The organism is Mesorhizobium sp. B2-6-4 (assembly GCF_006441495.1).
Classification (GTDB): Bacteria; Pseudomonadota; Alphaproteobacteria; order Rhizobiales; family Rhizobiaceae; genus Mesorhizobium.
Genome location: NZ_VFUE01000013.1, coordinates 161857 through 219527, shown reverse-complemented (window position 1 = coordinate 219527; position 57671 = coordinate 161857). Strand labels below are relative to the sequence as shown.

The 57671-nt window shown below is 63.3% G+C and carries 46 protein-coding genes and 1 pseudogene (2 of these 47 only partly in view); 30 read left to right on the top strand and 17 right to left on the bottom strand.

Annotation, left to right across the window (positions count from 1 at the left end):
- Positions 1-2903, bottom strand: partial view of an alpha-2-macroglobulin family protein gene (locus FJ426_RS19880; protein WP_140559493.1) — the 5' portion only. Its footprint begins 2596 nt before the window's first position; 2903 of the gene's 5499 nt are visible here — the first part of the coding sequence; its start codon is at positions 2901-2903; the stop codon falls past the left edge of the window.
- 273 nt (positions 2904-3176) lie between these two features.
- On the opposite strand from FJ426_RS19880, the gene FJ426_RS19875 reads away from it, so the two are divergent.
- The 6 genes and pseudogenes from FJ426_RS19875 to FJ426_RS19850 all read left to right on the top strand — a co-directional run.
- Positions 3177-5102, top strand: coding sequence for an autotransporter assembly complex family protein (locus tag FJ426_RS19875; RefSeq protein WP_140825508.1), 1926 nt, complete (start codon positions 3177-3179; stop codon positions 5100-5102).
- A 2-nt stretch (positions 5103-5104) separates the two neighbouring features.
- The gene (locus tag FJ426_RS19870; RefSeq protein ID WP_140559495.1) at positions 5105-11158 is read left to right on the top strand and encodes a translocation/assembly module TamB domain-containing protein; all 6054 of its coding nucleotides are present in this window, start codon (positions 5105-5107) and stop codon (positions 11156-11158) included.
- Positions 11159-11420: 262 nt separating this feature from the next.
- Positions 11421-13079: an ABC transporter substrate-binding protein gene (locus FJ426_RS19865; protein WP_140495085.1), complete on the top strand. Its 1659-nt coding sequence runs from the start codon at positions 11421-11423 to the stop codon at positions 13077-13079.
- Between the two features lie 149 nt (positions 13080-13228).
- Positions 13229-14263: an ABC transporter permease gene (locus tag FJ426_RS19860; protein WP_140521245.1), complete on the top strand. Its 1035-nt coding sequence runs from the start codon at positions 13229-13231 to the stop codon at positions 14261-14263.
- A gap of 12 nt (positions 14264-14275) precedes the next feature.
- A complete protein-coding gene (locus FJ426_RS19855; RefSeq protein WP_140495091.1) occupies positions 14276-15433 on the top strand; it encodes an ABC transporter permease in 1158 nt (385 codons plus the stop codon).
- 53 nt (positions 15434-15486) lie between these two features.
- Positions 15487-17688: pseudogene (locus FJ426_RS19850) on the top strand (ABC transporter ATP-binding protein); the annotation flags it as partial.
- 544 nt (positions 17689-18232) lie between these two features.
- Here the strand turns inward: FJ426_RS19850 and FJ426_RS19845 are convergent.
- Together FJ426_RS19845 and FJ426_RS19840 are read right to left on the bottom strand one after the other, a co-directional pair.
- Complete coding sequence (locus FJ426_RS19845; protein ID WP_140559497.1) at positions 18233-18823, bottom strand: transglycosylase SLT domain-containing protein; 591 nt, start codon at positions 18821-18823, stop codon at positions 18233-18235.
- Positions 18824-18839: 16 nt separating this feature from the next.
- Positions 18840-19043: a hypothetical protein gene (locus tag FJ426_RS19840; protein WP_140516680.1), complete on the bottom strand. Its 204-nt coding sequence runs from the start codon at positions 19041-19043 to the stop codon at positions 18840-18842.
- Between FJ426_RS19840 and FJ426_RS19835 the strand changes: the two genes are divergently transcribed.
- Both FJ426_RS19835 and FJ426_RS19830 read left to right on the top strand, forming a co-directional pair.
- Complete coding sequence (locus tag FJ426_RS19835) at positions 19042-20580, top strand: trimethylamine methyltransferase family protein (protein ID WP_140516678.1); 1539 nt, start codon at positions 19042-19044, stop codon at positions 20578-20580. The genes FJ426_RS19840 and FJ426_RS19835 overlap by 2 nt on opposite strands.
- A gap of 66 nt (positions 20581-20646) precedes the next feature.
- Positions 20647-23073, top strand: a complete 2427-nt coding sequence (locus FJ426_RS19830; RefSeq protein WP_140559498.1) for an FAD-dependent oxidoreductase — start codon at positions 20647-20649, stop codon at positions 23071-23073.
- Between the two features lie 21 nt (positions 23074-23094).
- Here the strand turns inward: FJ426_RS19830 and FJ426_RS19825 are convergent, their stop codons facing one another.
- On the bottom strand, positions 23095-23487 hold the full coding sequence (locus tag FJ426_RS19825) for a DoxX family protein (protein WP_140495101.1): 393 nt from the start codon (positions 23485-23487) through the stop codon (positions 23095-23097).
- 199 nt (positions 23488-23686) lie between these two features.
- Here FJ426_RS19825 and FJ426_RS19820 point away from each other — a divergent pair, with 199 nt between their 5' ends.
- Positions 23687-24175, top strand: coding sequence for a hypothetical protein (locus FJ426_RS19820; RefSeq protein WP_140495103.1), 489 nt, complete (start codon positions 23687-23689; stop codon positions 24173-24175).
- Between the two features lie 57 nt (positions 24176-24232).
- Here FJ426_RS19820 and FJ426_RS19815 read toward each other — a convergent pair whose 3' ends face one another.
- Positions 24233-25009 (bottom strand): VOC family protein, encoded by a 777-nt coding sequence (locus FJ426_RS19815; RefSeq protein ID WP_140559499.1) that lies wholly within the window; start codon positions 25007-25009, stop codon positions 24233-24235.
- 300 nt (positions 25010-25309) lie between these two features.
- Between FJ426_RS19815 and FJ426_RS19810 the strand changes: the two genes are divergently transcribed.
- The 5 genes from FJ426_RS19810 to FJ426_RS19790 all read left to right on the top strand — a co-directional run bounded on the left by FJ426_RS19810 (position 25310) and on the right by FJ426_RS19790 (position 29535).
- Complete coding sequence (locus FJ426_RS19810; RefSeq protein WP_140559500.1) at positions 25310-26674, top strand: NAD(P)-dependent oxidoreductase; 1365 nt, start codon at positions 25310-25312, stop codon at positions 26672-26674.
- 2 nt (positions 26675-26676) lie between these two features.
- On the top strand, positions 26677-27990 hold the full coding sequence (preA, locus tag FJ426_RS19805; RefSeq protein ID WP_140495109.1) for an NAD-dependent dihydropyrimidine dehydrogenase subunit PreA: 1314 nt from the start codon (positions 26677-26679) through the stop codon (positions 27988-27990).
- Positions 27991-28099: 109 nt separating this feature from the next.
- Complete coding sequence (locus tag FJ426_RS19800; protein WP_140495111.1) at positions 28100-28618, top strand: Rrf2 family transcriptional regulator; 519 nt, start codon at positions 28100-28102, stop codon at positions 28616-28618.
- 11 nt (positions 28619-28629) lie between these two features.
- Positions 28630-29088: a carboxymuconolactone decarboxylase family protein gene (locus FJ426_RS19795; protein WP_140495113.1), complete on the top strand. Its 459-nt coding sequence runs from the start codon at positions 28630-28632 to the stop codon at positions 29086-29088.
- 69 nt (positions 29089-29157) lie between these two features.
- Complete coding sequence (locus FJ426_RS19790) at positions 29158-29535, top strand: DoxX family protein (protein ID WP_140559665.1); 378 nt, start codon at positions 29158-29160, stop codon at positions 29533-29535.
- A 9-nt stretch (positions 29536-29544) separates the two neighbouring features.
- On the opposite strand, the gene FJ426_RS19785 is transcribed toward FJ426_RS19790, so the two are convergent.
- Entirely contained in the window at positions 29545-30267 is a 723-nt protein-coding gene (locus tag FJ426_RS19785) for an SDR family oxidoreductase (RefSeq protein ID WP_140559502.1), read from the bottom strand.
- On the bottom strand, positions 30264-31106 hold the full coding sequence (locus FJ426_RS19780) for an SDR family NAD(P)-dependent oxidoreductase (RefSeq protein WP_140559503.1): 843 nt from the start codon (positions 31104-31106) through the stop codon (positions 30264-30266). Before FJ426_RS19780 ends, FJ426_RS19785 begins: the two co-directional genes overlap by 4 nt.
- Before the next feature lie 101 nt (positions 31107-31207).
- Between FJ426_RS19780 and FJ426_RS19775 the strand changes: the two genes are divergently transcribed.
- Positions 31208-32080, top strand: a complete 873-nt coding sequence (locus FJ426_RS19775; protein WP_140495117.1) for a helix-turn-helix transcriptional regulator — start codon at positions 31208-31210, stop codon at positions 32078-32080.
- Positions 32081-32095: 15 nt separating this feature from the next.
- Here the strand turns inward: FJ426_RS19775 and FJ426_RS19770 are convergent, their stop codons facing one another.
- A complete protein-coding gene (locus tag FJ426_RS19770) occupies positions 32096-32731 on the bottom strand; it encodes a TetR family transcriptional regulator C-terminal domain-containing protein (RefSeq protein ID WP_140559504.1) in 636 nt (211 codons plus the stop codon).
- 227 nt (positions 32732-32958) lie between these two features.
- Between FJ426_RS19770 and FJ426_RS19765 the strand changes: the two genes are divergently transcribed.
- The 4 genes from FJ426_RS19765 to hydA all read left to right on the top strand — a co-directional run bounded on the left by FJ426_RS19765 (position 32959) and on the right by hydA (position 37607).
- Positions 32959-34287, top strand: a complete 1329-nt coding sequence (locus FJ426_RS19765) for an aspartate aminotransferase family protein (RefSeq protein WP_140495122.1) — start codon at positions 32959-32961, stop codon at positions 34285-34287.
- Positions 34288-34399: 112 nt separating this feature from the next.
- Positions 34400-34840 carry an endonuclease domain-containing protein gene (locus FJ426_RS19760; protein WP_140521237.1) on the top strand — a complete coding sequence of 147 codons (441 nt, stop codon included), beginning with the start codon at positions 34400-34402 and terminating at the stop codon, positions 34838-34840.
- Positions 34841-36091, top strand: coding sequence for a Zn-dependent hydrolase (locus FJ426_RS19755; RefSeq protein WP_140521236.1), 1251 nt, complete (start codon positions 34841-34843; stop codon positions 36089-36091). It begins immediately after the preceding gene.
- A 64-nt stretch (positions 36092-36155) separates the two neighbouring features.
- Positions 36156-37607 (top strand): dihydropyrimidinase, encoded by a 1452-nt coding sequence (gene hydA / locus FJ426_RS19750; protein WP_140495127.1) that lies wholly within the window; start codon positions 36156-36158, stop codon positions 37605-37607.
- A gap of 328 nt (positions 37608-37935) precedes the next feature.
- Here hydA and FJ426_RS19740 read toward each other — a convergent pair whose 3' ends face one another.
- Complete coding sequence (locus FJ426_RS19740) at positions 37936-38340, bottom strand: cupin domain-containing protein (protein WP_140495129.1); 405 nt, start codon at positions 38338-38340, stop codon at positions 37936-37938.
- Positions 38341-38470: 130 nt separating this feature from the next.
- On the opposite strand from FJ426_RS19740, the gene FJ426_RS19735 reads away from it, so the two are divergent.
- From FJ426_RS19735 to FJ426_RS19710, 5 genes are all read left to right on the top strand, one after another.
- A complete protein-coding gene (locus tag FJ426_RS19735; protein ID WP_140495131.1) occupies positions 38471-39262 on the top strand; it encodes an ABC transporter ATP-binding protein in 792 nt (263 codons plus the stop codon).
- 367 nt (positions 39263-39629) lie between these two features.
- The gene (locus FJ426_RS19725) at positions 39630-40508 is read left to right on the top strand and encodes an ABC transporter permease (protein WP_140495135.1); all 879 of its coding nucleotides are present in this window, start codon (positions 39630-39632) and stop codon (positions 40506-40508) included.
- Entirely contained in the window at positions 40505-41659 is a 1155-nt protein-coding gene (locus tag FJ426_RS19720) for an ABC transporter permease (RefSeq protein ID WP_140559505.1), read from the top strand. Before FJ426_RS19725 ends, FJ426_RS19720 begins: the two co-directional genes overlap by 4 nt.
- A gap of 38 nt (positions 41660-41697) precedes the next feature.
- Positions 41698-42669, top strand: coding sequence for an ABC transporter substrate-binding protein (locus tag FJ426_RS19715; RefSeq protein WP_140516654.1), 972 nt, complete (start codon positions 41698-41700; stop codon positions 42667-42669).
- A 184-nt stretch (positions 42670-42853) separates the two neighbouring features.
- Positions 42854-43303, top strand: a complete 450-nt coding sequence (locus FJ426_RS19710) for a CHRD domain-containing protein (RefSeq protein WP_140521232.1) — start codon at positions 42854-42856, stop codon at positions 43301-43303.
- An 87-nt stretch (positions 43304-43390) separates the two neighbouring features.
- On the opposite strand, the gene FJ426_RS19705 is transcribed toward FJ426_RS19710, so the two are convergent.
- The 3 genes from FJ426_RS19705 to FJ426_RS19695 all read right to left on the bottom strand — a co-directional run bounded on the left by FJ426_RS19705 (position 43391) and on the right by FJ426_RS19695 (position 47222).
- A complete protein-coding gene (locus FJ426_RS19705; protein ID WP_140559506.1) occupies positions 43391-45040 on the bottom strand; it encodes a thiamine pyrophosphate-binding protein in 1650 nt (549 codons plus the stop codon).
- The gene (locus FJ426_RS19700) at positions 45037-46209 is read right to left on the bottom strand and encodes a CaiB/BaiF CoA-transferase family protein (RefSeq protein WP_140516648.1); all 1173 of its coding nucleotides are present in this window, start codon (positions 46207-46209) and stop codon (positions 45037-45039) included. Before FJ426_RS19700 ends, FJ426_RS19705 begins: the two co-directional genes overlap by 4 nt.
- Before the next feature lie 80 nt (positions 46210-46289).
- Positions 46290-47222 carry an alpha/beta hydrolase gene (locus tag FJ426_RS19695; protein ID WP_140825506.1) on the bottom strand — a complete coding sequence of 311 codons (933 nt, stop codon included), beginning with the start codon at positions 47220-47222 and terminating at the stop codon, positions 46290-46292.
- 187 nt (positions 47223-47409) lie between these two features.
- Here FJ426_RS19695 and FJ426_RS19690 point away from each other — a divergent pair, with 187 nt between their 5' ends.
- From FJ426_RS19690 to FJ426_RS19675, 4 genes are all read left to right on the top strand, one after another.
- Positions 47410-48417, top strand: a complete 1008-nt coding sequence (locus tag FJ426_RS19690; protein ID WP_140557505.1) for a ribonuclease — start codon at positions 47410-47412, stop codon at positions 48415-48417.
- Positions 48418-48590: 173 nt separating this feature from the next.
- Entirely contained in the window at positions 48591-50240 is a 1650-nt protein-coding gene (ettA, locus tag FJ426_RS19685; protein WP_140825505.1) for an energy-dependent translational throttle protein EttA, read from the top strand.
- Positions 50241-50322: 82 nt separating this feature from the next.
- Complete coding sequence (gene tam / locus FJ426_RS19680; protein ID WP_140559508.1) at positions 50323-51138, top strand: trans-aconitate 2-methyltransferase; 816 nt, start codon at positions 50323-50325, stop codon at positions 51136-51138.
- 217 nt (positions 51139-51355) lie between these two features.
- Positions 51356-52477, top strand: coding sequence for a beta-ketoacyl-ACP synthase III (locus tag FJ426_RS19675; RefSeq protein ID WP_140559509.1), 1122 nt, complete (start codon positions 51356-51358; stop codon positions 52475-52477).
- 15 nt (positions 52478-52492) lie between these two features.
- On the opposite strand, the gene FJ426_RS19670 is transcribed toward FJ426_RS19675, so the two are convergent.
- On the bottom strand, positions 52493-53059 hold the full coding sequence (locus tag FJ426_RS19670) for an isoprenylcysteine carboxylmethyltransferase family protein (RefSeq protein WP_140557515.1): 567 nt from the start codon (positions 53057-53059) through the stop codon (positions 52493-52495).
- A gap of 180 nt (positions 53060-53239) precedes the next feature.
- Between FJ426_RS19670 and FJ426_RS19665 the strand changes: the two genes are divergently transcribed.
- Positions 53240-53866, top strand: coding sequence for an MOSC domain-containing protein (locus FJ426_RS19665; protein ID WP_140557517.1), 627 nt, complete (start codon positions 53240-53242; stop codon positions 53864-53866).
- A gap of 48 nt (positions 53867-53914) precedes the next feature.
- On the opposite strand, the gene FJ426_RS19660 is transcribed toward FJ426_RS19665, so the two are convergent.
- The 4 genes from FJ426_RS19660 to tsaA form a co-directional block, all read right to left on the bottom strand.
- Complete coding sequence (locus tag FJ426_RS19660) at positions 53915-54754, bottom strand: SDR family oxidoreductase (RefSeq protein ID WP_140557518.1); 840 nt, start codon at positions 54752-54754, stop codon at positions 53915-53917.
- 135 nt (positions 54755-54889) lie between these two features.
- Positions 54890-55846 (bottom strand): aminotransferase class IV, encoded by a 957-nt coding sequence (locus tag FJ426_RS19655; RefSeq protein ID WP_140825504.1) that lies wholly within the window; start codon positions 55844-55846, stop codon positions 54890-54892.
- A gap of 131 nt (positions 55847-55977) precedes the next feature.
- Entirely contained in the window at positions 55978-56292 is a 315-nt protein-coding gene (locus FJ426_RS19650; protein WP_140495859.1) for a DUF2293 domain-containing protein, read from the bottom strand.
- Positions 56292-56813, bottom strand: a complete 522-nt coding sequence (gene tsaA / locus FJ426_RS19645) for a tRNA (N6-threonylcarbamoyladenosine(37)-N6)-methyltransferase TrmO (RefSeq protein ID WP_140516630.1) — start codon at positions 56811-56813, stop codon at positions 56292-56294. Before tsaA ends, FJ426_RS19650 begins: the two co-directional genes overlap by 1 nt.
- Positions 56814-56992: 179 nt before the next feature.
- Between tsaA and FJ426_RS19640 the strand changes: the two genes are divergently transcribed.
- Positions 56993-57671 carry the 5' portion of a metalloregulator ArsR/SmtB family transcription factor gene (locus tag FJ426_RS19640; RefSeq protein WP_140495166.1) on the top strand. Its footprint extends 344 nt past the window's final position, so only the first 679 of its 1023 coding nucleotides appear in the window; its start codon is at positions 56993-56995; its stop codon lies off the right edge, out of view.

The following is a 57671-nucleotide window of genomic DNA, read 5'->3' as shown; positions in this document are numbered from 1 at the left end:
AGGGCGATCTCGAGACCATCAGGCGTTTCGGTAGTGGTGGAGGAGACATACCAGCCGCCATCGAACTCATAACTGGTCGCGGGTCCTTCCGGATCCGCCGTCTCGACCTCGAGCCGGTAGCGGCCCCAGTCGACCGGGATCGACACTGTCGCCTCGCCGTCGGCGCCAAGGTCGACTTGGCCATTGGCGATCGATTTGGTGAAGGTGACGGGTTCGTAATTCCATGAGTTGTTGGAGCGGTACCACTGGTAATTGCGCTCGACCTTGACCAGCGACCATTGCGCACCTTTCAGCGCCTCGCGCTGGCCGTCGGGGTCGACGGCGATCAGGCTGAATTTCGCCGTGCCGCCCTGCGGCACTTCATCATCGGCAAAGTCCGGCCGGATGCCGATCATGTGGCCTTGCGGGCGGATGCCGATATTAAGCGAGCGCTCGATTGCGCGGCCGCCGGTCTCACGCATACGGACCGCCACCTTGGCGTCGATGAGCTTCGTGGTCGACGGCAGTTGCTCGACGGAGACCGGGAAGGTCGCCTTGCCATCCTCGCCGACCACCGGAAGATCGGTGAACGGGGTGACGGTCGGTTCCGACGACTGCTCGTCGGCAAGGCCAAAGGAATAGCCGTTGAAGCGGTCCCAGTCACGCGCGGTCGACAGGGTCAGTTCGCCTTCGAGCGCGAGGCCAGCAGCCGGTGCGCCATAGAGAAAGCGGCCGTCGACGGTGATGTTGGCGGTTTCGCCCTGCGCGATCTCCTGCTTGTCTGCCTTCATGTCGAATTCGATGCGGTCCGGCACGAAATCCTCGACCAGGAACATCTGGCTGGCGACGGCCGGTTGCTTGGGATCGGTATAGATCGATACCGACCAGGTGCCGCGCATGGCATTTGGCTGGAGCGGCAGATCGACGGCGTGCCCGCCGGCTGACGCGCCATCGCTGACGACGCGGCGATCCTCGACGCCGTCCGGGCGCGAGAAGATGAAGGTCAGCGGCAGGTTCTCGACCGCCTTGGCGGCGCCGTCACGGGCAAGAGCCGCAACATGCACCTCCTCGCCGGCGCGGTAGATGCCGCGCTCGGTCCAGGCGTAGACATCGAGCGCGCCCGGCGCTGCGCGTCCAGTGACGCCGCGGTCGGACAGGTCGAAACCGGCGCGGGCCATGTCGAGGAAGACAAAGTCGTTATCGCCCTGTCTGGCCATCAGCACGGCCGGCACCATGCCGCCGTCGCCGCGCGTCAGGCCGGGATTGAACACGGCATGACCATCGGCATCCGAAGTCGCGGTGCCGAGGATCTCGTTGTTGCGGGCAACCAGCGTCAGTTCGGCGCCCGCTATCGGCTTGGCGCTGCCCAGCGAACGGGCATAGACATTGAGCCCGTCCTGACCGGTATAGGTCGAGAGGCCGATATCGGAAACGACGAACCATTGCGTGGCCATCGAGTTGTAGTCGTCGCTCTTCTCGCTGACAGCCTGGGCAGTCAGCACATAGACGCCGGGCTTGCGCCGCGGCAGCGCCTCGTCGACCGGGAAGGAGGTGGTGACCTCCTTGTTCAGGTCGTTGGCGATGTCGAGCTGGCCTTCCCAGACCGGCTCGCCCATCTGCTCGGAAATGTTTGAGATGTCGTAGCTGTCGAGCTGATGCAGGAACTGGTAGCCGGACAGAAGCTGGGCCAGCGAGCGGTCGCCGATGCGATAGAGCTTCATCTCGGCGGCGTTCATGTTGACGGTGACGACGGGGATGCCGCGGCGCGCACCGGCCGGCAGCACGAAGCTGTCGCCGGTGAAGCGGGCCGAAGGCGCACGGTCCTGCACGTAGATCGACAGCACGACGGGCGCGGCGGTCACTTCGCCGATGGCGGCCGGCAGGCCGGCGCGGAAGGTCACGTCATAATGCTGGCCGTGTTCCAGTCCTTCGACGCAAATCTGCTTGTCCTTGGCTTCAACGCCTTTGGGCGGCTGGTTGTCGACGGTGACGAATTGTGCGTAATCGACGCCGGTCTTGACCAATTCCTCGGAGAATTGGGCGCAGATGCGCGGGGCGCTGGTGTCGGCATCGACGGTGTGGTCGATGACGCGGAAACCCTTGCGAGCCTTGAGATCAGAATAGTCGGCCTGGACCGCAGGCGAAGGTACCAGGGCAAGGCTGGCTTCATAGGCCTGCAGGGCGGGGCGATAGAGGTCGCGCTTGTCGAGGCCGGAGCCGATGAGCGCCAGCGTCTCCGCCCGCGTCCTGGCTGTACGCAGGAGCTTGTAGGCATTGAAGGCGGCCGACGTACCGTTTGCCGGCAAGGTGGAGGCCTCGGATGTGTTGGCCGCCGGCTGCACGGCAAGCGTTTCGCGCGCCAGGTTGAGCCAGAGCTGGCCATCGTCGGGCATGACAGAGACCGCGGCCTCGTATTTCTGCACGGCAGTGCGATGATCGCCGGTGAGCACCGCCTGCTCGGCCGCCGTGGTCAGCGCGGCCATGCCCTCGGTCGGCCTGTCATAGGCCGGGCCGAGCAGCCGGTTACGGTATTGCTGGGCCTGGTCGGCCATCCAGTTGGGGAAGAAGGCGAGTTCCGGCGGCGCGCCGATGTCGGGGTCGCCGTCGATATTGACGACCTTGCCCGCGACCGCGCCGTTGAAGGGCTTCAACTGGTTATAATCGGATTTGAGGAAGCACCATTTGGCCTTGGTGTTATAGGTGAAGGCGCGGCAGGCGGGATCGCCCAGGCAGGTGGTCTTGCATTGATCGAGCGTGACGTTCTGGTCGGACCGGAGGTCGAAACCGAAATAGTCGGAATTGTCGGTCGTTGCGACTCGCCGTGCTTCGGCCGCTTGCGCGACGTTACCCCAGGCCAAGACATTGGCCCAGGCGAAGAAGAGAAGGATCAGGAAAGACAGACGACGAGCCGCGCGCATTGCCATAACACCCTCCAGACAATTTGCAGACGTCCGGGCATGTTCAAGCTTCACTCAGGCTTGTCAACATGAGGACGCGGCAGGGTTCCGCCTGCCAACGGTTTCCTTTCCGGCCAACAGCCGGTAGTACCTCCATAGGACAGGGGATCACGCATTCTTGCGGCAATGCAAAAGGTGTGAATTCCAAGCCCGTCCTATTTCAGACAATTGGATTGTGGCCCCTTTACGAGCGCTTCAGAACTTCATTCCAATTTTAGGTTTGTAAAGTAGGTTGTCTTAATGCCGGCGTATGAAAGGCAGATGTCAGGGGGTACCGAGCCAAAGCGCGTGCTTTCGCGCGCGCTGCTTCTGGCCGTGATCTGCTGCTCGCTGATCGCCGGGCTGGGACCGGCGGCCGCCTTCGAAATCTTCGGCATCAAGCTGTGGGGCTCATCGAGCGATGAGGATGCCGACATCGTCGATCCGATGCGCTACGCCGTGACCATCTCCGCGCCCGACGCCGACAAGGACCTGGTAAAAAAGCTCGAAAACGCCTCGGCGCTGAAGAGCGACGAAGACCATCCCGTCTCCGGCTCGCTCGGTCTGATGGCCAAGGCGCGCAGCGATCGAGAACAGCTTGTGGCGGCGCTCTACGCCGATGCCCGCTACGAAGGCGTCGTCACCATCACCATCGAGGGCAAGCCGCTGGACGAATTGCCGCCGGACGCCGAATTCAAGGGTCCGCAGCCCATTCCCGTGGCCGTCAACATCGCCGCGGGTCCCAAATTCACCCTCGGCGATATCCGGCTGGAGGGTGACGCCGCTGGATTGATGGGCGCCGACTACGGCCTGATATCAGGCGGCGACGCTGGGTCTGGCGCGGTGCTCAAGGCCGAGGCGCTGATCGTGCGCACGCTGAAGGAGCAGGGCAGGCCGCTGGCCGAGGTGACCAGCAGGCACATCGTCGCCGACCATGACACGTCGACCCTCGACGTGACGCTGACGGTTGCTGCCGGGCCAGTCGCCGGCTACGGCGCGACCACGGTGGAAGGCACCGAGAAGGTCGACCGCGACTTCACCGAATACATGACCGGGCTGAAACGTGGCCGGCAGTACTCGCCTCAGGAGATCGACGATGCGCGCGACAGGCTGCTGGCGCTCGAGGTCTTCAACAGCGTGACTTTCAAGGAGGCCGACAAGCTCGATGCCGAGGGCAACATTCCGATCGGTGTCCAGGTCAGCGAGCGCAAGCCGCGTTATTTCGGACTGGGCGGCACCTTCTCGAATACGGAAGGGCTGGGGCTGGAGGGGTATTGGGGCCATCGCAACCTGTTCGGCCGGGCCGAGAAGCTGCGCATCGACGGAGCCATCAGCGGCATCGGCAGCAATGATCTGTCCGAATTGAACTACAATGCCGGCATCATGTTCGAGAAACCCGGCGTGATCGGCCCAGCATCGAAATTCTTCGCCGGCATCAAGACCGTGCTCGAACATCCCGATGCCTACGACCATTTCTCGGTCAAGGGCAACATCGGCCTGTCCTATGAACTGACCAAGAACCAAACCGTGTCGGCCGAGGTCGCGCTCGACTATTCACGCATCCACGATTCCTTTGGCAAACATAAATACCTGATCGCCAGCATCCCGCTGCAATATGTCTATGACAACAGGGACGTCAGGCTGAACCCGACCAAGGGCTTCAGGTTGCTGGCCTATGCCGAGCCGAGCTACGACATATTGAGCGGTGCCGCCTTCCTCAAGCTGAAGGGCGAGGGATCGGCCTATCAGTCGCTGGATACCGCTTCGAAATTCGTGCTGGCGGAACGTGTCGCACTTGGCTCGATCGTCGGCACCAGCCTGCAGAACGTGCCTGCCGACCGACGTTTCTATTCCGGCGGCGGCGGCTCGGTGCGCGGCTACGCCTATCAGGGCATCGGCCCCAAGGATTTCACCGGCCAGCCGATCGGCGGCCTGTCCTTCTTCGAGACCTCGGTTGAGATGCGTATCGCCATCACCGACACGATCGGCATCGTGCCGTTCGTCGATGCCGGCACGGTATCGACGAAGTCGTTCCCCGATTTTTCCGACGTCAAGGTGGGCGCCGGTGTCGGCTTGCGCTATGTGACGCCATTCGGGCCGCTGCGTATCGACGCCGCCGTGCCGCTCAACCGCGACCCAGGCGACCCTCATTTCGGCATCTATGCCGGCATTGGCCAAGCGTTTTGAACATGAAGACGGTCTGGCGCATCCTTCGCATTTTTCTCTACACGCTGCTGATCGTGGTAGCAGGCGCCATCGGCGCGCTTTTCGTGCTGACCAAGACCGAGCGTGGACGCGACAATCTCGCCGGCATCATTTCGCGCCTGGCCTCGAGCGACGAGCGTAAGGTCACCGTCAGCGGCATCGACGGTATCTGGTCGGGCGCGCTCAGTGTCGACCATGTCGTGCTGGAGGACCGCGAGGGCGCCTGGCTGGTGGCGCGCAAGGTGGCCATCGACTGGTCGCCGCTGGCACTGTTGTCCAAAAACTTCAGCGCCGACCGCATCGCGGCGGAGCGCATCGAACTTGCGCGCCTGCCGGTGGCCGGCACGCAGCAGCCGGCGCAAGGCGGCGCGACGACGCTGCCGGTTTCCATTGATATCAAGCAGATCGACTTACCGGAAGTCGCGCTCGGCCAACAACTGGCTGGCAGCGGCATCGCCGAACTCGCCGCCAAGGCCTCGGTGAAGGCCGACGCCGCACCGCTGTCGGTCGAGACGGTGCTCAACATTACCCGCCATGACGGCAAACAGGGCAATGTCGACGCGCAGATCCACTTCGCGCCAGCGGACAACAAGCTCGACCTCAACCTCAAGGCGTCGGAACCGGCCGGCGGCATCATCGCCAATCTGCTCAATCTGCCGGACACGCCGCCGGTCGACATCGTCGTCTCGGGCACCGGCCCGCTGGCCAACTGGAGTGGCGTCGGTACCTTCCTTGTCGATCATCGGATCGTAACCCAGCTCACCGGCCGCCATCAGCTCACCGACAAGGGTAACTATCTCGAAGCCAAGGGCGACGGCGATTTCGCCCGCTTCCTGCCGGAGAACCTGAAACCATTGTTTGCCGGTAAGACCAGCTTCGATATGGCGGGCACCGCCACGACGGCGGGCGGGATCAGTGTCGACCGGGCCAACATCGACAGTGATGCCGTGCACGGCACCGCGACCGGTATCGTCGATCCCGCCGGAGCCAGCGATCTTTCGGTCGAACTCGCCGCCAAGGGGCCACCCGTGGTGGTTAGCGTCGGCAGCAAGGCGCAGCCGATCACGCTGGCGATCAAGAATGCCACCGCCCGGGCGTTCGGCGACGGCAAGGCGCCGGTCGTCGATATCGGCGCCTCCTTCGTTTCGATCGTCGTCGGCGGCACGCGGCTAGACGACCTGGCGGCGCAGATACACTCCGACGGTTTCGACATCCAGAACCGCACCGGGCCGGTTACCGTCAAGCTTGGGGCCGGTGGCCTGAAAACCGACGTCGCGACGCTGGCGCCGCTGGTCACTGGCAAGGTCGATGTCGGCCTGGCTGGTTCCCTCAGCAAGGACGCCATTGTCATCGATCAGGGCACGCTCCGGTCCGATGCGCTCAATGCCTCGCTGACGGCGACCGTGGCGCTCGCCGACCTGTCGATGCAGCTCAAGATGAATGCCGATGCCGTGGCGACCGCCTTCCCGCAGCAGATCGCCTCGGTGCTCGGCGGGCGGGTGAAGTTCTCGGCCACAGCGTCGCGCGATCCGCAGGGCTCGTTCGCCGCCAACTCGATCGAACTCACGTCCGGTTCGCTCAGCGCCAGCGGTACCGCCAGCATGCAAGGTACCGACATCCTGGCCGATATCAAAGGCAGGCTGGGGGATGTTTCGGTGCTGTCGCCGACGGTCGGCGTCCCGGTCGAGGGCGGTGTCGATTTCGCCCTGTCGGCAAGCGGCGCCATGACCGCGCCGGATTTCACGGTTTCCGCCAACAGCGATAGCCTGACGGCCTCGGGCCGCACGGTGAAGTCGATCAAGCTGACCGCGAGCGGCAAGGCCGACATTGCTAGCCCTTCCGCCAATGTTTCGCTGACCGGCGCCGTCAACGACCAGCCGCTCGACATCAAGGCGGCGCTGGTGACGAGCGAAGGCAAGCGCTCGATCAATGGCTTTGCGGTGTCGCTGGGTGACAACAAGGTGTCGGGCGATCTGGCACTGGATGACAAGTTCATGCCGCTGGGCACGCTCATTCTTTCTGCGCCTGCAATCGATCAGCTTGCGGCGCTGGCCGGCCAGGCGGTGACCGGCGACATCAACGGCACCATTCGCTTTGCCAAGAGTGGCGACGTGCCCTCCGTTGCCATTGACGCGAAGAGCACGTCGATCGCGCGCGGCGAGGTGACGGCCAGCACAATCGCCGTCAATGCCTTGATTGCCAACTATCTCAAGGCGCCGGCGATTTCAGGCTCGATCAAGGCCGATGCTGTGACGTCGGGGACCACCCAAGTCGGCGGCATCATCGTCGAACTGAAGCGCGACGGAGACTGGACGAATTTTTCCGGCGGCGCCACCGTATCCGGCATTCCAGCGAAGGCGGCGGGGCGCGTGAAGATCGCCGATGGCGTCACCAGCGTCGAGATCGCCTCGGGCGAGGCTACGATTCGCGGCATCAAGGCGGCAATTGCCGAGCCATCTATGCTCAGTATCGCCGATGGCACCACCAGCATCGAAAAATTAGCGCTCGATGTCGGCGGCGGCTCGGTGGCGCTGTCCGGTACCGCCGGCCAGACGCTCGATCTCGCGGCAAAGGTCTCCGCCTTGCCGGCTGCCCTTGCCAACGGCTTTTCGCCCGGCCTCGATGCCGCTGGAACGCTTGATGGCAGCGCTGAGGTAACGGGCTCGCCGTCGGCTCCGGACGTCCGGTTCAATGTGCAACTGGCCGGTGTCGAAACAAGCCAAACCCGCCAGACTGGGCTTGGGCAGCTCGCAGTCGACGCGGCCGGCCGCTACACCATGGCCGGCGGCGTCGTCCTCGATCACGCGACGCTCTCCGGTGACAAGGTTTCCGGTCAAGCTGCCGGCACGATCAATCCGAACGGCGCCAGCGATTTCGCCCTTGACCTCGTCTCATCCGGTCCAAGTCTGCCGCTCACGGTCGGAAGCGCCGAGAGTCCCATCAAGATCGAGGTCCGGTCGCTGTCGGCAAAGGTGGCGGGCGAGAGCACGCGGGCCCGATTGGATATGTCCGCGATCCTGCCCTCGATCGCGACGAGACCGGCGAAGGTGGACGGACTGAGCCTGGCATTGCACTCGGATGCGTTCGATCTGAAGAACCGCGCCGGGCCGGTTTCGGGCACAGTTTCGGTGGATAGGGTTGGGCTCGACAATCCCACCATCGCGCCGCTGATCGCCGGCAAGGTCACGGCCGCGCTCAGCGGGCGCCTGTCAGCCGACGCTGTCGCCATCGACAGCGGCTCGCTCAAAAGCGACGCGCTCAACAGCCAGGTCGCCGGCCTGGTGTCGCTGCGTGACGGCGCCATCGACCTCAAGCTGAAGGCGGATGCTCCATCGTCGGCCCTGCCGGCCGCAGCACGCGGCATGCTTGGCGAACGGGCGCAGTTGAGCGCCACGCTGAAGCGCGAGCCCAACGGTAATGTCGCCATAGGCGGATTGACGCTGGCCTCCGGCGCGCTGACCGCACAGGGGCAGGCGAGCCTTGCCGACAATACGCTGGCCGCCGACATCAAGGGCGTGCTGGGCGATGTTTCGCTGCTGTCGAAGGATGCCAAAGGCGCCATCGCCTTTGCGCTGAATGCGCAGGGCCCGGCGACCGCGCCGGATCTGTCGCTGACCGTCGACAGCGACAAGCTTTCGGTGGCGTCGCGCGAGATCACCGGGCTCAGACTAACCGCCACCGGCAAAGCCGACGCGGCCAAGCCGGCGGCCAATGTGCAGCTGACAGGCAATGTCGCGGGCCAACCCTTGCAAGGCAGTGCGGTGCTGGCGACCGCGGACGGCAAGAGCGCCATCAATGGCCTGCTTTTGTCGCTGGGCCAAAACAGGATTTCCGGCGACCTGGCGCTGGACGACAAGTTCATACCCGAAGGCACGATCTCTCTCGACCTGCCCGATATAGGACCGCTTGCCGCATTGGCGCTGGAAAAAGCGGAAGGCGATGTGCGCGGCACGATTGCGTTCTCGAAGAACGGTGCCGCACCGCAGGTCGCCATCAAGGCTACGACCGCCTCGGTCACGCGCGGCGATCTTCAGGCGAAGGCCGTGTCGATCGACGCATTGATCGCCAATTACCTCGCCGCTCCGGTCATCTCCGGAAAAATCCATGCCGACACCGTCACGTCGGGCGGCACGGTGATCAGCGGCATCGATGTCGACCTGAAGCGTGACGGCGACTGGACCGGCTTTTCCGGCGGCGCGACGGTGAAAGGAATTCCGGCGAAGGCCGCGGGCCGCGTGAAGGCGGCCAACGGCACGACGACCATAGAGCTTGCTTCCGGCGAGGCGACCGTCCAAGGCATAAAGGCTGCCATCGCGCAGGCTTCGACCGTCACCATCGCCAATGGCACGACGACGCTGGACAGGCTGGTGCTCAACCTGGGCGGCGGCACGGCGACGGTGACCGGCAAGATCGGGCAGGCGCTCGACATCAACGCGGCGCTGGCGCGGGTGCCGATCTCGCTTGCCAACAGTTTTTCGCGGGGTCTCGATGCCGCCGGTTCGATTTCGGGCACGGTGAAGGTCACCGGGGCACCAGCCAGCCCCAGTGTGGCGTTCAACCTCGACGCTGCCGGCGTGCAGACTTCGCGGACCCGCGGCGCGGGGGTCGGTGCGGTGAGTGTCTCTTCCTCCGGCACCTTTGCCGGCAACAAGCTGACCTTCAACGCCAATGTCAGCGATGGGGCCGGCCTTGGTCTCAAGGGGGGCGGCACGGTGACGACATCAGGCACGCCGGCGCTCGCGCTCGACTTCAATGGCGCCGTGCCGTTCGGCATCCTCAGTCAGAAGCTCGCCGCGCAAGGCCTGTCGCTGACGGGGACCGCGAGTGTCAATGTGCAGGTACGCGGTCCCGCGACATCGCCGGTCATCGGCGGCAGCATCAGCACGTCGGGCGCCCGCCTGCTCGACGCGCGTTCCGGGCTTGCGGTCAACGACATCGCAGCCGAAATTTCCATCGGCAATGGCGTCGCCAGGATCAACCGGCTGACCGGGACGCTGTCGACGCGCGGCAGCCTGTCGGCCAGCGGCACGGTCGGTATCAATCCGGCGCAGGGGTTCCCGGCCGATCTGTCGATCAAGCTCACCGACGGCCGCTACACCGATGGGCGGGTGGTCACCGCCAATCTTGGCGGCGACCTGACGATCAAAGGACCGCTGACGTCGGCGCCGGTGATTGCCGGCACCGTCAACCTTGCCAAGACCGTGATCACCGTTCCGGACAAATTGCCAGGTTCGCTTTCGGCGCTCGATGTCAAACACAAGAACGCGCCCGGCGCGGTGAGGGCGCAGGACAAGGCATTGCGCCCGGCCACGACCAGCGGCAAGACGGGTGGCAGCGGCCTTGTGCTGGATGTCACCGTCAACGCGCCGAACCAGATCTTCATCCAGGGCAGGGGCGTGGACGCCGAACTCGGCGGCTCGCTCAGGCTGACCGGTCCGGCCTCATCGCCGCAAGCGGTCGGCACTTTCACGCTGCAACGCGGGCGGCTGTCGATTCTCGGCAAGCGGCTGACCTTCACCGAGGGCACGGTCGGCTTTTCTGGCTCGCTGGTGCCCTATCTCAACCTGACCGCGACAACGACCACGAGCACCGCAACCGTCACCATCGTGGTGTCGGGCGAGGCGACCAATCCGAAATTCACCTTCACCTCGGTGCCGGCGCTGCCCGAGGACGAGGTGCTGGCGCAACTGATCTTCGGGCGGTCCATGTCGAACCTGTCGCCGCTGCAGATCGCGCAACTGGCCGAAGCCGCCGGGCAACTCGCCGGTGTCGGCGGCTCGACGTCGCTGCTGGAAAACCTGCGCAGCGCGATCGGCGTCGACGATCTCGATGTCACCACCGACGAAAAGGGCGGCACGGCGGTTTCTGCCGGCAAGTACCTCAACGACCGCACCTATGTGACGATCCAGAAAGGCGACAAGCCGGGCTCGGGCAAGGCCACGATCGACCTCAACGTGGGACGTGGCGTCAAACTGCGCGGCGAGGCGACGGACGCCGGCGAAGCCAAGGGCGGCATCTTCTACGAGCAGGAATATTGAAGCGGAGACTTGGGCTGGCCCTCATCCTGGCGAGGGCTGGTCCTGTCGCAAACCGCGCCAATGTCTCAGTTTAATCGCCTGAAGAGATTTAGTGGAAATCCGTCGCGCACTAGCAATTTTGCGCCAAGACTGTCGCTATCACGCGAACCGCTCCCCCTCCAAAGTTGCACATTCGTCAATATGTTCCCAACCATGCCGTCTTTGACATCATGGCCTGGATGCGGAATGTTAATCGGCGGAAAGCCAACAATGGGAGTTAGTCATGACAATCTACAAGAGTAATGGCGATAGCGTTCCGGATCACATCCTGGCCATGGCCGAAGAGGCCAAGTCGGGTAAGGTCGATCGCCGCGAATTCCTCGCGCTCGCCAGCGTCTTCGGCGCTTCGACGGCCATGGCCTATGGCCTTCTGGGGCTCGCCGCCCCGACGCCGGCCAAGGCCGAGGACGTGCAGGGTAAGAAAGGCGGCGTGCTCAAGGTGGCAATGTCGGTCAAGGATCCCAAGGATCCGCGCACGGCCGACTGGTCGGAAATCTCCAATGCCGAGAGGCAGGCGCTCGAGCCGCTGGTGAAATACACCCACCAGTACACATTCGCGCCCTATCTCCTGGAAAGCTGGGACATCAATGACGACGCCACCGAGTACACGCTGCATGTGCGGCCGGGCGTCGAATGGAACAATGGTGACAAGTTCACCGCCGACGACGTGATCTACAATTTCACCCGCTGGGCCGACAAGGCCGCGGAAGGCAACTCCATGCCGGGCCGTCTCGGCAGCCTCGTCGATGACAAGACCAAGAAATTGCGCGAAGGGTCGGTCATCAAGGTCGACGACATGACCGTCAAGCTGAAGCTCACCAAACCCGATATCGCCATCATCCCCAACCTGACCGATTATCCGGCACTGGTGGTGCACAAGAGCTTCGACGAGAAGGGCGCCAACTTCAAGAACTGCCCGATCGGTACGGGTCCGTTCGAGCTCGTCTCCTACGACGTCGGCCAGAAGGTCGTCTACAAGCGCCGCGAGACCGGCAAGTGGTGGCAGGGCGAAGCCTTCCTCGATGGCGTCGAGTTCATCGATTACGGCACCGATCCGGCCGCAACGGTTTCGGCCTTCGAATCGGGCGAAGTTCAGACCAACCATGAGACGACCGCCGACTACGTCAAGATCATCGCAGACGTCGGCGCGCCGCCTTCCGAGGTCGTGACCGCCGCCACCGTGGTGTCGCGCTTCAACGTCAACGCCAAGCCTTATGGCGACCAGAAAGTGCGTCAGGCGATGTGTCTGGCCGTCGACAACTCGGTGGTGCTGCAGCTCGGCTACGGCAATGCCGGCACGCCGGCCGAGAACCACCATGTCGCGCCGATCCATCCCGAATATGTCGAGCTGCCCAAAATCAAGCGCGACATCGCCAAGGCCAAGCAGATGCTGACGGAAGCCGGCGTGATCGATTTCGAACACGAGCTGATCAGCAACGACGAGGACTACCACAAGAACACCACGGACGCGATCGCGGCCCAACTGCGCGAGGCTGGCATCAAGGTGAAGCGCACCGTGCTGCCAAGCTCGACCTTCTGGAACGACTGGACGAAATATCCGTTCTCGGAAACCAACTGGAACATGCGTCCACTTGGCATCCAGGTCATCGCCATCGCCTACCGCTCGGGTGAAGCCTGGAACGAGACGGCCTACGCCAATCCGGACTTCGACAAGAAGGTCAACGAGGCGCTCGGGATCGCCGACGCGGAGAAGCGCAAGGTGGTGATGAAGGACATCGAGCAGATGCTGCAGGATTCCGGCATCATCATCCAGCCTTACTGGCGCAAGCTCTACATCAACATCAAGCCCGAGGTGAAGAACCACTCGATGCACCCCACCTACGAGCACGACTTCGGCAAGGTCTGGCTCGATCAGGCGTGACCCACAGCCTGTCGGGAGCGGGGCGCCAGCGCCTTTCGCTCCCGCGGCATCGCCGCCGTTGCATTGGATGCAGCGGCGGCGTGACGTCACAAGGTTTTTGATACAGGGTTGAACCTATCTGACCCCAACCCGGCCGGCAGGGGGGTACAATGTTCTCATTCATCGCCAGACGCATCGGCACGATACTGCTCACGATGCTGTGCCTGACGCTGGTCGTCTTCTTCCTCGTCAATCTGGAACCCAACCTGAAGAAGCTGGCGATCAGCCAGACCGAGATGCACACCTCGGCCGAACAGCTGGAAAGCTGGCTGGTCAATCACGGCTACCGGCAGAACTTTTTCGTGCGCTACGGCCAGTGGCTCGGCGTCGTGCCCAAGCAGCCGGTAACCGATCCGGCGACCGGTAAGCCGGCGCAGCGCTTCTCTTTCTGCAATGATCCGGCCGAGCCGAAGTTCTCCGGCGTGCTCCAGGGTGATTTCGGCTGCTCGACCAAATTCAAGACCACGGTGGGGGCCAAGCTATTCCCTGCGCTCGGCGCCACGGGCATCCTGATGTTCTGTGTGCTGGCGGTGATGGTGCCGGTCTCGCTGCTGATCGGCATCCTGGCCGGCATGCGCGAGGGGTCGCGCACCGACCGGGTGCTGTCGGTCGCCTCGATCGCCTCGACGGCGACGCCCGAATATGTATCGGGCGTCATCTTTACCGTCATCTTCGCCTCCTGGCTTGGCTGGCTGAACGGATCCGCCGCATCGGCAAGCCAGGGCATCACCTTCTATAACTTCACGCTGCCGGTGATCACGCTGGCCATCTACGGCATCGGCTACATCGCGCGCATGACGCGTGCCTCGATGGTCGAGGTGATGACGCAGCAATATATCCGCACCGCCCGGCTGAAGGGTCTTTCCTTCAAAAGCGTGGTGGTCAAGCACGCGCTGCGCAACGCTCTGATCGCGCCCTTCACCGTGATCATGCTGCAGTTTCCGTGGCTGCTCACCGGCGTCGTCATCGTCGAGGTGATGTTCCGCTATCAGGGCTTCGGCTACACGCTGGTCGAGGCCGCAGGCAACAACGACATCGACCTTTTGCTCGGCTGCTCGCTGGTCTCGGTGTTCATCGTCCTGATCACGCAGCTCATTTCCGATGTCGGCTACGCGTTCCTCAATCCGCGCATTCGGGTCCAGTAGGGGAGACGGCGCATGCAAGCCCAATATATCGGCGCCTCCACCGTCGTCCTCGAAGTGCTCTGGCGCTTCTGGCCGGTCTGGCTCGCGCTTCTCATCGTCATGGGCGCAAGCTTCCTCTACAAGAAGAAGCTGGCTCTCTACGGCCAACTGTTCGACAGCGGCGTCGGCATAGCGGGGGTGGCCATCTGCCTGTTCTGGCTGTTCACGGCGATCTTCGCCTCGACCATCTCGCCTTTCGATCCGCTCGGCCAGATTCCCATCATGAAGGATACACTGCCCGGAGCCATCGAACCGCAATCGGGCCTCGCTTATCTATTCGGTGGCGACAAGCTCGCCCGCGATGTCTTTTCACGCATGGTCTATGGCAGCCAGATCGTCCTGATCATCGCGCCGGCGGCGACCGGCTTCGCGCTCATGGTCGGCATCACGCTCGGCCTGCCGGCCGGCTATTATGGCGGCAAGATCGATACCGTTTTGTCGTTCCTGGCCAATCTCGTGCTGGCCTTCCCGGTTATCCTGCTGTTCTACCTCCTGGTGACGCCGGGCATCATGGACACGCCGATCCCCTACGCGCTGGCCGGCGTTTTCTTCCTGTTCCCGATTATTTTCTTCTGCGTGCTGTTCTGGACGCGCTACAAGAACCGTTCCGACCGGATCTACATCCTGCTCGGACTGACGCTGGTGGTCGGCGGCTGGATCTATGCCGGCCTGGTGTTCGATGCCGACCCGCTGAAGATCGTGCATATCGATCCCAACCAGCTCAACATCTTCGTGGCGGTGGTGTTCGCCTCCAGCCCGGGCGTGTTCCGCATCGTGCGTGGCCTGACCATGGATATCAAGACGCGGGACTATGTGGCGGCGGCCCAGACGCGCGGTGAATCGCCATGGTACATCATGCTGTGGGAGATCCTGCCCAATGCGCGCGGACCGCTGATCGTCGATGCCTGCCTGCGCATCGGCTACACCACCATCCTGCTCGGCACGCTGGGCTATTTCGGCCTCGGGTTGGCGCCGGAAAGTCCCGACTGGGGCACGGCGATCAAGGATGCCAGCCGGCTGCTGCGTTCCTTTATCCACCCGGCACTGCCGCCGACGATCGCGCTGATGTCGTTCGTACTGGGGCTAAACCTGCTCGCCGATTCCCTGCGCGAGCAATCGATGAAGGATTGATGGCGGGGTCCTCGACCCTACTTGCCCGGAAAAACCAAGGATTGGAGCGACCCATGAACGAGGCAGTTCGAAATCCGGCCAGGCCGAACAATGGGCCGATCATCGAGATCGAGAACCTGTCGATCTCCTTCTTCACCCGCAAAGGCGAGATACCGGCCGTGATGGATTTTTCCTGCACGGTCATGCCCGGCGAGGCGATGGGCATTGTCGGCGAATCCGGCTGCGGCAAGTCGACCGTGTCGCTCGGCATCATGCGTGATCTCTCCAACATCGGAAAGATCGTCGGCGGCAAGATCAGGTTCCAGGGAAAGGACATGGGCGAGCTCTCCGAGGAGGAGCTGCGCAGCATCCGCGGCAACAAGATCGCCATGATTTACCAGGAACCGATGGCGAGCCTGAACCCGGCGATGAAGATCGGCCAGCAGCTAATGGAAGTGCCGCTGATCCACGACAAGGTGTCGAAGGAAGAGGCCTATAAACGTGCGCTCGAAATGGTGCGCTCGGTGAAGCTTCCCGATCCCGAACGCATGATGCGCTCCTATCCGCACCAGCTTTCGGGCGGCCAGCAGCAGCGCATCGTCATCGCCATGGCGCTGCTGTCGAAGCCGGCGCTGCTTCTCCTCGACGAGCCGACGACGGCGCTCGACGTAACGGTGGAGGCGGGAATCGTCGAACTGGTCAAGGGGCTGGGCGAGAAGTTCGGCACCTCGATGATCTTCGTGTCGCACAATCTTGGCCTGATCCTGGAGACCTGCGACCGCATCACGGTGATGTATTCGGGCGAGGCCGTCGAGACCGGCAAGATCAAGGACGTGTTCGACCGGATGCGCCATCCCTATACGCAGGGCCTTTTCCGCTCGATTCCACTGCCGGGCGCCGACAAGAACTCGCGGCCGCTGATCTCGATCCCCGGCCAGCTGCCCCTGCCGCATGAAAGGCCGAAGGGCTGTAATTTCGGTCCGCGCTGCCACCATTTCGTCGAGGGCGTCTGCAACGCCGCCGAAATCCCGATGATCGAAGTCGCGGGACATGAAGGTCATTTCTCGCGCTGCGTGCGCTTCAACGAAATCGATTGGGACGCCCTGCCGCCCGGCGCCAAAAAGGTCAATGAGAAGGTGGTGCCGGGCGCACCGGTACTCAAGATCGAGGACTTGAGAAAATACTACAAGGTTGGCGGCAGTGAGGTGTTCGGCTCAAGCGAGGGCCGCGTCGTCAAGGCCAACGAGACGATTTCGTTTACGGCGCGCGAATCCGAAACCGTCGCCATTGTCGGCGAATCCGGGTGCGGAAAATCGACGCTGGCCAAAGTACTGCTCGGGCTCGAGACGGCGAGCTCCGGCAAGGTCACGCTCGCCAACAAGGAAATCCAGTCGACCGGCATCGAGAGCCGCAGCGTCGACACGGTGTCGTCGATCCAGATGGTGTTCCAGAACCCGTTCGATACGCTCAACCCCAGCCATTCGGTCGGCTCGCAGATCATCCGCACACTGGAAAAATTCAACGTCGGCAAGACCGTCGCCGACCGGCGCAAGCGCATGCTGGAATTGCTTGACCTGGTGAAGCTGCCGCGCGCCTTCGAGAGCCGCAAGCCGCGCCAGCTTTCGGGTGGCCAGAAGCAGCGCATCGGCGTGGCGCGCGCCTTTGCCGGCGATGCCAAGGTGGTGGTGGCCGACGAGCCGGTCTCGGCGCTCGACGTGTCGGTGCAGGCGGCGGTGACTGAGCTGCTGATGGACATCCAGCGCAAGAATAAGACGACGATGCTGTTCATCAGCCACGATTTGTCGGTCGTGCGCTATATCGCCGACCGGGTCGTCGTCATGTATCTCGGCTATATCGTCGAGCAAGGCACGACCGACCAGATCTTCGCGCCGCCCTATCATCCGTACACCGAGGCACTGCTTTCGGCGATCCCGATCGCCGACACCAGCGTGATCAAGAAGCACATCGTGCTGGAGGGCGACATACCCTCGGCAATGAACCCGCCGACAGGCTGTCCATTCCAGACGCGCTGCGGCTACAAGAGACTGGTGCCGGATAATCTCTGCGAAACCAAGGTGCCGCCGGTAAAGAACCTGGGCGACGGGCACATGAGCCTGTGCTGGCTCTCGGACGACGTTCTGGCGACGATGGAGCCGGTGATCAAGTTCGACAAGCAGCATGCCGACCATGAGGGCGTGCCGGACGACGCGCCGCATGGGGCCGGCCCGGGCTTTGCCGGTCAGCCACCCAACCGACCACATGGCAAGACCGCCAGTGCGGAAGCCAGCGCGGTGGGAGAGGACGCCGAGGAGACAGAAGCCGTGTGGCGAGCCCGCCGCCACGAGGTGCGCGACGAGGTCTCCGAAACAGGTGCAGCGGCGACCGATGCCAACGCGACCTCCGCGCCTTTCACGCCGAGAACGCTTGGCGAGGGCCGCCAGGCAGAGAATGCGCGTGTCGCACCAATTAGCGGCCGTGCGGCCAGACCAGGTGCGGCGCGTGATGGCGCGGCCGACAGGAACCGACCCGCCGGCATCTCCAAGCCTGCCAAGCCGGACGACTTGAAATTGATATCCGGCGTGGGCCCGAAGACGGAAGCCATCCTCAATGGCCTCGGTATCTTCACCTATGCTCAAATTGCCACGTGGAAGAAGGCCGAACGGGAGTGGGTCGACGACCATTTGAGATTCCAGGGCCGCATCGAGCGCGAGGACTGGGTCAAGCAGGCGAAGGCGCTCGCCAAGGGCGGCGAGGCGGAATACATCAAGGTGTTCGGCAGGAAGCCGCGCTGACAGATGCTGTCGTTGTAGCGGGAGCCCTTTAGCTGCCGCACTGCCTTAGCTGTTCGGCATAGTCGCGGGCCATCTTGTCGGTGGCCCGGGCATAGCTCTGGACGGCGGAATCGCCACGATTGCCGCGGCCATAGGCGGTCCAGCCGAGATAGTAGGCAAGGTAGAGATTGTAGGTGTCGTTGCGGGCGACGCCGTAGGTATCCGCTGTCTTGGAATGGTACCAGCCGACGAAATCGACGGCGTCGGAGAATTTGGTCCGGCGGGCCGCCCAGTTGCCCGTTTCTCTCTGATATTGCGACCAGGTCCCGTCCAGCGCCTGCGAGAAGCCGGTGGCCGACGAGACGTGCTTCCAGGGGATGAAACCGAGCAGTTTGGTGCGCGGCGGCCGGGCGTTGCTCTTGAAACCGGATTCCTTACGCACGGTCGCCATCAGCACGGGGACGGGCACGCCGTATTTCTGCTCGGCGCGTTCGGCGGCCGACTGCCAATTGTCGAACCAGCCGTCATTCTGGTCGAAGACGGCGCAGACATTGTTGATGTGGCTGGGGGCCGTCGCACAGGCCGAAAGTGCCAGCAGCATACCAACCGCTACAATTTTACTAAAACTCGACCTACGCATCGGCAGAGCAATAGGCTCAAATCATAAAGGGAATCTTGCTGCCCTCGTTAACGGGCCGCCGATGCGGGCGCTTCAGAAAAATGCCATATTGATCACCCGACATATCTTGTCGCTTTTCATAAATCGATGTTTCGAAAATGCCGCCTCGGTTAAAATCGCGCCCGCAAACGGCGTATTTCTGACAGCTGGCGCGGTTTGCCGAGGCTTTGATGCCTGGCATGAACGAACCAAGACGCAAGCGCGGCGCCGAGCGCACCAGCAACCGGGGACCAGGGCCTATCCCGCAGCTGCCGGCGAGGCGGGTGACCAATCCTTATCCGCCGATGGCCTTGCTGTCGCCCGACCAGATCGAGGCGATCCACCAGGCGTCGATGCACATATTGGAGAATTTCGGCATCGAGGTGATGAGCCCGCGGGCGCTCTCGCTGTTCGAGCAGGCCGGTGCCAGCGTGGACCACGCGTCGGCGAACGTGCGCATTGACCGCGGCATGGTCGACGAGGCGCTGAAGACGACGCGGTCCAATTATTCCCTTACACCGCGCAATCCGGCCAACGCCGTTCATCTCGGCGGCAACACAATCAATTTCACGCTCGTTGCGGGGCCGCCCAATGTGCACGACATGGCGCGGGGCCGCCGCCCCGGCAATTTGCGCGACTATGCGGATCTGACCCGGCTGGCGCAGCATTTCAACTGCGTGCACATGCTCGGCAACCAGGTCTGCGCGCCGGTCGAATTGCCGGCCAATTCGCGCCATCTCGACACCTATTTCACCAATCTGACGCTGACCGACAAAAGCTTCCATGTCTCGGCGATCGGCCGGGGCAGGGCGCTGGACGGGATCGAGATGATGGCGATCGCGCGCGGGCTGACGCTGGACCAGTTGCGCGACGATCCAGGCATCGCCACCATCATCTCGGTCAACTCGCCGCGCCGTTTCGACGAGATGATGGCCGAGGGGCTGATGACGATGGCCGAATTCGGCCAGTCTGTGGCAGTGACGCCGTTCACGCTGATGGGCGCGATGAGCCCGGTGACGCTGGCGGGTGCGCTCGCGCAGCAGAATGCGGAAGCACTGTTCGGCGTAGTCCTGACGCAACTTGTGCGTCCGGGCGCGCCGGTCATGTATGGCGCCTTTACCTCCAATGTCGACATGAAGTCGGGCGCGCCGGCCTTCGGCACGCCTGAAAACACCAAGGCCAACATCGCGTCGGGGCAATTGGCACGGCGTTACGGGCTGCCCTACCGAACAACGCCGGGCTCGGCCTCCAACGCCGCCGATGCGCAAGGCGCTTACGAGACGTTGATGGCGCTGTGGGGCGCTGTGCTCGGCCACGGCAACCTCGTCTATCACGCCGCCGGCTGGCAGGAGGGCGGGCTGACGGCGTCGTTCGAGAAATTCATCATCGACGTCGAAATGATCCAGCACATGATGGAGTTTTTGCGCCCGATCGTGGTCGACGAGGCCGAGCTTGCCGTCGAGGCGCTGGGCACGGTGCCGACCGGCGGCCATTTCTTCGGCGAGCCGCACACGCTGGAACGTTATGCGACGGCCTTCTATCAGCCGATGCTTTCGAACTGGCAGAATTTTGAAGCCTGGCAGGAAGCCGGGGGCCTCGACGCAACCGCGCGCGCCACGCGGTTGTGGAAGAAGGCGCTCGAAGACTATGTCGAGCCGCCGATGGACGTCACCGTGCGCGAAGCGCTGGAGGCCTACGTGACCAAGCGCAAGGAAGCGATTGGGGCGGGCGAGCCGTGATGCGCCACGAACGTCCCGTTTTGAATCATCTAGCCCATCCAACTCACTGATATCAGAGAAGAACCCATGAAATCGCATGCAAAGGTCGTGGTCATTGGCGGCGGGGTTGTCGGGTGTTCCGTGCTGTTCCATCTCGCCCGCCATGGCTGGACCGACGTCGTGCTTCTGGAGCGAGACGAGCTGACTTCAGGCTCGACGTGGCACGCGGCCGGCGGCATGCACACGATCAATGGCGATCCCAACGTCGCCAAGCTGCAGAAATACACGATCAACCTCTACAAGGAGATCGAGGAGCTTTCCGGCCAGGCGACCGGCGTGCATCTGACCGGCGGCGTGCTGCTGGCGGCGACCGAGGCACGGCTCGACTGGCTGCGTGGCGTCGTCGCCAAGGGTCGCTATCTCGGCATCGATCTCGAAGAAATCTCGCCGAAACAAGCGGCCGAACTGATGCCTCTGCTCGACCCCAAGCAGTTCGTCGGCGCTGTCCGCAACAAGGAGGACGGCCATCTCGATCCCTCCGGCGTCACCCATGCCTATGCCAAGGCTGCGCGTAAGCTGGGCGCCGAGGTCGAGCGCTTCACCAAGGTCGAGGACATCGTGCGGCGTCCCGACGGGCTGTGGCGCGTCATCACCAACAAGGGCGAGGTCGTGGCCGAGCATGTCGTCAACGCCGGTGGCCTTTGGGCGCGCGAGGTCGGCCGCATGGTCGGGCTCGAACTGCCGGTGCTGGCCATGGAGCACATGTATCTGATCACCGAGGACATGCCGGAGGTCGCCGCCTGGAACGCCAAGACCGGCACCGAGATCATCCACGCCGTCGATTTCGACGGCGAGCTCTATTTGCGCCAGGAGCGCGGCGGTATGCTGATGGGCACCTATGAGAAGGCCAACAAGGCATGGTCCGAGCACCAGACGCCGTGGAATTTCGGCCATGAATTGCTGGAGCCGGACATCGACCGCATCGCGCCGTCGCTGGAAGTCGGCTTCCGGCATTTCCCGGCCTTTCAGAACACCGGCATCAAGCAGATCATCAACGGACCCTTCACCTTCGCGCCTGACGGCAACCCGCTGGTCGGGCCGGTGCGCGGTTTGCCGGGCTTCTGGGTGGCCTGCGGCGTCATGGCCGGTTTCAGCCAGGGCGGCGGCGTTGGGCTCGCGCTGTCCAACTGGATGATCGAGGGCGATCCCGGCGCCGACATCTGGGCCATGGACGTGTCGCGCTATGGCGACTGGGCGACGATGGCCTACACCAACGCTAAGGTGCGCGAGAACTATTCCAGGCGCTTTTCGATACGCTTCCCCAATGAGGAATTGCCCGCCGGACGGCCGCTGAAGACCACGCCGGTCTATGACCTGCTGTCGGCCAAGGGCGCGCAATGGGGCGTGTCCTATGGGCTGGAAGTGCCGCTCTGGTACGCGCCCGAAGGCGTCAAGGACGAGTTCTCGTGGCGTCGCTCGAGCGATTTCGCGCATGTCGGCAGGGAGGTTGCAAACGTTCGCGGGGGCGTCGGCATCGCCGAGATTTCGAATTTCGCCAAATACGGCGTGACAGGCGAGGGGGCTGCTGCATGGCTCGACCGGCTGCTCGCCTGCAAGCTGCCGAGGCCAGGCCGCATGACGCTGGCGCCTATGCTGAAGGAGGACGGCAAGCTCATCGGCGATTTCACGCTGGCCAATCTCGGCGGCGAGGAGTGGTTCATCGCCGGTTCCGGCATTGCCGAGCAGTACCATATGCGCTGGTTCGAAAAGCATCTGCCCGCGGATGGTTCTGTCCGCATCGAGGCTTCGGGCGCGAAACTCACCGGCCTTGCCGTCGCCGGGCCGAAGGCGCGGGACGTGCTGGCCAAGGTCACGCGGACGGACGTCTTGAACGCCGTCTTTCCCTTCATGGCCATCGGCAAGATGGATATCGGCATGGCGCCGTGCCTGGTAGGCCGCGTCAGCTACACCGGTGATCTCGGCTATGAAATCTGGGTGGCGCCGGAATATCAGCGCGCGGCGTTCCAGGCGCTGATGGCGGCGGGCGAGGAGTTCGGCATTGGCCTGTTCGGCTCCCGTGCGCTGAACGCACTGCGGCTGGAAAAGAACTATGGCTCGTGGGCGCGCGAATACCGGCCGATCTACGGACCGCTGGAGGCAGGGCTCGATCGCTTTGTCGCCTATGGCAAGGAAGCCGATTTCATAGGCAAGACCGCGGCGTTGGCAGAGCGCAAGCAGGGCGGCAGGCTCAGGCTGCGCGCCTTCATCGTCGAGGCTGCCGACGCCGATGTCATCGGCGACGAGCCGATCTGGTTCGGCGGCACGGTGCGTGGCTGGGTGACGTCAGGCGGCTATGCGCATCATTCAAGGAAATCGGTGGCCATGGGCTACGTGCCGAAGGAGATCGCCGAGGAGAGCGAAGGCTTCGAGATCGAAATCCTCGGCAAGCGCCATGCCGCACGCATGCAGCCGGTGCCGCTGTTCGACGCCAATTTGGAGCGGATGCGGGCGTGAACAATCCGCATCCGGCTCGCATCAGGCAGCGCGGCGATTGTCGAGCGCAAAGGCGCCAGGGCCGGCGAAGAACAGATAGAGGAAGATGAAGCAGAACGAGATCGCCAAATCGCCGCCATTGTTGACCGGGAAGAAGCCGCGCGGCATGTGCGCCATGAAATAGGCGATCGCCATCTCGCCCGCCAGAAGGAAGGCGACTGGGCGGGTAAACAGCCCCAGCGCGAGCAGGATGCCGCCGGCGAACTCGAGAATGCCGGCTGTCAGCGTCAACCCGCTGAGGGCGTGGGGTTCGGCGCTTGCCGGGAAATTGAACAGCTTCTGGCTGCCATGCTCGATGAACTGCAGCGCGGTTATGATGCGCAGAACGCCGAGCGCCTGTGGCTGGTATCGGGCCAAGCCTTCAAAAAGCGCCATCTGAAACTCCGTTTTCACCCCCAGGTCCGGCCTAGATTATCGCCCCGAGATGGACCATTCACTTCCCGCTACCGGACATCAACAATCGGTGATGCGAGATGTTCCGCAATGCGTCGATATTTTCTCCCTAAGGTTGCATAATTATCCCTCTGGTTGTATCGATCTGTAGATAGTTGAAATCGTTTGGGGGTCTCTCGCCATGAAAAAAGTCGTCATCAGCTTTTTCGCAATCCTTGCCGGTACAAGCTTCGCGATGGCCGAGGATGCCGGCTGCGAGGCTTTCAAATGGCCGGTAACGCGCGAGCAGGCGCTGTTCGCCGCGCCTCCTTCTGCTGCGTCGGGGACGACGCTGGCGGTCGGCGCTGCCGCCGATCTGGTTCTGGTGCCGGCCGAGACAGCGGAATTCGCCCTCCCGCCGGAACGTGCCCCGGCGCCTGGCACGTTCGGCGCTGTCGCCAGCATGGTTGTGCCGCCGGAAGGAGGCATCCAGATAAGCTTGTCGGGCGAAGCCTGGATCGATGTCATTCAGGACGGCCATACCGTGAAATTGGCCGGCTACAGCGGGGTCAAGACCTGTCCGGACATTCGCAAGAGCGTTCGGTTCAAGCTTGCGCCCGGCCCGGCCACCGTCCAGTTCAGCGGTGCAAAAAAGGCAGGCCTGAAAGTCGCGGTGCTGACGCCGGAATAGCTCGGCGCCAAGCAATCTTACGATCAAAGGCCGTCCTCCTGTGCGACGTTGAGCCCCTTACCGTCCGGGCGCCATCAAGGCGAAATGGGCGCCTTGCGGATCCTGGCACTGCACGATCCAGCTGCCGCCGGGGACCTCCATCGGGCCCATCAGGATCTTGCCGCCATTGTCGGTCACCTGTTTTGCCGCCGCGTCGATGGCGGTTACGTTGAAATAAAACTGCCAGACCGGCACCGAGATCTGTTCGGGTTTGTTCATGATGCCACCACCGGATTCGGGGCCGGCCGCGAAGGTTTGATAGGTTCCCATCGGCCCCATGTCGAAATCGCCGGCATTGGTCCATCCGAACTGGCTGGAATAGAAGTCGAACGCGGCCTTCCAGTCGGTTGTGTAAAGCTCGTGCCAGCCGATATGGCCCGGCGTGCTGGCCGGCATGACCGGCTGGTCGGGCCCGTTCGGCTGCAGGAACATGAAGGTCGCGCCTTGCGGATCGGCGACGACGGCGAAGCGGCCGACGCCCGGAATGTCGTCGGGCTGGCGATGAACGGCGCCGCCGGCCTTCTGCAGCGACGCCGTGGCAGCATCGACATCCCTGGTGTGGATATAGCCAAGCCAGGCGGGAGGCATGCCCATCTTGGCGGCATCCTCAGGCATCGTCATCAGCCCGCCGACGCCACGCTCGCCGACATTCATGACGATGTAGCGCGGCATGCCGGGAGCCTTGTCGAAGGCTTGCGCGGTCCAGCCGACCACCTTGGTATAGAACGCCTCGGCGGCGTCGAGGTCTGATGTCATCAATTCGTACCAGAAGAAGGGCATTGGGGATTTCGGCATCGTCGGTCTCCTCACCTTTTGCGTCGATCGTCCTTCGATCCATCATAGGACGATCTTCGAGACGGAAATCCGACAGCGGAGGAATAATTGCGGCTCGCCAGGCATGCCATGATTGCGGCTCGCCGCTTAGCGGACCGTCCTTCCTCGAAAGTTCGACATTCGCGCATTACGATGTTAAACGTGAATTAAATTATCATATTTTATTCGAGCCTTTTCAGAGGCTTATGTAGAAAATTGACCAATTGATAAAAAAATAAAACGTGCTAGCCTTCCCTAAAACGAAAACAAGGGGAACTGACGATGGCAGAAGCACAGTTCAGGGAAGGCATTGCAGGCGGCCGGCTGCCTGCCGATCAGTATGCGGACAATTTTTCCGACCTGCATCCGCCGCTCGACCACCACGAGGCGCTGGTCGAAGCCGACCGCTGCTATTTCTGCTACGACGCGCCGTGCATGAACGCATGCCCGACCTCGATCGACATTCCACTGTTCATCCGCCAGATCTCCACGGGCAATCCGATCGGCTCGGCCAAGACCATTTTCGACCAGAACATTCTGGGCGGCATGTGCGCTCGCGTCTGCCCGACCGAAACGCTGTGCGAGGAGGTCTGCGTGCGCGAAGTGGCGGAAGGCAAGCCGGTGCAGATCGGTCGGCTGCAGCGCTATGCCACCGATATCGCGATGAGCGAGAACAGGCAATTTTATCCACGTGCCGCGCCGACAGGCAAGACGGTCGCCGTGGTGGGCGCCGGGCCGGCCGGCCTTGCCGCCGCCCATCGGCTCGCCCGCCATGGCCACGACGTCACAATCCTGGAAGCGCGCGCGAAGGCGGGCGGGCTCAACGAATACGGCATCGCCGCTTATAAGAGCGTCGACAATTTCGCCCAAGCCGAGGTCGAGTACGTCACCTCGATTGGCGGGATTGATATCCAGAACGGTAAGGCGCTCGGCCGCGACTATCAGCTCTCCGACCTGATCCGCAATTATGACGCGGTGTTTCTGGGCATGGGGCTCGGCGGCGTCAATGCGCTGCGCGCCGATGGCGAGGCCGCCGTGGGCGTCACCAACGCCGTCGAGTTCATCTCCGAGCTGCGCCAAGCCAGCGATCTCTCCGGCCTGCCGGTCGGCCGCCGCGTCGTCGTCATCGGCGGCGGCATGACGGCGATCGATGCCGCGGTGCAGTCGAAGCTGCTTGGCGCCGAGGAGGTGACGATCTGCTACCGGCGCGGCCAGGAACATATGAATGCTTCCGAATTCGAGCAGGACCTGGCGGCCGCCAACGGCGTCGTCATCCGACACTGGCTACAGCCGAAGCGGGTGATTGCCGAAGGCGGCAAGGTCAATGCCATCGAGCTTGAATACACCGCCATGAACGGCGACAGTCTTGCCGGCACCGGCGAGACGCTGACCCTCGTTGCCGACCAGGTGTTCAAGGCGATCGGACAGAGTTTCGTCCCCGCTGCGCTCAACGGCAGCGGTGCTGCGATCGAGCTCGAGGCCGGGCGCATCAAGGTCGATGCGGAAGGGCGCACCTCGCTGGCCAAGGTCTGGGCCGGCGGCGACTGCATATTCGGTGGCGACGACCTGACCGTTTCGGCCGTGGCGCAAGGGCGTGATGCGGCGGAATCCATTCACCGGGCACTGACCTCGAACGGGAGGGCATGAGCATGGCAGATATCAGGAATAATTTCGTCGGCATCAAATCGCCCAATCCGTTCTGGCTGGCCTCGGCGCCGCCGACCGACAAGGCCTACAATGTCGTGCGCGCCTTCAAGGCCGGTTGGGGCGGTGTCGTCTGGAAGACGCTGGGCGAAGAGGGCCCGCCGGTGGTCAACGTCAATGGCCCACGCTACGGCGCGATCTGGGGCGCCGACCGCCGTCTGCTCGGCCTCAACAACATCGAGCTGATCACCGACCGCGACTTGCAGACCAATCTGCGTGAGATGAAGCAGGTCAAGATGGAGTGGCCCGACCGGGCGCTGATCGCCTCGATCATGGTGCCTTGCGTCGAGGAAAGCTGGAAGGCGATCCTGCCGCTTGTCGAGGAAACCGGCGCCGACGGCATCGAGCTCAATTTCGGCTGCCCGCACGGCATGTCGGAGCGCGGCATGGGCGCCGCCGTCGGCCAGGTGCCGGAATATATCGAAATGGTTGTGCGCTGGTGCAAGCAGTACACGCGCATGCCCGTCATCACCAAGCTGACGCCCAACGTCACCGATATCCGCAAGCCGGCGCGAGCAGCACATGCCGGCGGCACCGACGCGGTGTCGCTGATCAACACCATCAACTCGATCACCGGCGTCGATCTCGACAGCTTCGCGCCGATGCCGACCATCGACGGCAAGGGCTCGCATGGCGGTTATTGCGGCCCTGCGGTGAAGCCGATCGCCATGAACATGGTGGCCGAGATCGCGCGCGACCCCGAAACGCAGGGGCTGCCGATCTCCGGCATTGGCGGTATCACCACCTGGCGCGACGCTGCCGAGTTCATGGCGCTCGGCGCCGGAAACGTGCAGGTGTGCACGGCCGCGATGACCTACGGTTTCAAGATCGTGCAGGAGATGATCGCCGGTCTCGAAAACTGGATGGACGAGAAGGGCCATCGCTCGCTCGACGACATCATCGGCCGTGCCACGCCCAATGTCACGGACTGGCAGTATCTCAACCTCAACTATGTCGCCAAGGCGCATATCGACCAGGATGCCTGCATCAAATGCGGCCGCTGCCACATCGCCTGCGAGGACACCTCGCATCAGGCGATCACCAGCATGGTCGACGGCGTCAGGCATTTCGAGGTGATCGAGGCCGAATGCGTCGGCTGCAATCTTTGCGTCAATGTCTGCCCGGTTGACAACTGCATCACCATGGAGCCGCTGGCCGCCGGGGTGATGGACCAGCGCACCGGCATGCCTGTGTCGCCGGTCTACGCCAACTGGACCACGCACCCGAACAACCCAATGGCCAAGGTGGCGGCGGAGTAGGGCGGAACAATCAAGGAAAAAGCGGCGTCCTCGGGCGCCGTTTTCATTTTGCTATTGCAGATACAAAATATCCAGGATATAAGTTATCCATGTATTGGAGATTGGTATCATGAAACTCGGCGATGGCGTCGAAGCGGCCATCCACTGCGCGGCGACGCTGGCTGGCGTCGATGGCGACAGCACCATGCCAGGTGCGGCCCTGGCGGAGGCGTTTGGCCTGTCGCCGAGCTATCTCCTGAAACATCTCAACATGCTCACCGCTGCGCGCATCCTGGAATCCGTTCCTGGGCCGGCGGGCGGCTACCGGTTGGCGAAACCGGCCGAACGCATCACGCTGCTGGACATCGTGCTGGCGGTCGAAGGGCGCGAGCCGGCTTTCCGATGCGGCGAAATCCGCCAGCGCGGCCCGACGAAACTCGATGCATCGGCCTATGTCAGGCCGTGCGGCATCAATGCTGCGATGCTGAAGGCGGAGCGCGCCTATCGCGCGGCGCTGGCCGAGGTCAGGCTGTCCGACATCGTGTCGGACTTCATGAAAGGCGCCGATCCGCGGTCGGTCGCGGCAAGCTGCGCTTTCACCGAGCGCCACCAGCGGCAGCAGAAATCCAGTTCAACCAAGCAAGCATGAAAGGAAAGATGATGAGACAGAGGCTCCAGTTCTTCGCCAAGGCGCCCGAGATCATGAAAGCGGTGTCGGCGCTCAATAAGGCGGTCGACGAATGCGGGCTCGAGGAAAGCCTGCTGCACCTGATCAAGCTCAGGGCCTCACAGATCAATGGCTGCTCCTTCTGTGTCGAGATGCACAGCCGTGAGGCGAGGCGCGACGGCGAGACCGAACAGCGGCTTTATCTGGTTTCGGCCTGGAAGGAATCGCCGCTGTTTTCGGAGCGCGAGCGCGCCGCTTTGGCCTGGACCGAGGCCGTGACGCTGATCGCCAACAATGGTGTTTCGGACGAACTCTATGCCCGCACGCTGGAACATTTCTCGGAAGAGGAGTTGGTCAAGCTCTCCGTGGCGCTGGGCATGATCAATACCTGGAACCGGCTTTGCATTCCGTTCCACGCCATTCATCCGATGCCTGCCGCCAAGGCCGCCTGATTGTTCGATCACGATCGGAGCGCCGCCAAGGGAGGCGGCGCTCCCATTATTTCAAAGGGAGAGCGTTTGATGCTTGCCGATTTGCCCGCCGCCTTGTTGGTTCTCGGCCGGCTGTTGCTTGGCGGCGGGTTTGTCTTCGCCGGCCTGCGCAACATTCAGAACGCGGGCTTCTTGACGGGGCTGATGGCCGCGCGAGGCGTGCCGCAGGCGCGGCTGGCGCTGTCGGTCGGCATCGTATTGCAGATCGTCGCCGGCGTGCTGGTGATGGCGGGCTTCTGGACCGCGATTGCCTGTATGGCGCTGGTGATGTTCCTGATCGTCGCCACGCCGATGGTCCACAATTTCTGGGACCATCAGGGACAGGAGCGTGCGTCGCGTATCAATGGTTTTGTTGGCAATGTCGCGCTGAGCGGCGGTTTCCTGACGCTGATCGCCCAATCGCTTTGACGGTTGCAGCTAGGCCGCGAACCGCAAACCACCATCGCAGGTCAGCACCTGGCCGGTCATGAAGCCGTTGGAGACGAGGAAGGCTATGGCCGAGGCGACGTCCTCGGCGCGGCCGATGCGGCCGACCGGCGTCTTGCCGGCATATTCCGCGAAGACCGCTTGTCGCTGCTCGTCCGGCAGAAAGTCCCACCAGGGTGTGTCGATGACGCCGGGCGCCACGACGTTGACGCGCAGCGGCTTCAGTTCGACGGCCAGGACCGGCGCCACCGTCAGGAGCATGCCATTGACGGCGCCGATGCCGGCGACGCCCGGCGTGGCGAGCTGGGCGGATACCGCCGAGATGAAGGTGACCGATCCTGATTTGTCCAGCGTCGGCAAGGCCGCCTGCAGGCAGGACAATTGCGGTCGCACCTTTTCGTCGACGCCGCCAGCGATATCGGCAAGGTCAAGCGTCTGGAATGGGCCAAGACCCTTGCCGCCGCTCGCGGCCAGAACGAGATGGTCGAACGGGCCGAGACGCTCGAAGAAGTGGCGCACTTCATTCGGCTTTGACGCATCGAATGCCGCCTTGTCAGCGGCGCCACCGAGACTTTTCCATGCGCTGACGAGCTTGTCCTGATTGCGCCCGGTGATGGTCACCTTCATGCCGGGGCCGAGCAGTTTGCGCGCCGTCGCCAGGCCGATGCCAGACGAGCCGCCGATGACGACTGTGTGTTCGATCTTGCTGGTCATGAACGCTCTTCCCTCTTCACTGTAGCCTGCCCGACAAGGTCGAGGCTCAAGTCGCGCAATTGTTGTCTTGCTCTGGCGTCGTAAGCCTGGGCGTCGGCGCGGGATTCGCGCAGGCCGTCGAAATAGAGGCCGCTGCGCGCTTCGAGCGCGGGGGAGGTGGCGAGATTGACAATGGCCTCGGCGCCGGTCTCCACCGAGCTCCATGGCGTGACGCCTGCCTGCCGGACCATCGTGGTGTTCATGTAGCTCGCCGGGTGCAGGGCGTTGACGGTAACCCCGCTGCCCTTGAGCTGCTCGGCGAGATCGATGGTGAACAGGATCTGCGCCAGCTTGCTCTGGCAGTAGGCGCGCACGCCGCTGTAGCCATGGGTAAGCATGACGTCGCTAAAGTCGATGGCCTGCTGGCCCGCCGAGGCGACGTTGACGATACGCGCCGGCGCGCTGGCCTTCAGCAGGGGCAGCAATCCCTCCGTAAGCAGGAAGCCGGCGAGATAGTTGACGGCGAAGCGCAGTTCATAGCCGTCGGCGCTGACCTGCCTTTTGGCGTTTTGGCCAGCCGTGCCGACACCGGCATTGTTGATGAGGATGTCGAGCCGAGCGGTTTTTTCACGCACGGCCTCGGCGAGCCGGCGCACCTCGGCCAGCGAGGCGAGGTCGGCTGCGAAGAACTCGGCCTTGCCGCCGGCCGCCTCGATGTCCGCGACCGTGGCCTTGCCGCGCGCCGCGTCGCGTCCGTGCACCAGCACCCGGGCGCCACCTGCGCCCAGCCGTTGCGCGACGACCCGGCCGACACCGTCGGTCGAGCCGGTGATCAGGATTGTCTTGTCTTTCAGGTCCATGTTTGAGCCTCCATTCGTTGCTCTCGACAGAAGATGGGGCAGCGGGTGCGCGCCAAACAGTTCAAACTTTATCCTGGTATCGGTACTGCTATAATAGGGTCATGGATGCTCCTTCTCATTCCGCTGAAGACAGCCGCCGGCGCGAGCTCGGCGCCTTCCTGCGCTCGCGCCGCGAGAGGCTTTCGCCACAGGCCGCCGGCATTGCCTGCGGCGCGCGGCGGCGCACGCCGGGCCTGCGGCGCGAGGAGGTGGCGATGATCGCCGGTGTCGGCACCACCTGGTACACCTGGCTGGAACAAGGCAGGGATGTCAGGCCCTCGGTGGAGGTGCTGGCGGCGCTCTGCGAGGCGCTGCGCCTCGACGCTGTCGAGAAGCGGCATTTGTTCATCCTCGCCGGCCGCCAACAGCCGGAGCGTCGTGGGGCAACGCCCGAAAAGGTCGACGGGCCGTTGCTGCACATGCTGCAAAGTCTTGTGCTGCAACCCGCTTATGTGGTTGGCCGGCGCTGGGACGTGCTCGCCTGGAACCCGGCAGCCGTCGCGGTGTTCGGCGATTATGGCTTGCTGGAAGGCGACGCCCGCAACATCGTCCACATGGTGTTTACAAGCCCGCAGCACCGTCGCCTGCTCGTCGACTGGGAAGAGCTTGCTCGCGTGGTGCTCGCTTCGTTTCGCGCCGAAAGCGCCAAATATGTCGGTGATCCCGATTTCGACCGGCTGATCGCGCTGATGATGCGCTCGAGCCCCGAGTTCCGCGATTGGTGGCCCCGACGTGACGTAGCGCGAAAGCTGACGGGTCTGAAGCACGTCCGCCATCCGACGGCCGGCGCCATGGCCTTCGAGCACATGAGCCTGTCGATCGACGATGGATCCGACATGCGGCTGGTCGTCTACACGCCGCTGGCCGAGCAGAACTCGATCGCCAAGCTGCAGAGCTTGCTTGATGCGCTGCCGGCCGAGCGGCGCAGCGCGTGAGCCTTCAGGGCAGGGTCAGGCCTTCGGCTTCAACCCGTCGAGGAACAATTGCTCCAGGAACCTCGCTGCGTCCTCGAAGCGGCCGTCGCCGCCACGGTTCGGGCCGAGCACGGCGCGGACCTGGACGTCGAAATCGGCATAGTGCTGGGTCGTCGCCCAGATCGAGAAGATCAGGTGCCAAGGATCCGTCCTGGCGATCTTGCCGGCGCGCATCCAGCCCTTGATGACGGTTGCCTTCTCGTCGACCAGCGTCTTCAGTTCGCCGGTCAGCAACGGCATAATGCGTGGTGCGCCCTGCAGAATCTCGTTGGCGAACAGCCGGCTCTCGCGCGGAAAATCGCGCGCCATTTCAAGCTTGCGCCTGATGTAGCTCCTGAGCTCGGTCAGGGGATCGCCGATGTGGTCGAGTTCCCTGAGCGGCGCCAGCCATGTGTCGAGCAGGCGCTGCATCAGCGTCTCGTGAATGTCTTCCTTGCGGCGAAAGTAATAGAGCAGGTTGGGCTTCGACATCCCCGCGGCTTCGGCGATCTGGTCGATGGTCGAGCCGCGGAAGCCATTGGTGGAGAACACCTCGAGTGCGGCTTCGAGAATGAGTTCGCGCTTCTCCTGCTGGATGCGGGTGCGGCGAGGGGCTTCCGTGCTGGTGTTCACCGTTGCGCGCCCTCGTGTTGAAAGCGGTCTGGCCCAATTCTCTGGACCAGTTTTTCCCCGGCCTGTGGAACGCACTTCAGGAGCCGCATTTCCGCTAGTAATCCCTTGACCGCCGACAGGGCGGTGCTAACGTTTGTCCAATCGGTCAAAAATTTGCGTAGCACGAAAGCGCGGCAAAGACCAAGCGTTGGACGTACCGAAACAGGTTACAAGGGGAAGTCTTGGTCATGTCCAACCGGCTGAAAGTCACGCCGAACGATCTCAGTGCATTCTGGATGCCGTTCACGGCAAACCGGCAGTTCAAGCAGGCGCCGCGCATGTTCGTGTCCGCCAAGGACATGCACTACACGACCAGCGACGGCCGCAAGGTGCTGGACGGCACCGCCGGCCTCTGGTGCGTCAATGCCGGCCATTGCCGGCCCAAGATCACCGAGGCGATCCAGCAGCAGGCCGCCGAGCTCGACTACGCTCCGGCCTTCCAGATGGGCCACCCGATCGTGTTCGAACTGGCCAACCGCCTGGTCGACGTCGCGCCAAAGGGCATGGATCACGTGTTCTTCACCAATTCCGGTTCGGAATCGGTCGAGACCGCGTTGAAGATGGCGATCGCCTATCACCGCGTGAAGGGCGAGGGCTCGCGCACCCGCCTGATCGGACGCGAGCGCGGGTATCACGGCGTCAATTTCGGCGGCATTTCGGTCGGCGGCATCGTCACCAACCGCAAGATGTTCGGCACGCTGCTCGGCGGCGTCGACCATATGCCGCACACGCACCTGCCCGAGAAGAACGCCTTCTCCAAGGGCGTGCCGGAACATGGCGCGGAGCTGGCCAACGAGCTGGAGCGCATCGTTGCGCTCCATGACGCCTCGACCATCGCGGCCGTTATCGTCGAGCCGGTCGCCGGCTCCACCGGCGTCATCCTGCCGCCCAAGGGCTATTTGCAGAAGCTGCGCGAAATCTGCACCAAGCATGGCATCCTGTTGATCTTCGACGAGGTCATCACCGGTTTCGGCCGTCTTGGCGCGCCGTTCGCGGCCGATTATTTCGGCGTCACGCCTGATATCATGACCACCGCCAAGGGCGTCTCCAACGGCGTCATCCCGATGGGCGCGGTGTTCGTGAAGAAGGAAATCCACGACGCCTTCATGACCGGCCCCGAGCACATGATCGAGTTCTTCCACGGCTACACCTATTCCGGCAATCCGATCGCCTGCGCCGCGGCGCTCGGCACGCTCGACACCTACAAGGAAGAGGGCCTGCTCACACGCGGCGAGGAACTGGCGCCCTATTGGGAAGACGCGCTGCATTCGCTGAAGGGCGAGCCGCATGTCATCGATATCAGGAACATCGGCCTGATCGGTGCGATCGAGCTGGCGCCGATCGCCGGGCAGCCGACCAAGCGTGCCTTCTCGGCCTTCGTCAAGGCGTTCGAGCGCGGCGCGCTGATCCGCACTACCGGCGACATCATCGCGCTGTCGCCGCCGCTGATCATCACCAAGGGCCAGATCAACGAACTGATCGATCATGTGCGTGAGGTACTGAGGTCGATCGATTGAAGAACTGGGCGCGGATATCCCTCCCCCTCGAGGGGAGGGTGGCCGCGAAGCGGTCGGGTGGGGTCGGTGCGACGGGGTGCCGACCTGATCTGTTGCCGCGAGGCTGCCGTTGATGCCCCGCACTCGCGTGAGCTACGAAATGCGCCAAAAGGCGCGCGCGCTTCGAGTTCACGCAACCAGGGGTGAATCCTTGCTCTGGTATGAACTGCGCGAGCTGAAATCGGCCGGCATCAAGTTTCGTCGTCAGTGTCCGATCGGGCCTTATATCGTTGACTTTGCCTGCCTCGCCGTGAAGCTGATCGTTGAAGTTGATGGCGATCTGCACGAACACGAGAAGGGCAAGCGGCATGATGCCGTTCGTGATGCCTATCTGCGCTCGCTCGGCTTTGATGTCTTTCGCGTCGATGAGCCCGATGTCATAAACAACCCTTGGCATGTTGCGCAGGTGGTCAAAGGGAAGGTCGAGCGCATGTCCGGCGACCCCACCCGACCGCTTCGCGGCCACCCTCCCCTCGAGGGGGAGGGGAACGCCACGCAATTGGAGAGGTTTTGAATGGCCGCACCCGGCGAGAATCTGCGAATCAATTCAGACCGTTTGTGGGATTCCATCATGGAGATGGCGAAGATCGGCCCCGGCATTGCCGGTGGCAACAATCGCCAGACCGTGACCGACGAGGACGGCGAGGGCCGGCATCTGTTCAAGCGCTGGTGCGACGCGGCCGGGCTCGAAATGGGCGTCGACGAGATGGGCACCATGTTTGCCAGGCGCGAAGGCGCCGATCCCAGCCTGCCGCCGGTCTATGTCGGCAGCCATCTCGACACGCAGCCGACCGGCGGCAAGTATGACGGCGTGCTCGGCGTGCTCGGCGGCCTGGAGATCGTCCGCTCGCTCAATGATCTCGGCATCAAGACCAAACATCCGATCGTGGTCACGAACTGGACCAACGAGGAGGGCTCGCGTTTTGCCCCGGCGATGATGGCGTCCGGCGTGTTCGCCGGTGTGCTCGACCAGGCCGACGTCTACGAGCATACGGACAAGAACGGCAAGAAATTCGGCGAGGAACTGGAGCGTATCGGCTGGAAGGGCACGGAGAAGGTCGGCGATCGCAAGATCCACGCCTTTTTCGAACTGCATATCGAGCAAGGGCCTATCCTCGAGGACGAAGGCATCGACATCGGCGTCGTCACCCATGGACAGGGGCTGAAATGGCTGCAGGTGACGCTGACCGGCAAGGAGGCGCATACCGGCTCGACGCCGATGCCCAAGCGCCGCAATGCCGGGCTCGGCATGGCGCGCGTGATCGAACTGGTGCACGAGATTGCCATGGACTACCAGCCGGACGCCGTCGGCGCGGTCGGCCACATGGAAGTCTATCCGAACTCGCGCAACATCATCGCCGGGCGCACGGTCTTCACCATCGACATCCGCTCGCCGGAGAAGGAAGTGCTCGACGCCATGGATGGGCGCATCCGCGAAGGCATCGACACGATATGCGAGGCGCTCGACATCCAGTACAAGATCGAGCAGGTCGGCCATTTCGATCCGGTCACCTTTGACAAGGGCTGCGTCAAGGCGATCCGTGATGCCGCCGACCGGCTCGGCTACACGCACCGCAACATCGTCTCGGGCGCGGGCCACGACGCCTGCTGGATCAACCGCGTCGCGCCGACCGCCATGGTGATGTGCCCCTGCGTCGACGGTCTCAGCCACAACGAGGCCGAGGAGATCTCCAAGGAATGGGCGGCGGCAGGAGCCGACGTGCTGTTCCATGCCGTGGTGGAGACAGCGGTCATCGTGGAGTAAGCTGGAAAGCTGGATTTCCAAACGCTGCTCGCAAGAAGCGCGAAGGAACAAGGGAACGAGAAAAATGACCAAAGTCATCAGAAACGGCACCATCGTTACCGCCGACCGCACATGGAAGGCCGACGTGCTGATGCAGCACGGCAAGATCGTCGCCATTGGCTCCGACCTACACGGCGACCATGAGTTCGACGCCACCGGCTGTTATGTCATGCCAGGCGGTATCGATCCGCATACCCATCTCGAAATGCCGTTCATGGGCACCTATTCGGCCGACGATTTCGAGTCCGGCACGCGCGCGGCACTAGCCGGCGGCACGACGATGGTGGTCGATTTCTGCCTGCCGTCGCCGCAGCAGTCGCTGCTCGAGGCCTTGCAGATGTGGGACAACAAGACCTCGAAGGCGTCCTGCGATTATTCCTTCCATATGGCGATCACCTGGTGGGGCAAGCAGGTGTTCGACGAGATGGCCACCGTCGTCGACAAGGGCATCACCTCGTTCAAGCATTTCATGGCCTACAAGGGCGCGCTGATGGTGGACGACGACGAGATGTATGCGTCGTTCCAGCGCTGCGCCGAGCTCGGCGCGCTGCCGCTGGTGCATGCCGAGAATGGCGACGTGGTCGCGGCGCTCTCGCAGAAGCTGCTTGCCGCCGGCAACAATGGCCCGGAGGGGCACGCCTATTCGCGCCCGCCGGAAGTGGAAGGCGAGGCGACCAACCGCGCCATCATGATCGCCGACATGGCCGGCGTGCCGCTCTACGTCGTGCATGTTTCCTGCGAGCAGGCGCACGAGGCCATCCGCCGGGCGCGTCAGAAAGGCATGCGGGTGTTCGGCGAGCCACTGATCCAGCACCTGACGCTGGACGAGAGTGAGTATTTCGACAAGGACTGGGACCATGCGGCGCGCCGCGTGATGAGCCCGCCCTTCCGCAACAAATTACACCAGGATTCGCTGTGGGCCGGCCTGCAGGCGGGATCGTTGCAGGTGGTGGCGACCGACCACTGCGCCTTCACCACGGACCAGAAGCGCTTCGGCGTCGGCAATTTCACCAAGATCCCGAACGGCACGGGCGGCCTCGAGGATCGCATGCCGGTGCTGTGGACCAGGGGCGTCAACACCGGGCGGCTGACGATGAACGAATTCGTCGCCGTAACCTCGACCAACATAGCCAAGATCCTCAACATGTACCCGAAAAAGGGCGCCATTGTCGAAGGCGCGGATGCCGACATCATCGTGTGGGATCCCAAGCGCAAGAAGATCATTTCTTCGAAGAAGCAGCAGTCGGTCATCGACTACAATGTCTTCGAAGGCGTCGAAGTGACAGGCCTGCCGCGCTATGTCTTCTCGCGTGGCGAATTGTCGATCGAGGAGACCGAGGTGAAGGCCAAGCCTGGCCATGGCCAGTTCGTTGGCCGCGAGCCGAACGCGGCGGTTAACCGGGCACTGTCGACCTGGAAGGAGATCACCGCGCCGCGCAAGGTGGAGCGGACAGGCATTCCGGCGACTGGGGTTTGAGCTTGCGCAGCTCGAAAAGCGCCAAGAAACTGATGATCGCCGACAAGGACGGCACCGTCTGCGGGGAAGTTTCCGGGTGCCGATGATTGCCGAAGTTGGTGCTGCCCCCCATCGCCCTGCCGGCGCCTTCTCCCCGTATAGGGACGGGGAGAAGGGAACTGAACGCAATCTTGGCGCCCTTTCCGGCAACGCTGGAAATCGGCGAAATCCTTCGCGAAATCGTCCTTCTCCTCGTCCCTATACGGGGAGAAGTGCCCGGCAGGGCGATGAGGGGCAGCGCAAACCTCAAGCAATTGGCCGATGGGCGCTTAGCCCCGCAAGGCCGGCTTCAGGCGACCAATGCATCCAGTTCCGGCAGCAGGACGACGCTTTCCTGCTCTTTGGGATCGGTGCGGGCAATGACGGCCGAAGACGGGGCCCCACTCAGATTGGCGGGCAGATGCGGCACGCCGGCCGGAATGTAGAAGAGGTCGCCGGCTTTGGCGACGATGTGGTTCTCAAGCCGGTCGCCGTACCAGGTATGGACCTCGCCGGAGAGCACGTAGATCGCCGTTTCATGGTTCTCATGCAGATGCGCCTTAGCGCGGGCGCCGGGCGGCATGGTGAGCACATGCATGCAGATACCAGATGAGCCGACCGACTCGGTGGCGATACCGGCGAAATAGGTCAATCCCTGCTTGCCTTCATAAGAGCTTTCAGGGCGGATAAGATGGCAAGTGGGTTGAGGCGACATCGGGGAAACTCCGGGCGTCGAATGAGTGGAACAAGACCAATGGGACTGGGCGAGTGGAAAACAACATCGCGATAAAAGCAATCGGAATCGGGCCGGCACTAAAGGGGCAGGAACAGGCAGGCCGCGGCCGATGACGGGGATTTCGCCAGCCGTCGTCGCGGCAAGCAAGCTTGGCCTGACCTTCCAGACCAATGACGGGCCGGTACAGGCGCTGTCCAATGTCGACCTGACCATCGGCAAGGGTGAGTTCGTTTCCTTCATCGGGCCGTCGGGCTGCGGCAAGACGACCTTGCTGCGGGTCATCGCCGATCTTGAGAAGCCGACCTCGGGGACCATTTCGGTCAACGGCATGACAGCAGAACAGGCGCGCGAGAAACGCGCCTACGGCTATGTCTTCCAGGCCGCCGCCCTGTTTCCCTGGCGCACCATCGAGCGCAACGTCGCGCTGCCGCTGGAGATCATGGGTCTGTCCGGGGCGGAGCAGGGAGAGCGGATCAGGCGCACGCTCGATCTCGTCAACCTTTCCGGCTTCGAGAAGAAGTATCCTTGGCAGCTTTCCGGCGGCATGCAGCAGCGCGCCTCGATCGCTCGCGCGCTCGCCTTCGATGCCGACCTTCTGTTGATGGACGAGCCGTTCGGCGCGCTGGACGAGATCGTGCGCGACCATCTCAACGGGCAATTGCTGCAATTGTGGGCGCGCACCAACAAGACCATCTGCTTCGTCACGCACTCCATTCCCGAGGCGGTGTATTTATCGACGCGCATCGTCGTCATGTCGCCGCGTCCGGGCCGCGTCAGCGACGTCATCGAATCGACGCTGCCGAAGGAGCGGCCACTCGACATCCGCGAGACGCCGGAGTTCCTGGCGATCGCCGCACGGGTGCGAGACGGCTTAAGGGCAGGGCACAGCTATGATGATTGAGCGGGGGCAGGATGGACTGGCGGCAGCGCCCCGAAAGGCGCCTCCACCTCACGAAGGAGCGGCCACCTACGCCTTCGTCATTCTAGGGCGGAGTAGCCGCGAAGCGGCATACGTAGACCCTAGGATCCATGCCGTGACGCCTGCCGAAAGGCGCAAACAGTCGAGAATATTCGGCAGGCTAAGCGGCGCGGAGGGAGCCATATTCCGAATGGTCGCGGAGCGGAGAGGTAACGGCATGAATTCTAGGGTCTGCGCCGCGTCGCTTCGCTCCTTGCTTCGTCCTAGGATGACGAAGGCAAGGGCCCCCGACCTCCGCTTCGCTCCGGCCACCCTCTCCCCGGTGGGGAGAGGAGAAGGGCGGCGCTAGATGGACACCTTCCGCTCAAAGGTCATCCCGGTAACCTCCATCCTCGCCGGCGTGGTCGTACTCTGGTACGTCTTCGCCGTCATACTCAACACGCCGTTCCAGCGCGATCTCGACCAACGTGCCAACGAAACGCCCGGCACCGTCGAGTTCATCGGCAAGACGCTCTCGCAGCCGAAGCCGACGCTGCCGGCGCCGCACCAGGTGGCGGTGAACTTTTTCGAGAACACGTTCCTGCGCAACGTCACTTCGAACCGCAGCCTGGTCTACAATGCCTGGGTGACGCTGTCCTCGACGCTGCTGGGCTTTGCCTTCGGCACGGCGCTCGGCATCATCATCGCGGTGGGCATCGTACATGTGGCGACGCTCGACCGCAGCCTGATGCCATGGATCATCGCCTCGCAGACCATCCCGATCCTGGCGGTGGCGCCGATGATCATCGTGGTGCTGGCGGCGATCGGCATCACCGGCCTGATCCCGAAGGCGATGATTTCGACCTATCTGTCGTTCTTCCCGGTGACGGTTGGCATGGTGAAAGGCCTGCGCTCGCCCGAGATCATGCATCTCGACCTGATGCACACCTACAATGCCAGCCGTGCGCAGACCTTCTGGAAGCTGCGCGTGCCGGCCTCGGTGCCGTTCCTGTTCACCTCGATGAAGGTGGCGGTGGCGGCCAGTCTGGTCGGCGCCATTGTCGGCGAACTGCCGACGGGCGCCGTCGCCGGCATCGGCGCCAAGCTGCTCGCTGGCGCCTATTACAGCCAGTCCATCGACATCTGGTCGGCGCTTGTCGCGGGCTCGATCGTGGCCGCGCTGCTGGTCATGGTGGTCGGCATTGCCGGGCGCCTCGTCGACCGCGCCATGGGCGGGAGGCCGGCATGAACCGGCTGAAGCCTTCCTGGCAGGCTGTGCTGGCCATCGTGCTGTGCCTGATGGCGGTCGCACTCGGCGCCATGTCGAAGCCGGAAGCGGCGGCGCTAGCGGACCCGACAACCAGCGCCAACTATCCCTATCTCGGAACGAAGGGCCTGATGTTTGGCCTTGCCATGCTCACGGCCCTGGTCTCGATGATCAGGATTTCGCCCTTTGTGGAAGCGGTCGTACTGTTTGTCGGCGCCCACCTCGTCGCCTGGCTGCTGATCTCAGGTATCGCTGGTTTCGAAGGCACGGCACTGGCGCCGTATTTCGTGCTGCTCACGGCCGCCTGGCTGCTTGGCTGGCGCTGCGTCGCGGTGCTATCGGGACTGCACCCCACCGCAAGCTGGATGCGCACGGCGCTGCGCCTGATCATCCCCGCCATCTTCGGCGCCTGGATCCTGATCATCTGGGAAGCGGTGACGCGTGGCGCCGGCATCCCGTTCATCCTGTTGCCGCCGCCGAGCGCCATCGGCGCGCGCATCGCCAGTTCGCTGCCGATCCTTGGCGCCGATGTCCGGCAGACCATCTTCAAGGCTGTTATCTTCGGCTATATCGTGGGCAGCGGCGCCGGCTTTGTCACGGCCATTCTCGCCGACCGGGTGCCGTTCCTGCGGCGCGGCCTGCTGCCCATCGGCAACATGGTCTCGGCGCTGCCGATCATCGGCGTGGCGCCGATCATGGTGATGTGGTTCGGCTTCGACTGGCAGTCCAAGGCGGCTGTCGTCATCATCATGACCTTCTTCCCGATGCTGGTGAACACCGTCGCCGGTCTGGCCGCGTCCGGCCATATGGAGCGCGACCTGATGCGCACCTATGCGTCGGGCTACTGGCCGACGCTTATCAAGCTCAGGCTGCCGGCCGCCGCTCCCTTCATCTTCAACGCGCTGAAGATCAACTCGACGCTGGCGCTGATCGGCGCCATCGTCGCCGAGTTCTTCGGCACGCCCGTCGTCGGCATGGGCTTCCGCATCTCGACCGAAGTCGGACGGATGAACATCGACATGGTCTGGGCCGAAATCGCAGTTGCAGCCCTTGCGGGTTCGGTCTTTTATGGGGTGGTCGCTCTTGTCGAAAGAGCCGTCACGTTTTGGCATCCCTCTGTCCGTGGTGGATAGGGGCGGTGGGTTTGGGCACTAACTCCAGAGGGAAAAAAATGAAAAGACTGATTGTTCCTGTACTGGCCGGCGCGATGTCGCTGGCCGCGTTCCAGGCAATGGCCGCCGACAAGGTGACGTTGCAGCTGAAATGGGTCACGCAGGCCCAGTTTGCCGGCTATTACGTCGCCAAGGCGAAGGGCTTCTACGAGGCCGAGGGTCTCGACGTCGACATCAAGCCGGGCGGTCCCGACATTGCGCCCGAGCAGGTGATCGCCGGCGGCGGCGCCGATGTCATCGTCGACTGGATGGGCGGGGCGCTGGCAGCCCGCGAAAAGGGCGTGCCGCTGGTCAACATCGCCCAGCCGTTCAAGAAGGCCGGCATGGAACTGGTCTGTCCGAAAGACGGCCCGATCAAGACCGAAGCCGACTTCAAGGGCCACACGCTCGGCGTCTGGTTCTTCGGCAACGAATATCCGTTCTACGCCTGGATGAACAAGCTTGGCCTAAAGACCGATGGCGGCCCGGACGGCGTCACCGTTCTCAAGCAGAGCTTTGACGTGCAGCCGCTGATTCAGAAGCAGGCGGATTGCATCTCGGTCATGACCTACAATGAATTTTGGCAGCTGATCGACGCCGGCTACAAGCCGGAGCAGCTCACCGTGTTCAACTACTCGGCGATGGGCAACGACCTGCTCGAGGACGGGCTTTATGCCTCGGAGGACAAGCTCAAGGATCCGGCCTTCGAGGACAAGATGGTGCGTTTCGTGCGCGCCTCGATGAAGGGTTGGAAATACGCCGTCGACAACAATGACGAAGCGGCGGAGATCGTCATGGATGGTGGCGGCCAGGACGAGAATCACCAGAAGCGTATGATGAGCGAAGTCGCCAAGCTCATCGACAATGCCGACGGCAAGCTCGACCCGGCGACCTATGAGCGTACCGCCAAGGCGTTGCTCGACCAGAAGATCATCACCAAGGAGCCGAAGGGCGCCTATACCACCGCGATCACCGACAAGGCGATCAAGTAGGCCTCAAAGCGGCCTCGTGACGGGGCTTGATGGACGATGTTGGAGGGGCGGGCGACCGCCCCTTTTTCATGCGGCCAAATCACAAAAGCGTGTGCCTGGATACATTGGGGCGGCCGAGCGTTGCGTCGGAGGCATGCGCGTGCGGGGAGCCACGGCGGATGCTACAGCCAATCGGAGGTTCTTCATGCGCACACAGACCGTCTTGCCGACGCTTTCGGCGCTGGCCATTTCGACCGCTTTCCTGTTCGCGTCGCCGGCCCTGGCCGACATGATGAAGTTCAAGGCGACGCTCGATGGCAGCCAGCAGAGCCCACCCGTCACTACCAAGGGCAAGGGAACCGCCACATTCACCTTTGACACCGCCAAGAAGAAACTCAGTTGGAACGTCAAATACTCCGGCCTCAGCGGGCCGGCGACGGCCGCACATATTCATGGCCCGGCCGCGAAGGGGGAAAATGCGGACCCCGTAATCCCGTTCAAAAAACTCAAGAGCCCGATCAAGGGATCGGCGACATTGACCGATACGCAGGTGACCGATCTGGAGGCCGGCAAATATTACGTCAACATACACACCGCGGCCAACAAGGACGGCGAGATCCGCGGTCAGATCGAAAAGGCGGCGGCGGCGATGTAACGCGACGTCGCTCGGGGCGCGCGCCCGTATTTGCTTGCGAAAGCTTTGCGGGACAGCGCCGCCCTTTCTCCTGCCGGAAACCGACTTTCAGGCCTTGTCTCTTATCTGCGTCATCGTTCGGGTCGGGGTGATTGCCTCCGGATCGAGCCGGATCTCGACGATTGCCGGCTTGCCGCTGGCGCGAGCACGCTCGAAGGCAGGGGCGAAGTCGGCGGTTTTCTCCACCGTTTCGCCATGGCCACCATAGGCACGCGCCAGGGCGGCGAAGTCCGGATTCTTGAGGTCCGTGGCCACCACCCGCCCGGGGTATTCACGCTCCTGGTGCATGCGGATGGTGCCGTAGATGCCATTATTGACGACGATGACGATGATCGGCAACCCGTATTGCACGGCGGTGGCGAATTCCTGCCCGTTCATCAGGAAGCAGCCGTCGCCGGCGAAAGCGACTACGGTGCGATTCGGATAAAGTGCCTTGGCCGCTACCGCCGCCGGCGTTCCGTAACCCATCGAGCCTGAGGTCGGCGCGCCCTGTGTGGCAAAGCGGCGGAAGCGATGGAAGCGGTGCACCCACGTGGCGTAGTTGCCGGCGCCGTTGGTCAGGATGGCATCGTCGGGCAGCACCGTTTCGAGATAGGTCATGATCAGCCCCATCTGGACGGCGCCCGGACCGCTTTCCGGTGGGGTCGACCAGTCGAGATAAGCGGCATGGAGCTTTGCCGTCTCCGCCGCCCAGCCCGGCGATGCCGGTCCCTTCCGGTTGGCGAAGGCGCGCACGAAGGCGGCGGGCGAGGCGTTGATCGCAAGCGTTGGACGGTAGACGCGGCCTAGTTCGCCGGCATCGGGGTGGACATGGACCAGCGTCTGGTCAGGGTAGGGGCTCTTCAGCAGCGTATAGTCCGAGGACGGCATCTCGCCCATGCGGCCGCCGATCAGCAGCACCAGATCGGCCCGCTTGATTGCTGTCGCCAGCTTCGGGTTGATGCCGATGCCGACATCGCCGGCATAGTTCGGGTGCAGATGATCGAACAGCATCTGGCGGCGGAAGGAGCAGCCGACCGGTAGCGACCACGCCTCGGCGATGCGGGTGATTTCCTGAACAGCCTGGAAATCCCAACGTGTGCCGCCCAGGATCGCGATCGGTCGTTTGGCGGCATTGAGCAGCGCCTCGAGCCGGTCGAGTTCGGCTTCGGCGGGGCTGGTCTCGACCGGGGTGTAGGCGATCGCGGCCGGTGCATCGACGACACTGGTCAGCATGTCTTCCGGCAGCGAGATGACGACGGGACCTGGGCGTCCGGAGGTCGCCACGGCAAAGGCGCGGGTGACGAATTCGGGAATACGCGACGCATCGTCGATCTCTACCACCCATTTTGCGATGTCGCCAAAGAACCTGACATAGTCCACTTCCTGGAAGGCCTCGCGCTGCTTGGCGTGGCTGGCGACCTGGCCGATGAACAGGATCACGGGAACTGAATCCTGCATGGCGATATGGATGCCGGCGGAGGCATTGGTGGCGCCGGGGCCGCGGGTGACGAAGCAGATACCGGGTTTGCCGGTCAGGCGGCCTTGGCAGTCGGCCATCATGGCGGCGCCACCCTCCTGGCGGCAGACGATGGTGCGGATCGCCGAATCGTGCAGCGCGTCGAGCACCGCGAGGTAGGATTCGCCTGGCACGCAGAAGATACGGTCGGTGCCGTTGGCCTCGAGCGCGTCGACGATCAATTGTCCGCCGGTTTTCATTTTGCTCTCTCCAGTTCGGCAAGGATTTCGTCAGTATGTTCGCCCAGGCGGGGCGAGGGGCGCTCATAGACGAGCGGTGTTTCGGACATGATCATCGGTGCGCGAACCGAGGGCAGAAGATTGCCATGGCCGTCGTCGAGATCGAGCCGCATGCCGCGCGCGATCGCCTGCGGGTCGGCGAACATCTGTCCGATCGTGTTGATCGGGCTCGCCGGCACGCTGGCCGCTTCCAGCTTGGCCAGCAGCGGGTCGCGATCCTTGGTCTTCAGCGCCTCGACGATCCGCTCGCGTAGCGCCGCCCGGTTGGCGACGCGGGCCGGATTGGTGGCGAAATCGGGATTGCCGGGCAATTCGTCCAGCCCGACCACCGCGCAGAACCTGGCGAACTGGCCGTCATTGCCGACCGCCAGGATGATGTGACCGTCCCGGACCGGCAGCACCTCGTAGGGCGCGATGTTCATATGCGCGTTGCCCATCTGCACAGGCGACTTGCCGGAGACGAGATAGTTGAGGTTCTGATTGCCGAGCGCCGAGATTTGGGTGTCGAACAATGCCATGTCGATGTGCTGGCCTTCGCCGGTTTTTTCGGCGTGGCGAAGGGCCGCCTGGATGGCGATGACGGAATAGAGGCCAGTGAAGATGTCGGAGATGGCGACGCCGGCCTTCTGCGGCTCGCGTCCCGCCTCGCCGGTGATCGACATCATGCCGGCCATGCCCTGGATGATGAAATCGTAGCCGGCGCGCGGCGCGTACGGACCGTCCTGGCCGAATCCGGTGATCGAGCAATAAACGAGGCGCGGATTGATCTTGCGCAGGCTGTCATAGTCGAGTCCGTATTTCTTCAAACCGCCAAGCTTGAAGTTTTCGATCAGCACGTCAGACGTTGCCACCAGCCGGCGCACGGTTTCGGCGCCCTCCGGTGTCGAAAAATCGATGGCGATGGAGCGCTTGCCGCGATTGCAGGAATGGTAATAGGCGGCCGACAGGTTCTCGCCATCCTTGCCCATGACGAAGGGGGGGCCCCATTTGCGGGTGTCGTCGCCGCCGTCCGGGCTTTCGACCTTGATGACGTCGGCGCCGAGATCAGCAAGCAACTGCCCGGCCCAAGGCCCGGCAAGGATGCGGGCGAGTTCGACGACGCGGACGCCTTTCAGCGGGGGCTCAGCCATAAATCACCAGAATTGGTCGGAACCGAAGCCTCTATCAACAGAGATTGCCGCTGTCACGGCTCTTGCAATGGGCCAACGCTTCATCGCGTCAGGATCGTCTCGGCCCATGCCGCGAAATCGTCCATGACGATGTCGCGATTCACCTCGTTCAGGCTTTCGTGGCGGGTCTCGCTGTAAACCTTTGAAACGAGATTCGAAAAGCCCATTTTGCGCATGCGTCCGGCAAGCTGGATGATCCCTTTGCCATAATCCGAGGCAGGGTCTTTTTCGCCCCCCACGACGCTGACGGACAGGTCGCGCCGAACGCCGGCAAAAGCTGCGTCCCTGCCGCCATTGAGCGTCATCTGGACGACATCGCGCCACATCGACACTGAGGCGTCCCAGCCGCATAGCGGGTCGGCGATGTATTTGTCGACCTCGGCCCCGTCGCGTGACAGCCAGTCGAACAAGGTCCGGTGGTTGGGCACCGCCTTGCCCCAGGCCTGGAAGGTGAGCTTCGGCAGCAGGCGCGATGGGACGTCCGAGCCGAGCCGCATCCTTTCCCATGCAAGGATGCCGAGCGCCACCTGCCCGAGCAGGCCAGCTGAAAAATTGCCATTCCAGATGGCGGCGGCGTGAACGCGGTTCGAATGGGCCAGGAGAAAGTTCAGCGCCACGGACGCGCCCATCGAATGGCCGAACAGGATGACGGGCAGGCCCGGCTGCTCCCTGGCGATGAGATCATGGATGGCGCCGACATCGGCGATGACCTTGGCGGGGCCGTCCTCATGCGCGAACCTGCCCAGCGGTGCGTCGGGCGCCTTCGTTGCGCCATGGCCGCGATGATCGTGAACATAGACGCTAAAGCCGCGCGCGCCCAGGAAATCGGCAAAACGATCATAGCGCGCCGCATGTTCTGCCAGACCGTGATTGATCTGGATGACGGCGCGCGGATGGCCGTCGGCCTGCCGGACCAGAAGATTGAGGTCGGCGCCGGTCGGCGAACGGACCATGCGCTGCTGGCTGAATGACATTCAGTGATTTCCACCCTGGCCCGCCTCGGTGGCGCCGGCCTTGTTTGCGCCGGGGCCGGTTCAGCGTCAATCCGCCATTCCGGATTTCTCGCGATGATGTTTCTTGCATCTGGCCGGTGGAATATCGCAATTCTGACATGGAGACAGCTTCAGTCTGTCGCCCACCTTTTTCATCCAGGGATTCCCCATGCGCATTGCTGTTGTTTTCGGATTGGCCATGTTGGCGGCATCGTTAACGGGTGCGGCCCATGCCGACGTCAGGATGAGTGGCACCTTCGTTGCCGACGCCTCCTGTCCGGCGACGCAAGCCATCAAGAACGGCAAGAATCCCGGCAATGTCTCGACTGATGCCGGACAGAGCTATCAACTGCTGGCGGGCAACAAGGATGCGCCGACGCACTATCTCATTCTGGTGCCGGGCGCAGATCCGGATCGGCGCTGGGTGAAGGTCAGTTGCGGACATCTCTCCGGCAGCAGCGCAGCAACGCTGCCGGCGACCCCCGGCGGGCAGGGCAAGCCGGCGGCGTCGGGAAAACCCGAATATGTCTTCGCGCTGAGCTGGCAGCCGGCTTTTTGCGAGACCAAGTCCAGCAAGAGCGAATGCAAGGCACAAAACCCGAATGAATTCGATGCCAGCAACTTCACCTTGCACGGCCTGTGGCCGCAGCCGAACGGGAACTTCTATTGCCAGGTACCGGCCAGCGACAAGGCCAACGACAGTCCGGCGCACTGGAAGGATCTTCCGCCTGTCAATTTGGACGCCGGCACGCGCGCGGAACTCGACAAGGTTATGCCGGGCACCGCTTCGCAGTTGGAGCGGCATGAATGGATCAAGCACGGCACCTGCTACGGCAAGAACCAGCAGGAGTATTTTTCCGACGCACTCGGCCTGATGCGCGCGGTGAACGGCTCAGCGGTGCGCGATCTCTTCGCCAAGAACATCGGCGGCAAGCTGACGGCGGACCAGATCCGCGGCGCCTTCGACCAGGCTTTTGGCGCCGGCGCCGGCGATCGCGTGCGCGTCTCCTGTGTCATCGATCCGTCGAGCGGCCGGCGGCTGATCGGAGAGTTGACGCTTGGCCTTGCCGGTCCGATCGGCCCAAACAGCTCGCTCAAGGACCTGCTGCTGGCCTCGGTGCCGACCAACAAGGCCGGTTGCCCGACCGGAACCGTCGACGCAATCGGGTTCCAGTAGGTCCTGAGCTCATTCCAGCCGGCAGGCAGGCCGGGGCGCCAACGCCCGTTGTTGTGCGGCCTGTGATCGGTTCGATGCGGCGAAAGCGATTGCCGTTCGGCTCCGCATCGCCTACATAGCGGCCAACCTCCATTCAGATCGACAAATCAGTCAGTTTTTCAGGGAAAGCGCGCGTGGCACGCCAGTTCATCTATCACATGTCAGGCCTGTCAAAGGCCTACGGCACCAAGAAGGTGCTCGATAACGTTCATCTGTCCTTCTACCCGGACGCCAAGATCGGCATTCTCGGTCCTAACGGTTCGGGTAAGTCGACCATCCTGCGCATCATGGCCGGGCTCGACAAGGAGTTCCAGGGCGAGGCGTGGCTGGCCGAAGGCGCCACGGTCGGCTACCTGGCGCAGGAGCCGCAGCTCGACAACAGCAAGACCGTGCGTGAAAACGTCATGGACGGCGTCGGCAGGAAGACCGCCATCATCGAGCGCTACAACGAATTGATGATGAACTATTCCGACGAGACGGCAGACGAGTCGGCCAAGCTCCAGGACGAGATGGATCGGCTCAACCTTTGGGACCTCGAGCAGCAGGTCGAGATGGCGATGGACGCGCTGCAGTGCCCGCCGGCCGGTTCCGAGGTGACCAATCTGTCGGGCGGCGAGCGCCGCCGCGTGGCGCTGTGCCGGCTGCTCCTGGAACAGCCCGACCTGCTTTTGCTCGACGAGCCGACCAACCATCTCGACGCCGAGACCACGGCGTGGCTCGAAAAGCACCTGCGCGACTATCCGGGCTCGGTGCTGATCATCACCCACGACCGCTACTTCCTCGACAATGTCACGGGATGGATTCTCGAGCTCGATCGCGGCCGTGGCATCCCTTACGAGGGCAACTACACCAAATATCTCGACGCCAAGGCCAAACGCCTGATCCAGGAAGGCCGCGAGGACGACGCCCGCCAGAAGTCGATCTGGCGCGAGCGCGAGTGGATCCAATCCTCGCCGAAGGCGCGCCAGACCAAGTCCAAGGCCCGTATCAAGGCCTATGAGGAACTGGTCGAGCAGTCGCAGAATCGCAAGCCGACCGACACGCAGATCGTCATTCCGTCGGGCGAGCGCCTCGGCAATGTCGTCATCGAGGTTGAAGGGCTCACCAAGGGCTTCGGCGATGAGCTTTTGATCGAGGACCTGTCGTTCAGGCTGCCGCCGGGCGGCATTGTCGGCGTCATCGGCCCGAACGGCGCTGGCAAGACGACGCTGTTCAAGACCTTCACTGGCCAGGAAAAGCCTGATGCGGGGTCGATCCGCATCGGCGAGACGGTCAAGCTCGGCTATGTCGACCAGAGCCGTGACGCGCTGGACCCGAACAAGACGGTGTGGGAAGAAATCTCCGGTGGCGCCGAAGTCATCAAGCTTGGCAAGCACGAGGTCAACAGCCGCGCCTATTGCTCGTCCTTCAACTTCCGTGGCGGCGATCAGCAGCAGAAGGTCGGCAACCTTTCGGGCGGCCAACGCAACCGAGTGCATCTGGCCAAGATGCTCAAAGGCGGCGGCAATGTGCTTTTGCTCGACGAACCGACCAACGACCTCGACACCGAGACGCTGAGCGCGCTCGAAGACGCGCTGGAAGCCTATGCCGGCTGCGCTGTCATCATCAGCCACGACCGCATGTTCCTCGATCGCATGGCGACCCACATGCTCGCCTTCGAGGGCGACGCGCATGTCGAATGGTTCGAAGGCAATTTCGAGGAGTATGAGAAGGACAAGGTTCGCCGCCTGGGCGCGGAGGCGGCGGCCCCGCACCGCATGACGCATAAGAGGCTGACGCGGTAAGGGCCGTTATTGCAGTGGCGGTTCCGGGTCGGCGACGACGGGATCGTCATCCAATTGGGATAGCCGGCTTGTCGCGCCGGTCATGGAAGGTGGCAACCGCCGCGAGGTCTTACCGTTGAACAGCCCAGCAAAGCCCGATTGGTCCGCCGCCCAATATTTGAAGTTCGAGGACGAGCGCACGCGTCCTGCGCGCGACTTGGTGGCGCAGGTGCCGGTCGACTTCCCCCGCAGGGTTGTCGACATAGGCTGCGGGCCGGGCAATTCGACGGAGCTTCTGGTCGCGCGCTGGCCGGATGCACAGGTGAGCGGCTTCGACACGTCTCCCGACATGATCGAGAAGGCTAGGGCACGCCTGCCCAATGTCAGCTTCGACCTTGCCGATGCCTCGACATGGGCGCCGGCTCAACCGGTCGATGTGATCTTCGCCAATGCCGTGTTCCAGTGGCTGCCGGAACATCCTGATGTCTTCCAGCGGCTGATGGGGTTTCTTGCGCCCGGCGGCGCGCTCGCCGTGCAGATGCCAGACAATATGGGCGAGGATTCCCACAGGCTGATGCGCGAGACCGCCGCCGAAATGCCGTTCGCAGCCAAGCTGAAAGGGGCGGCGCGCGCGCCGCTGCCGCCGGTGTCGTTCTATTATGATCTGTTGTCGCCACTCTCGGACCGGCTCGACATCTGGCACACGGTCTATAACCATCCGCTGGCCGACGCCGGGGCGATCGTGGAATGGGTGAAGTCGACGGGCTTGAAGCCTTTTGTCGACCCGCTCGATGCGGACGAGAAGATGCTGTTCCTCGAAAGCTACACGGCCAGGATCGCCAAGGCCTATAACAAGACCGCAAATGGCAAGGTGCTGTTGCGTTTCCCGCGCATTTTCATTGTCGCCAAGCGGGCTTGAACGACAACGTCCATGAGGAGCCGGGGCAGTTCGTGTGCAGCCGCGACGGTGCATGCTGGAACAACTCACAGACTAACACCAAACTGTGCGCATGGTGAGGGGACGTGGGAACCGGTTTAAGCTGGCATAAACCGGCTCAATGCGACAAGGGTTGCGCCGGGCCTCCCTTACGCCCACATCAAAGCCCCTGAACGCCTGCGGATGGGACGGACTGGACATGCATCGCGTCATCATCAGCGGTATCGGCGTCGAAATCCCCGAGCCAGAGATCAGCAATGAGGAACTGGTCGCCAGTTTCAACAGCTGGGTCGACACGGAAAACGCGCGCCGGTCGGGCACGGACCAGCCGCTGCTGCAGAAATCGGACAGCGACTTCATCGTCCACGCCTCGGGCGTGCGCAGCCGTCATGTGATCGAGCGCGAAGGCATACTCGACCCGACCCGTATGGCGCCGCGCATTCCCGCACGGCCGGACGATGCGCTGTCGCTGGAGGCCGAGTTCGGCATCGCTTCGGCCCGCAAGGCGCTTGACCATGCCGGGTTGCTGCCCTCCGATATCGACCTAGTGATCTGCTCGGCCTCGCACCACCAGCGGCCCTATCCTGCGATCGCCATCGAGATGCAGCAGGCCCTGGGCACCAAGGGGGCGGGCTTCGACATGGGGCTCGGCTGTTCCTCTGCCGCGGCAGCATTGCACATGGCGGTCAATCTCGTGCGTGCGGGCGCCCACAAGCGCATCCTAGTGACGACGCCCGAGATCATCACCGGCCATCTCAATTTCCGCGACCGGCAGACGCATTTCATCTTCGGCGACGCCTCGGTGTCGATGGTGGTCGAAGGGCTGGCACTCGGCGAGAAACGGCCGGGACGTTTCGAAGTGCTCGACACGCGCATCTGGACGCAGATGTCGAACAACATCCGCACCAATCTCGGCTACCACACCCGCACCGCACAGGACGATCCCTACAGGATCGATCTGGAGGGCAATCTGATCAAGCAGGTCGGCAACAAGGTGTTCAAGGAAGTCACCGTCGCTGGGCACAAATTCATCGTGGAGTTCCTGGCCGAGCACGGCCTGACGCCGCAGGCGGTGCGACGCTTCTGGCTGCACCAGGCCAATGCGCGCATGAACGCCATGATCCTGAAACTCTCATTCGGCCACGAGGTCGATCATGACCGCGCGCCCATGGTGCTGGAGCGTCTCGGCAACACGGCGGGCGCCGGCGCCATCGTCGCGCTGTCGGAGAACCATGCCGACATGAAGGCGGGCGACTTCGGGCTGATCTGCGCTTTCGGCGCGGGGTATTCGATCGGCGGCGCGCTGCTGCGGATGCTGTAGGACGCGCTTGCCGCTTCAGGCCGGCGAAAAGGGAACGAGCATCGGCACGCGGCGCGCGTAATCGTCATAGGCGGGCCCAAGCTCGCCGCGCAGGAAACTTTCCTCCAGCCTCGCCTTGATGACGATCCCGACAAGCAGCAGGGCGGCGCCCGCGACGCCCCATACCGTGCCCTTGACGGCCATGGTGGCGAGGACCGAAAGCAGCAGGCCGGTATAGATCGGATGACGGACAAGCGCGTAAGGGCCGGTGTCGATGATGCGATGATCGGCCTTGGCCGTTACCGTGCTGGACCACAGCCGGCCGAGATGCAGGCGGGCCCACCATGCACAGGCGATGCCGATGGCGATCAGGGCGACGCAAATCCAGGCTTGGGTGAGCGTCGGCGTCCAGAGCCGAAGCCGACCCACATAGCCGTGCGCCGGAACGAACAGCAGGACGGTACCGGCGAGCCAGAGAACCCGATATCGCGCCTCCGCCCTGAAATCCGCCCGCTTGCGCACGGGATCGGCCCATGATGCGGCAAGGATCCACGATACCAGCCAGAACAACCAGAGCGCGGCAACGGCGTGTCCCACCTGCATGACCCGAACCTCCTCCCGATCTGGCGCCATCGTCTATGCCCGCGGCGCGGCGGCAATGCGGCGCGCTGAGGACGGCAACGGCGTTTCCGGTAAGAAAGTCGTGATCGGCATCAAACGGCGTGATCGGATCATCAGCGCTTTCGACTGGACCGCATTGCGGAGGGCCTCTAGACGAGACTGATGCAGGAAACCAACCTCGACCTTTTTCCGGCGGACCTGACGGTCGACATCGTGCCGGGCCGCAAGCTGGCGGCAAGAGCGGCGGCGCTCTATGCCGCTCCGTTCGACCATTTCGAAACCAAGGCGGTCGAGGAATTGCAGTTGGGCTTCGACGGCATAGCGGGCGATTTTCATGCCGGGATAACGCGACGCTCCGGCGGGCGCGAACCCTGGTATCAGCGCGGCACCGAGATGCGCAACGAGAGACAATTGTCGCTGGTGTCGGCGGACGAACTCGCGCTGGTCGCCGAACGCATGGGCCTCAAGGAGATCAAGCCTGAGTGGATCGGCGCCAATTTGCTGATCGAAGGGATACCGCATCTTTCGATGCTGCCATCCGGCTCGCTGCTGTTCTTCAAGGGCGGCGTGACGGTCAAGATCGATGCCCAGAACAAGCCATGCCGCGTCGCCGGACACTCGATCTCCGAGCATGTCCGGGCGGCGGACCGCGACGCCACCGCGCTGCTCTTCCCGAAAGCCGCCAAGCGGCTGCGGGGCCTTGTCGCCTGGGTCGAGAAGCCCGGCGTCGTCAGGTCCGGCGAGGAAATCTCCGTGCGGGTGCCCGAGCAGTGGATTTATCGCGCCTGACGAGGCAGCCACGCCGCCGCTCGAAACGGCGTGGGCTGAGTGATCCGACTAGGCGTTGCGGTTCTTGTTGGCGCCTTGCGCCATGACCGAGACGTGGTCCCACTTTTCCCACGTGGCGATGCGATTGGCGTATTCCTGTTTGATCATCGGCAGCCCGCCGTCGCCAAAGAATACCCTGAGAGGCGGCTCGGCCGCGTCGACGATGGCCAGCATCGCCGGTCCGGTGGCCTCGGGATCGCCGGCCACGGCGCGACTGCGGCGCTCCGCCATGGCGGCGCGGACGGGCGCATAAGCGTCAAGCGCTTTCGAGACCTTTGCAGACGGACCGGCCCAGTCGGTGGAGAAGCCGCCGGGCTCGACCAGCGTGACATGGATGCCGAACTCGGCGACCTCGAGGCTCAGCGACTGGCTGAAAGCTTCCAGCGCCCATTTCGAGGCGTGGTAGAGGCCAAGCGAGGCGAAGGCATTGACGCCGCCGATCGAAGAGATCTGGATGATGTGGCCGGAGCGCTGCGCCCGCATGATCGGCAAGGCGGCCTGGGTGACCCACAGCGCGCCGAACACATTGGTTTCGATCTGGTCGCGGGCTTCCTGCTCGCTGACCTCCTCGATGGCGCCGAAATGGCCATAGCCGGCATTGTTGACGACGACGTCGAGCCGGCCAAAGCGCTTGTGCGCCCCGGTGATTGCGGCATCGACGGCTTTCTTGTCGGTGACGTCGAGCTTTATCGCCGCGATGTTGTCGCCATACTTCTCGACGAGATCGGCGAGTGTGCCGGCATCGCGGGCGGTTGCCGCGACGCGGTCGCCGCGAGCGAGCGCGGCCTCGGCCCAGACCCGGCCAAAACCTTTCGACGATCCGGTGATGAACCAAACCTTGTTTGTCATGATGAAGTCCTTGCCCGTGCAAGCTGGAATTTTTTCAGAGATAAGTGGAGGCCTCTCCGCTTTGTGCCATATACGGTGCGTCCCGCGACTTTCCAGAGGCGGTGGCGGAATTATTTGGACGGGAGCGGCGACCGGTCAGGGGTAGCGTACAGCGCTCGACCAGGCCGGATCCTTATGCTTGTCCCAATAGAGCGCCATCAGTCGGCCGGTAATCGCGCCGGGCCTGCCGTCCGCGACTGGGCTGCCGTCGATCATCGTGACCGGCATGATGCCGCCGGCGGTAGAGGTGATGAAGACCTCGTCGGCCTCGCGCAATGCCGCGACACTGACGTCCGCCGGGGTGGCGAAGAGGCCTTCCAGCGCACAGAGATCGAAGACAGTGCGGCGGGTTATGCCGGGTAGCACGCCGATCGCCGGCGTCGAGAGCTTGTTGTCCTTGATACAGAAGACGTTGAAGCCCGGACCTTCGGCGACATTGCCATTGAAGTCGAGAATGAGCGCTGTCTCGGCGCCGCGGTCATAGGCATCGTAAAGGCCGTGCACCAGGTCGAGCCAGTGGTAGTTCTTGATCGCCGGGTCGATCGAGGCCGGCGGAATGCGCACCTTGTCGCTGATGGCGACATTGAGGCCGCGCTGTAACTGCTCGGGATTGGCGACCGAGCCGAACGGCACGGCAAACGCCATGAAGCGGTTGATCGCCTGGCGCGGATCGCGGCTGAAAATAGGGGAAGCGCCGCGCGTGCACAGCATTTCGACATAGGCGGCGCTGTGTCCCGACAGTGCCACGCAATTGTGCAGGATCTCCGTCACGCCATCGCGGTCGAACGGGATCGTCATGCGCAATTTCTCCAGTCCGCCGAAGAAGCGGTCGAGATGCAGGTCAAGCCGGAAGAAGCAGCCGTTCCAGACATGCACCGTGTCGTAAGTGGCATCGGAATGCAGGAATCCCCAATCCAGCACCCAGATCTTGGCCTGCGACATCGGCAGGTACTGGCCGTCGAGGAAGGCGATGCCGTCGGGATAAGCATGCGGGTCGACGTGGCGGTCGCTCACCACAGGCAGCGGCCGTGTATCCTGTGCGGTCTGGCTCATCGGCACCTCCTTGCATCACAGGCTATCGGTGTCAGGCAGAGGGCATAGAGCCAGTCATCCGGCGTCGTTCGTCCTCGAAGTGAAAAGCTGCCAGCCATGCTACCGAGCGCCGTGCCGGACCGGCAACAGCTTCAATCATCCTCGTCGTCGGCGTCGAGCAGGCGGGTGGCGCGCCAGCGGGTAAGTACGACATTGGTCTGCTCGATGACGAAGAAACGCGCCGAGTCGCGGTCATAACCTTCGGCGAGCAGCTTTTCGTAGTCGGTATGGGCGTGGCGGATATGGGCAACCGTCGCCAGCCACACGGCAATGGTCGGCGGCAAGGTCTTCATGTGGACGGAGCCGGCATCCGCTCGGATCTTCTCCATATCGGCATAGGGCGCCAGCGGCAGAAGCGCGGTCAACGCCTTGGCGACGGCGCGCCGACGGCCGGTCGGCGCCTTCATCATTCGTCGCGCCCTTCGATGGTCGCCTCGGCAAAGGCATCGGTCGATGCGAAATAGGGTTTTATGTCGACCACCGGGGTGCCGTCGAGCACGTCGATGGCGTCGATCTCGATGCGCCCGGTGGCGAGGTCGAGCGCAACCAGTTTCGCCACATGCAGGCCGATCGGGTTCGGTCGGGCAGGGGAGCGCAGGCCGAATACGCCTTTTGCTTCAGCCGCATGGCGCGGTTTCTGCACGATCAGAGTCCGCGGCGCGTGGTGGAGCCACGACAGGATGACGAGATGGCTGGTGCGCTCCAGCCCTTGCAGGCCGGCGCGGTAGGGCGGGTCGATCGTCAGTGCTGCCGGCTGCCCGGTCTCGCGCGCCGCGCGCATGTTCTTGGGGCAGGTTTCGCGCGTCGTCCATGGTGAGGCGATACGGCCGATGAAGACGACGCCGCCATCCGCCGGCATCAGCGCCGGATCGATCTCGAGCCTTTTTTCACCCTCCCGCACCTCAAACATCTCACGCCGCCCGGTCATTTTATCCATCTTTTTGTTGACGCATGTCTTGCCCTGAAACCGCTACACATTTTTAGGCGCGACATGCACCGAGAAATCACGCCTGCGGCATTTTCTTGTCCGGAAGCGACATAGCGCTTGCAAGGCTGTGAAAATCGACATAAACATATGTTTATATCTTTTTCAAAGAGAATACGCTGATGCATGTCGCGCTCGACACCATGGTGGACACATTGAAGGCGGCGGCCGAATCGAGCCGCTTGCGCATACTGGCGCTGCTGTCGCGCGGTGATCTCACCGTGTCCGATCTTACCGAGATTCTCGGCCAGTCGCAGCCGCGCGTGTCACGCCACCTGAAGCTGCTCCTGGAGGCCGGGCTGATCGGTCGTTACCAGGAGGGGTCGTGGGCCTTCTTCCGGCTGTCGGATACGGATTCCGCGCGCGACTTCGTGCTGCGGCTGGTCGCCGGCATTCGCGGCGCCGATCCGCAGGTCGAGCGCGATCTCGAGCGGCTGGCCTCGGTCAAGCGCAAGCGGCAGGACCGCGCGGCGGAGTATTTTTCGCAGAACGCGGCAAGCTGGGACCATATCCGCTCCCTGCACGTGCCTGACCGTGCGGTCGAGGCAGCCCTCATGAAGCTCGTCGGCAAGCGGCCGTTCCAGTCGATGCTCGATCTCGGCACCGGCACCGGACGCCTCTTGGAGATATTCTCGCCGCTCTACCGGCGCGGCATCGGCATCGACATGTCGCGCGAGATGCTGACCGTCGCGCGCGCCAACCTCGACAAGGCCGGCGTCTCCAATGCTCAGGTGCGGCAGGGCGACATCTTCTCGCCGCCGGTCGAGCGCGACGCCTTCGATCTCGTCACCATCCATCAGG

Excerpts from the sequence above, each read along its gene's own strand:
- FJ426_RS19875 (WP_140825508.1), top strand. The coding sequence starts at position 3,177 with ATGCCGGCGTATGAAAGGCAGATGTCAGGGGGTACCGAGCCAAAGCGC.
- FJ426_RS19870 (WP_140559495.1), top strand. The coding sequence starts at position 5,105 with ATGAAGACGGTCTGGCGCATCCTTCGCATTTTTCTCTACACGCTGCTG.
- FJ426_RS19865 (WP_140495085.1), top strand. The coding sequence starts at position 11,421 with ATGACAATCTACAAGAGTAATGGCGATAGCGTTCCGGATCACATCCTG.
- FJ426_RS19860 (WP_140521245.1), top strand. The coding sequence starts at position 13,229 with ATGTTCTCATTCATCGCCAGACGCATCGGCACGATACTGCTCACGATG.
- FJ426_RS19855 (WP_140495091.1), top strand. The coding sequence starts at position 14,276 with ATGCAAGCCCAATATATCGGCGCCTCCACCGTCGTCCTCGAAGTGCTC.
- FJ426_RS19845 (WP_140559497.1), bottom strand. The coding sequence starts at position 18,823 with ATGCGTAGGTCGAGTTTTAGTAAAATTGTAGCGGTTGGTATGCTGCTG.
- FJ426_RS19835 (WP_140516678.1), top strand. The coding sequence starts at position 19,042 with ATGAACGAACCAAGACGCAAGCGCGGCGCCGAGCGCACCAGCAACCGG.
- FJ426_RS19840 (WP_140516680.1), bottom strand. The coding sequence starts at position 19,043 with ATGCCAGGCATCAAAGCCTCGGCAAACCGCGCCAGCTGTCAGAAATAC.
- FJ426_RS19830 (WP_140559498.1), top strand. The coding sequence starts at position 20,647 with ATGAAATCGCATGCAAAGGTCGTGGTCATTGGCGGCGGGGTTGTCGGG.
- FJ426_RS19825 (WP_140495101.1), bottom strand. The coding sequence starts at position 23,487 with ATGGCGCTTTTTGAAGGCTTGGCCCGATACCAGCCACAGGCGCTCGGC.
- FJ426_RS19820 (WP_140495103.1), top strand. The coding sequence starts at position 23,687 with ATGAAAAAAGTCGTCATCAGCTTTTTCGCAATCCTTGCCGGTACAAGC.
- FJ426_RS19815 (WP_140559499.1), bottom strand. The coding sequence starts at position 25,009 with ATGCCGAAATCCCCAATGCCCTTCTTCTGGTACGAATTGATGACATCA.
- FJ426_RS19810 (WP_140559500.1), top strand. The coding sequence starts at position 25,310 with ATGGCAGAAGCACAGTTCAGGGAAGGCATTGCAGGCGGCCGGCTGCCT.
- preA (WP_140495109.1), top strand. The coding sequence starts at position 26,677 with ATGGCAGATATCAGGAATAATTTCGTCGGCATCAAATCGCCCAATCCG.
- FJ426_RS19800 (WP_140495111.1), top strand. The coding sequence starts at position 28,100 with ATGAAACTCGGCGATGGCGTCGAAGCGGCCATCCACTGCGCGGCGACG.
- FJ426_RS19795 (WP_140495113.1), top strand. The coding sequence starts at position 28,630 with ATGAGACAGAGGCTCCAGTTCTTCGCCAAGGCGCCCGAGATCATGAAA.
- FJ426_RS19790 (WP_140559665.1), top strand. The coding sequence starts at position 29,158 with ATGCTTGCCGATTTGCCCGCCGCCTTGTTGGTTCTCGGCCGGCTGTTG.
- FJ426_RS19785 (WP_140559502.1), bottom strand. The coding sequence starts at position 30,267 with ATGACCAGCAAGATCGAACACACAGTCGTCATCGGCGGCTCGTCTGGC.
- FJ426_RS19780 (WP_140559503.1), bottom strand. The coding sequence starts at position 31,106 with ATGGACCTGAAAGACAAGACAATCCTGATCACCGGCTCGACCGACGGT.
- FJ426_RS19775 (WP_140495117.1), top strand. The coding sequence starts at position 31,208 with ATGGATGCTCCTTCTCATTCCGCTGAAGACAGCCGCCGGCGCGAGCTC.
- FJ426_RS19765 (WP_140495122.1), top strand. The coding sequence starts at position 32,959 with ATGTCCAACCGGCTGAAAGTCACGCCGAACGATCTCAGTGCATTCTGG.
- FJ426_RS19760 (WP_140521237.1), top strand. The coding sequence starts at position 34,400 with ATGCCCCGCACTCGCGTGAGCTACGAAATGCGCCAAAAGGCGCGCGCG.
- FJ426_RS19755 (WP_140521236.1), top strand. The coding sequence starts at position 34,841 with ATGGCCGCACCCGGCGAGAATCTGCGAATCAATTCAGACCGTTTGTGG.
- hydA (WP_140495127.1), top strand. The coding sequence starts at position 36,156 with ATGACCAAAGTCATCAGAAACGGCACCATCGTTACCGCCGACCGCACA.
- FJ426_RS19740 (WP_140495129.1), bottom strand. The coding sequence starts at position 38,340 with ATGTCGCCTCAACCCACTTGCCATCTTATCCGCCCTGAAAGCTCTTAT.
- FJ426_RS19735 (WP_140495131.1), top strand. The coding sequence starts at position 38,471 with ATGACGGGGATTTCGCCAGCCGTCGTCGCGGCAAGCAAGCTTGGCCTG.
- FJ426_RS19725 (WP_140495135.1), top strand. The coding sequence starts at position 39,630 with ATGGACACCTTCCGCTCAAAGGTCATCCCGGTAACCTCCATCCTCGCC.
- FJ426_RS19720 (WP_140559505.1), top strand. The coding sequence starts at position 40,505 with ATGAACCGGCTGAAGCCTTCCTGGCAGGCTGTGCTGGCCATCGTGCTG.
- FJ426_RS19715 (WP_140516654.1), top strand. The coding sequence starts at position 41,698 with ATGAAAAGACTGATTGTTCCTGTACTGGCCGGCGCGATGTCGCTGGCC.
- FJ426_RS19710 (WP_140521232.1), top strand. The coding sequence starts at position 42,854 with ATGCGCACACAGACCGTCTTGCCGACGCTTTCGGCGCTGGCCATTTCG.
- FJ426_RS19705 (WP_140559506.1), bottom strand. The coding sequence starts at position 45,040 with ATGAAAACCGGCGGACAATTGATCGTCGACGCGCTCGAGGCCAACGGC.
- FJ426_RS19700 (WP_140516648.1), bottom strand. The coding sequence starts at position 46,209 with ATGGCTGAGCCCCCGCTGAAAGGCGTCCGCGTCGTCGAACTCGCCCGC.
- FJ426_RS19695 (WP_140825506.1), bottom strand. The coding sequence starts at position 47,222 with ATGTCATTCAGCCAGCAGCGCATGGTCCGTTCGCCGACCGGCGCCGAC.
- FJ426_RS19690 (WP_140557505.1), top strand. The coding sequence starts at position 47,410 with ATGCGCATTGCTGTTGTTTTCGGATTGGCCATGTTGGCGGCATCGTTA.
- tam (WP_140559508.1), top strand. The coding sequence starts at position 50,323 with ATGGAAGGTGGCAACCGCCGCGAGGTCTTACCGTTGAACAGCCCAGCA.
- FJ426_RS19675 (WP_140559509.1), top strand. The coding sequence starts at position 51,356 with ATGCATCGCGTCATCATCAGCGGTATCGGCGTCGAAATCCCCGAGCCA.
- FJ426_RS19670 (WP_140557515.1), bottom strand. The coding sequence starts at position 53,059 with ATGCAGGTGGGACACGCCGTTGCCGCGCTCTGGTTGTTCTGGCTGGTA.
- FJ426_RS19665 (WP_140557517.1), top strand. The coding sequence starts at position 53,240 with ATGCAGGAAACCAACCTCGACCTTTTTCCGGCGGACCTGACGGTCGAC.
- FJ426_RS19660 (WP_140557518.1), bottom strand. The coding sequence starts at position 54,754 with ATGACAAACAAGGTTTGGTTCATCACCGGATCGTCGAAAGGTTTTGGC.
- FJ426_RS19655 (WP_140825504.1), bottom strand. The coding sequence starts at position 55,846 with ATGAGCCAGACCGCACAGGATACACGGCCGCTGCCTGTGGTGAGCGAC.
- FJ426_RS19650 (WP_140495859.1), bottom strand. The coding sequence starts at position 56,292 with ATGAAGGCGCCGACCGGCCGTCGGCGCGCCGTCGCCAAGGCGTTGACC.
- tsaA (WP_140516630.1), bottom strand. The coding sequence starts at position 56,813 with ATGACCGGGCGGCGTGAGATGTTTGAGGTGCGGGAGGGTGAAAAAAGG.